We start from the raw sequence: 41,160 nt of genomic DNA, 5'->3' as shown, positions 1-41,160 counted from the left end.
CAATGATCCGAACGAATAGATTCATGCTCTTAAATAAATAGCCCTCGACAGCCGCTCCAAGCATCATAACTCCTGTAACAGAGGTGATCACCACTAGTATGGCTTCGGCCCATGTCGTATTGATAAGAAGCAAGGAGCTGTGATAAACAAACATAAAAGGCACAATAAATCCTGCAATGGCTAACTTCATGGAGCTAAAGCCTGTCTTCATTGGATCTCCCCCTGAAATCCCAGCGGCAGCAAAGGAAGCTAAGGCGACCGGCGGGGTAATATTGGCGAAGATTCCAAAATAGAAAACAAAGAGATGGGCGACAAATGGGGCGATTCCAAGCTCAACGAGGGCTGGTGCTGCCATAGTTGCTGTAATAATGTAGGTTGGAATACTGGGTAAGCCCATCCCTAATACAATGCAAGCCACCATGGTAAATAGGAGCGTTAAGAAGAGATGATCTCCCCTAATGTAATAATGCCATTGGCTAGCTTGAGTCCAAATCCAGTGAGCGTGGCGACACCAACAATAATCCCCACAGCGGCACAGGCAATAGCGACACCTACGGAGGTTCTTGCGCCCATTTCAAGTGCTTCGATGATGTCTTTCATGCTCATTCTAGTCGTCTGACGGAGCATGGCAACGGCTACAGTGACAAGAATTGTGAGGAAAGCAGAATAGATAATGGTTTTATTTGTGAAAAAAAGCATATAGACCAAGAACAATAAAGGCAGCAGCAAGTGTCCGCGTTCTCTCATGACTTGCCCGACACGCGGGATTTCTGAGCGTTTCATTCCTTGTAAGCCATCTTTAGAGGCACGTAGATGAACCTGTGTGAGAACACCGACGTAATACAGCAGAGCAGGTACTAAGGCGGCGAGAGCGATCTGGGAGTAAGGCATTCCTAAGATTTCAGCCATGATGAATGCGGCGGCTCATGATAGGAGGGAGAATTTGTCCTCCTACAGAGGCGGACGCTTCGACCGCCCCGGCAAAATTCTTTTGATAGCCGATTTTTTTCATTAGCGGGATGGTAAAGGCTCCCGTAGTGACGACATTAGCGACAGCCGCTCCATTAATACTTCCCAGAAAGCCGCTGGCAATGACTGCCACCTTAGCGGGACCACCTTTGGTATGTCCTGCTAGTGCCAGCGACAAATCGTTAAAGAACTGTCCCATGCCAGACTTGGCTAAAAAAGCGCCAAATAAAATAAAGAGAAAGATATAGGTAGCAGATACTCCGATAGCCGTTCCGTAGATCCCTTCTGTTGTGGTCAGTAAAAAGTTAGCAACATGATTCCAATCATAGCCTCGATGGCGGAAAAGCCCTGGTAAATCTCGCCCAAATAGAGCGTATAGGAGGAACAGAGTGGCTAGTATCGGCAATGCCCAGCCTGTGACACGTCTTGCTGCTTCAAGAACAAGAATGATCAAGAGAGTGGCAATCACTACATCCGTTTGATTGGGAAGCCCTCCACGTTGAATGATGTTCCCATAATCGACAAAAATATAAATCGTAGTGGATAGAGCGACGAAAGCCAGAAGAGCATCGTACCAAGGGAGTCTTCTTCTGCTTGCCTTTTTTAAGGCAGGATATAATAAAAAGATTAGAGCTAAGACTACCGCAACATGAAGGGAGCGGTGCTTTAAGGTAACAGGTGCACTAAAATACGATGTATATAAATGATAGAGAGATAGTCCCACGGCGATGAGAGTCACTAATAAAGCCATCCACCGCTGATCAAAAACACGAAATCTTGATTCATGATCGTATTTCTCCAGAATCTCTACTTGTTCAGAGGATAATGCATCTGTATTTGAAATTGTTTCTTTTCTTTCTTGTTTCATTTTGCTCACCTCTTTTCAATACACATTTCTATGGGGTGATGATGGGGCAGGTCATGCGGTGCCATTATCCTTTCTCCATTGATGGAGATGGAGAACTCCGCCTGTTGAGAATGAATCCACCGGTAATGCGGCAGGATGTGAGAGAAACCTGTAATCACGGTATAGCCGTCTTCTGTATGCATGTCCTCACTAAGGGCGAGATGGGGAACTCCAGCTCCAAAAGATTGAAATCTTGTTTCAATGAGCTGTAGTTGCCCTTCATGGGTCACCTCAAATATTTCAGACCAGGGTGTTTTTTCTACAGAATGAATCCACGCAACCTCAATGCGATCTCCTCGCTCGATGTCTATCTGGTTATATATTTCAGCGGTCTTTTGATGTTGAATGATGAGCTTCTGCCCAGAGTGATGGGCAGAAGCTTGTAGGAAAAAGCCGAGCAAAGCGATGGCAAGAAGTAAGAGCAAAGCAAAGCCATAGAGATAGACTCTCTGTGAGAACATGGTGGATGTCACGTTCCTCATGGCATTATTTCATAGCTCCCACTTCTTTATAGTATTTCTCTGCTCCTGGATGCCATGGCACAACCATTCCTTCGGTGACGGTGTCCAAGGAAATATCTGTAGCGGCATGATGAGAGCTATGAATTTGATTTACGTTTTCAAACAACAGCTTGGTCATTTGATAGACCACTTCTTCAGATAGGTCTTTGTTGACTAGCAGCAGGTTTTGAATACTTGCTGTAGGAATATCTTCTTCATTTCCGTAGGTTCCCGCTGGAATAACATTGGCTGAAAAGAAAGGATATAATTCTTGTAGCTTTTCCATTCCAGCTCCCTCTACAGGTACAATAACGACATCCTGAGTGGTTTGTAGGTCAATGACGGTTGAGTTTGGGACCCCGCTTGTCACAAAAGCGGCATCGATCATTCCGTTTTTGATTTGATCAATGGCTTCACTGTAGGAAAGATAATCCTCTTGGATGTCTTCATAGTTCATTCCATGGGCTTCAAACATCATACGTGCGTTAAGCTCAACCCCAGAATTGGGTGCTCCCACTCCGACTCGTTTTCCTCTTAAATCCTCAAATGTTTTGATTCCCGATGCTTTGGTGGTGACAATTTGGACATAGTTAGGATAAAGTCCAGCCAAACCGCGTAATTCCTCCATCGGTTCTTTCCCTTCAAAGGCACCAAAGCCTTGGTAGGCTTGTAATACTGTATCTGCCATTGTAATGGCTAACTCAGCGTTATTCGTCGCTAATAGGTTTACATTTTCTACAGAGGCACCCGTGGCTTGTACTGAGGTGCCAATACCTAGCTCTTTCTCATAGAGGCTGGCAAGGGCTCCTCCAATGGGGTAGTAGACACCAGAGGTTCCTCCCGTAGCGATTGTCACGAATAAATCATCTTGAGCTTTTGTGCTTTCTCCTTGGGATTGTTCCGTGGTGGTACTGCTGCAAGCTGTAAGCACCATGCCAAGAGTAAATAAAAGTACAAGTAATCCTAGCCCTGTTTTTTTCATTTTAGACCCCTCCAAATTTGAGTTTTTTGATTTTTCATAGATCTATTCGCAAAATATATGCCAACTCTATTTTTTTCCTATGGCTAGGCTACACAATCGGAAGCGCATACATTTTTACCGAGAAAGCATGATGAGCATAGAATGCCAAAAGGAAAAAAAGAGCGGAAAAAACTTCCGCATCGGCAGGTTTTTCCGCTTTCTCATTCTTCGATCGTTCCTTTGTATAACTTAAGCTTTTCCCGCAGCCCTCGTTCACTGATTCCAAGGACCTCTGCTGTTTTTCGCCGATGTCCCTGGTATTGTGCGAGCGTAGCGAGAATAACCTTTCTTTCAACCTCTTTTAACGGCAAGCCGACGAGCTGTTGAATAGAAGCTTCTAGATTCTCTGGGTTGAGAGAAAGTGTGGTTTCCTGTTTTACTTCCTTGGATAGGTCTTCTAATCTAATATATTCAGAATCGGACATTACCATCTGATTCGATTAGGTTAGCGAGCTCTCGAATATTGCCTGGGTAATCATAGTTCTGCAAGCATTCTAATGCCTGAGGGGAGAAGCCTTTCACGTTTTTGCCCAGCTCTTGATTGTATTTATGAATAAAATGATGCATTAAAAAAGGAATATCTTTTTTCCTCTCTCTAAGAGGGGGTAATTGAATCTCCACAACGTTCAAGCGAAAAAATAAATCACTGCGAAATTCCCCCAGTTTTACGGCTTGCTTTAGGTCGCGGTTGGTCGCAGCAATCACTCGCACATCTAGCTTGATGGTTTGATCTGAGCCAACGGGAGTGATCTCCTTTTGTTGAAGGACACGCAGGAGCTTGGCTTGTAAGGAAACAGACATATCGCCAATTTCATCTAAAAAAATGGTTCCTTGGTTAGCTAAAAGAAACTTTCCTTCTCGACGAGATGTTGCCCCAGTGAAAGCTCCTTTTTCATGACCAAATAATTCGCTTTCTAGCAATGTTTCCGGAATGGCTGCGCAGTTGACCACTTCAAAATGCTCTTTCTTTCTTTTGCCGGAAAAATGGATGCCTCTTGCCACTAATTCTTTTCCCGTCCCGCTTTCGCCTGTAATTAGGACATTGGTGTCAATATCCTTCAGCTTATCTATGAGCTGAAAGACATGCTTCATCACAGGTGTTTTACCAATCATTCCTTGGTAGCCGTACTTTTTTTCGAGCTCTTGACTTAGAAACTCCACTTGTTGATTTAGTTTCTGTACATGTAGGGCTTGTCCCAGAAGAGTCAATAGCTCCTCTATATGAAGGGGCTTGGTAAGATAGGAATAGGCTCCTTTTTTTATGGCTTCTACGGAGGATGAGATGCTTCCATAGGCAGTCATGATGATGACAATGAGCTCAGGCTGATGCCTTTTTAATTCGGTTAGTACCTCTAAACCATCGATTTTTCCTATTTTTAAATCTAGTAAGCAAATATCAAAGCTTTGTTGCTTGACCCACTCCATTCCTTCAAAAGGGTCAGTGGTACTCTGTACAAGGAATTCATCTTCTAGGGCAAATGCTAAGGAAGAACAAATAGCCGCTTCATCATCAATAATTAATAGATTCTTGGTCATTTTCTTTGCCATCCTTTCTAAAAGATAAGATCATGGTTGTTCCCACTCCTTCTTCACTTTCGATGTGTAGGGTCCCTCCATTTTCATGAATAAATTGGTGAGAGATCGCCAACCCGAGTCCAGTTCCTTGGGCTTTGGTCGTATAGAACGGCTCCATCACTTTTTTTAGCTGAGTCTTACTCATCCCCGCCCCTTTATCTTGAAGCTGGATGAACACTCTATTGCCATCAGTTGTTCCCTCAGACCATGCATGGATAAAGATATCGCTTTCATTTTTGGGCGAGTCAAGAGGAGAGGGTGGATCATCCTTGACCTTCTCTTCTAAGGCTTCAATAGAATTTAAAAAGAGATTGATCATGATCTGCTTCAGCTGATTGGAATCTGCTTTGATGAACAAGGGTGTTTCTAGCTTAGTTTCAATCGAAAAGCCTTTGTGTTCTGCTAATCGCTCGAAGAGGATAATTGTTGACTCAATTAGTTCGGTCACATTAATCAGCTCTTTGCTCATGCTTTTGGGCTTGGCATAATTCATCAGCTCTTCAATCAACTGATTAAGACGTTCGATTTCTTTAGGTACATGGGTCGTGATTTCTTGTTGGAATCTAGCACTGTGAATTTTACTAGGAATCAGCTCAACAAATGTTTTTATAGAGGTGAGAGGGTTTCGTATTTCATGAGCAAGTCCGGCAACAAGCTGGATTAATGCTTGGCTTTTTTCTTGTTCAAATAGCTGTTCTCTTACTTTTTTTTCATCTGTCATATCTTCAAAGGATAGAATGGTTCCAATCATTTGATTCTGATAATCATAGAGAGGATAGACATAGTAACGCAAAAAACGCTCCTCTTTTTCTATCTTCAAGGTTGCTTCTCCATGAAACTGTTTCCCCAGCTTCATCACCTCGTCAAGCTTGCTTGATAGAAGGTGGGATAGAATGGGGATGCTATGATACATGCTTCCTACTGGATTGCCTTCTATATTTCCTAGAGTCATAGCTTTCGTATTGATGGAGGTAATTTCGCCATGGCGGTCAAAGGTTACAATTCCTCTAGGGCTGCTATCTAGAATTTGTTCTTTTAATTGTTGGCTGTTTTTGGTTTCTTGAACTTGCCTGGTCAAGGAATGATTGAGTAAGAGAAGAGCCTCCGTTTTCTTATCTACTTGCTTTTTGAGCTGTCGATTCCAGCGGAGTCCGATGAAGAAGAGACCAGAGGCAGCGGCTCCAACAAGGATAAAAAGCTGTATTGTTTGTTCCAAGCGTTTACGCAATGTACTGCTTTCATCCTGAAACCATTGATCATATAACTGCTTGTAGGAGCCATTGACCATGGTGGTTTGAAGCCCGCGATTCAGAGCTTGCAGAAGCAAAGGATTCTGCTGGTCAACCGCCAAGGTGTATTCTAGAGGTAAAACATAACGCTCAATAAATAGGTACTGATCCTCTAAACCTTGCTTCTGTAAAAAATACTCTGCTGTTTTCCTGCTTCCAACAAACGCATCCGCTCGTCCCATGGTTAAGAGGCGCAGTGCTTCCTCCTGATTTGAAGTAATATGATACTTAATTCTACGTATATTTTGTAGAAAGTCGTATTCCAGGGTATCTCTCTGCATGGCGACAACCCGTTCTGAAAGATCGGACAGACTCTTGATGTCTGTTTCTTCTTTGGGAATAAGCATAATGATGGAGGAGGTGAAAAAACGTTCGGAAAACTCCATTCCTTCATAGAAATGGGCTTTATAGTGAACACCTAATATCACATCGATGCTTCCTTGCTCCAAGGCTGTAACAGAATCGCTCAGTGTCATAGGAACCCAGTGGATTTGCAGTCCTTCTGCTTCGGCAATGACTTGCATCAGATCCATATTAAAGCCGCGGTACTCCTGACCTTCAAGAAACTGAAACGGAGGTAAGTGAGGATCAAATGCTACTCGGATGGAAGAGAAGAATCCTCTTTCGCTTTCTAGTGCAGCATAGAAGTCAGTTTTTTGTTCTGCTTGGACTAGTGAGTTCGCGATCGGTGTGCCAGCAGATAGCAAGAACAGAATGTGTACAAATAGAAGAAGAGAGAAAAGCAGCCTTACTTTCTTTGTGCCCCCCGGTCTGAACAAAAACATAGGATCCCCTCCTCATTTCCACTTTTCATTCATCATAGCGCACTTATTCTATCTAGGCTAGACGACAATATTTTTCAGCTGATTGTAGAAAAATGTTTGAAATTTACCAATGAAGTAGAAAAAAGGTTATTTTTGTCGAAAAAGAAGTAGGAAAACAGTTCTTTTTGTCGAATAAATGTTAGTAGGAGGAACAAGGACGTTGATCATGTCCTTGTTTCTATTTTCTATTACAATCAAGGAGGAACAGAATGAATCAAACATCATTAGAAACTGGAGAAGGTATACAGAGCAAGAGAAACAAGAGTAAGCTGTGGATTGTGATCGCAGGACTGGTGACGCTTTTAATAGGGGGAGCAGTCACGTACGCTTTCTTTCTTAGCAACACTCCCAAAGGGACTTATTTCCTTGCAGAGTATACGACAATGAAAGAAACAAGTAAGGAATGGAAAGAAAAATATGGCGAGCAGTTTGAGTTTCAAGAGGCTATTTTAAAGCAACCCTCGTTAACGGAATTGCGGTTAAAAGGAAATTTTGAGTCAGAGATCATGAATTCGGAAATGAACATGATTCAAGACTTGTTGAAGCAAGCAAGTTTAGTGATCAAAGCCGAACAGGACCCTGTAAAAGAAGTGAGCAACAGCCTAATCTCTTTAGAAGTGGGAGGCACGAGTGCCTTTGATCTTGAATTTTATCAATCACCTGAACAATATAAATTGTATCTGCCTATGCTATACGACAAATATTTCTATATGAATTCAGATCAATTCGGTGAATTGATGAGAAAAGGAGACCCCTCGTATGATGGTCCAGATACCCTTCAAACGACTTTAAAGTGGGATGATTTGAAGCTGTCGGTTCAGGAGCAAGAGGATTTGTCGAAGCGTTATAATACCTTTTTTATGAGTCAATTAAAGGATGAGTACTTTTATTTAACGAAGGATGTCAGCTATGAATATCAAGGAGAAACGCTGAAGCTACGAGAAGTGGCTCTGAAGCTTTCGCCTACAGAAACGCAGGAGTTCTTAAATAGCTTCATCGATCAGCTCATTGAGGATGTCGAGCTGCAACAGATGATTGCGACTCGTATCAAGTTTTTAGCAGAAGCAGGGGCATTTAAAGGAGAGTTTGCGCCAGCAGAAGATTTAACGGATGAAGCTATGGTGAAGGAAAAAATACTCGAAGGATTACAGGAGGCAAAAGAAGCAATGAGTCAGCTTCAGTTTACTCAAGGCTTTGAATCTGTCTTATTAATTGATAAGAAGAATCGCATTGTGGATCGTAGTGTAAGTGTTGAACTAGCTAGTGAAGAGGAAGAGCCGGTTCGCTTCTTAGTTGCCACAAAAAATATTTCCAAGGAAAACATCACAAATAAAGAGTTTATCGTGGAGCTGAAACCTCTGGATCAAAGTGGAGACAGATTAGCTTTTGAACTAACAGAATCCACAGAAAAGCAGAAGGAAGGAAGCACAGAGAATCTACAAGTCAATTTTGTCTTTGAGCTAGACGGGATGACGGAGTTTGATGCAGGTTTACAACTGAATTCGACCTTCAAAGGAACAGCAGCTAAACATGAGGTGGATCGAGACTTCTCCTTCTCATTATCTGGTACAGAAGTTGATCATCTTCCCCAGATTAGTGGTAGTATTAAGGAGGAACAGGATATTAGTCTAAAAGACAAATATGCCAAGCAAGTATATGATATTGAGCTGAATGTAGAAGGGATGCCTATGGCGCTTTTCTTCACGCTTGATTCACAAGTGTTTCTAAAGGATCAAATAGAGGTTCCTTCTCTATCTTCTGCTCCACAAGAGGGCTTGAATGTCGTCGAGCTTACACAATTTGATATGTTTAGTATTGTAATGCAAATGCAAGAAAGCTTAGCCGGCGTGTTAGAAGGACTTGGTCTAGGCGAATAGTAGCAGGTGAATATAGTGAAAAATATGCTGTGGGTTGTTTGGTTTCAACTAAAAATGATGGTACAAAATTGGAAGATGGGTCTGGTGCTATTGATCGCACCAGTCCTCTTTGTCATTGGCTTGGGAATTGTCGCAAACCAGCTCGTTTCTGAGGAAGCGCGTGTACAATTGTTTAAAGTGGCTGTCGTAGACCAGGATGACACGTTGGAAACCAAGTTTGTCATTCAACAGCTTGTACAAAGCAAGCATCTGAGCAGCTTAATAGATACCATTCAAACAGATGAAGCCCATGCTTGGCAGCTCATGCAGGAGAATCAAATTGCCGCTATGATCATTCTTCCTCAAGGCTTTAGCCGTGAGGTGAAAAGAGGTAACAACACCCCTGTAGAGGTGATTGGTAATCAGAGGCAGCCTCTCCAGTCCATTTTGGTCAGGTACCTGATGGAAAGTGCCGCTCATTTTACCTCCGCAGCACAGAGTGGGATCAATACGATTACCTATTTTTTAAGAGAAGAAAATGTATCAATAGAGGAGCGCCAAGAAGAATTTAGAAAAAGTATCGTTCGTTTTTCCTTGCATACTCTAGGGCGAGGAGATATCTATGATGTGCAGGTGAAAGAAAGTGTTTTTCAGAAGGATCTTCTTCAATATTATCTTCTTTCCTGTTATTTGCTTCTTATGATGATTTGGAGCTACGGCATTCTTTTCTTGACCCAGGAGCAGAAAAACTTGTCCCTCCGTCAACGCCTTCTTTCTAGGGGGATTACGGACGTGCAAGTGAGCTTAGCTCAGTTGATGAGTGCTGTTACTCTACTGCTGCCAATTACAATCGGACTTGCCCTATTACTAAGCTACTGGGATGTAGAAGTGGATTCGCCTAGCCATATGATTGCGGGACTAGCTGTGGTGAATGGTGTCTTTGTTTCCTTTTTTATCATGCTTCAGACTGTATTTAAAAGTGACAGAATCTATCAATGGATAAGCGTAGTGACCATGATGCTAGGTGTGATAGCCGGAGGGCATCTTCTGCCTCGTGTCTATTTTCCCGCATGGTTAGAGAAGCTGGGAGAGTATATGATCAATACGTGGGCTTTGCAGCTCGTTTTTTCGATCTTTGGACAGGCAGAGGAGCAGGATGCCTTTCTAGCTTATAACGTACTAGTAGGAATCCTTCTTGGCTGTATCTTGTTGATTTGTCTAGCACATCATTGGCAAAAAAGAAGGTGGAAGACATGATGGGTAGAATCGTGACAAGTAGACTTCTTCAACTCATCAAAAAACCGTGGTATTTGCTTTTCATTTGTTTTCTCCCTATCTGCGCGACCCTTCTCTTGGGGGCTATAGTAGATAAAGGACAAAAAGAAATAGCCATTCCCGTGGCTATTGTCGATGAGGATCAAAGTGAATTTTCGGCATTAGTGATCAGTCGAGTGCAGGAAAGGAGCTTCCTTCGCCTTGAATATGTTTCTTCAGCGGAGGCAGAACGCCTCCTATTAACCAATAAAGTAGATAGCGTCTTTCTGATTAAGGAAGGCTTTCAAGAGCAGCTCTTAGCAGAAAAAAGAGAGAAGACAATAGAAGTTTGGGTAGCTCCTTCCACCATGGCGGTAGGGATTTTACGAGAAATGATCGCCGGAGAGGTACTCAGGCTAACAAGTAATATCAAGGCAGCAGAAGAGGTTGTCGCCTTGTTTAAAGAAAAAAAGATAGCAATGGAAGATCCTCATTTCGTCTGGAGTGAAGCCTTTGCTTATACAGAACAGCAATGGGAGCCAGAACCGCTCATGACGATCGATTTTCATGAAGCTAGCACAGAGGAAATACGAGGTACGGAGAGAGGACAAGAAGAAAGAATGCTGGAAGAGAGCATACAAGAAAAAATAACCGAAGTAGAAGCGAACGGTTATTATCAACCTTATCTAGGGTTATGGACATTCTTTACCATGTTAATGATTTTCTTTACAGCCGATTGGGTGATCAGGGAACGCCCTATTTTGTTTTCACGTATTCAAACAACCTATCTTTCTTTGCCTTCCTATGTAGGGCAAAGCAGTATGGTGTATCTCTTGCTTCACACGGGTCAAGCTCTGATTGCTTTCTATCTATTGCGGCACTTACAATTAGGAGGGTCTAGCCTCGAACTGCTTAGTATGATGGTGCTCTATGTTTGGGTTTGTGTTGGTTTAAGCTACTTTTTGGTAAGTTGTGTAGGAGCGTTGGGGCATTATTATCTGATTGTTTTTTTGCTCACGTTTTGTCTAGGGATTGTAGGGGGAAGCTTCTTTCCTATCCAAGAATTGTTCCCATCGATAGCCGACGTTGCGAGGTGGCTGCCACAAGGGCTGGTACTCCATAATCAACATGCTGAAAGCTTCCTACAAGCTATAGCTTTACTTGGGTTAAGCATAGTCTTATGGGGAGTAGGCATTCAAAAAATGAGGGGTCAAACATGATTACAATAGAAAATGTAACGAAATCATATGGGAAGAAAAAAATTCTGCGTAACGTGACACTAACTATCGATAAGGGAGAAGTGTACGGATTATTAGGTCCCAATGGGGCGGGGAAATCTACTCTCTTATCCATTTTATCTACACTAACACAGCCAACTTCGGGGACTGTTTCGATTCAGGGTTATCACCTTGGAAAACAAAACAAGCAAGTACGAGAAATCATTGGCTATGTCCCTCAAGATCTGGCGTTGTGGGAAAAAATGACGGTACAAGAAAACATGAGGTTTTGGAGCAAGTTTGGCAAAAAAAGTGTGGCGGATAAACGGTTATTGGACTTGTGCAAGGCTGTTCAGCTAGAAGAGAAATGGACAGAAAAAGTGTCCAAATTATCCGGTGGGATGAAGCGGAAATTAAATATAGCGGTCGCTTTGATTCATGATCCTGACGTACTTCTGATGGATGAGCCTACTGTGGGAATTGATTTTCAATCGAAGTTTGAAATTAACCAATACATCAAACAGCTGACAAAGCAGGGGAAGACGATTGTCTACACAACACATGATATGAATGAGATTATGTATTTGTGTGACCGTATTGGGGTGTTGAAAGAGGGCAGATTATCTTTTTCAGGGTCGATAGAGCAGATCCGAGAAGAGGCTAAGGCATCAGGTTTGTCGGATGCTAATGATGAGGACCTGCTGTATCGTCTTATTGCTGATTAGAAGAGTGTTCCATCTGTAAAAAATGATCGTGAAATTCATACCGTATTGTTTGGGTTTCATTTGTCTGAGGGTCTTTTTTAAACTCTGCTACTAGAGTGTCATTTTCTAGCCAAACAGCTCCTGCCCCAAGCAGCTTATTTAGATTGGCTACCTTGAACTGAGTTCCATCCCATTTATAGAGAAGTGCTTCAATAGGAGCACCATACGTGCTGATATATTCTATTTTTCCGTCAGCATCTATATCAAGCGGGTGAATGACACTTCCTCCTGCCTCTAAATAGATGAGAGGTTTTCCATCTAGGATGTGATAGTAGGAGAGTGTGGATCTCCAATCACTCCTAATAAATAAACGTTTCCTGCATCGTTTACATATGTAGCAAATAAATCATTCTCCATTCCTTCTTCTTTAGAAGTATGGATCAATATTTTCCCAAGGGGCAACTCTTTTTCCAATAAAACTTGGTCGATCTCACCTTCGTTTTCCTTTGGTTCTATGGGGGCTATTTTGTTATAAGTGAGAGCTACTTTTTCGGGAGGGATCTGATTCTCTTCTTGGATGCTAGGATTTTGCTGTGTCTGCTCTTGATTGTTACTAGAGCTGCTTTCTATACTTGTACAGCCTGCTAAGATCATGGTGGTTAAGAGAAGAATATAAGGTATTATTTTGGTTTTCATTGTAGCCCCCTTTGTATCCTTTTGATATTTTTCGTTAAATACAGAATGACTTCCATATAAAGTAATAGTACATGCTTCTTTCTCAAAAAACAATGGATGTTATATTTTCAAAAACGGGTATTTACTAAGCATAAGTTTTCAAAAAAAAAATTGCATAAAGGGGTTGCGCTTTGGAAATAACTGTGATAAGATAATAACAAATGATCAAATTGAAACCGAAATTCGCATGTTGAAAAAGGTGACATTTTTGAGATGCTACTTTTTTCAATGTGTGAATTTTTTTTTTAGAGTGAAAAATGATCATGTTAATTTAATTTAATTTTGGAGGTAACAAAAATGCAAAACGGTACAGTAAAATGGTTCAATGCAGAAAAAGGATTTGGATTTATCGAGGTTGAAGGTGGAAGCGATGTATTCGTTCACTTTAGCGCAATCACTGGAGACGGATTCAAGTCTTTAGACGAAGGCCAACGCGTTCAATTCAACGTTGTTGAAGGAAACCGTGGTCCTCAAGCTGAGAACGTAGTTAAATTATAGGATGAAAAAAGAGACCGTCTCAACATGTCGCTATTTGCGATTTGTTGAGGGGGTCTTTTTTTGCTATCTCAATGCTTCAGCTAAAAAAAATTGATATAGAAAGAGGATTTATAGCGAGTTAAAATGTCTTGAATGTTAGTGCTGGAGAATGTAGAATTATATTTTGAAAGTGCTATCATTTTGAGGGGGAATCGTGTGATGTCCATGGAGCTGACGAATAGATCAAGATATCTTGTCATAATAGATAAAATAAAACAAGATATTGAACAAGGTATATTGCAACAAGGGGAACAATTGCCTTCGGAATACAATCTAGCTAAGACGTTGGGGGTAAGCCGAACGACGTTAAGAGAAGCGCTTCGAATCCTAGAAGAAGAGAACATTGTTATTAGAAGGCACGGAATAGGGACTTTTATTAATAAGAAACCTATTTTTCATAGTGGTATTGAAGAGCTAACAAGTGTGACGGATATGATTATTAAAGAAGGTAAAAAACCAGGAACCAGTTTGCTATTTTCAGATTATGCAGAACCTATTGACGAAGATCGTAAAGAACTGAAGCTAGGTTCGAAGGAATTGGTGTATCTTGTTAAGAGGGTAAGAACGGCAGATGATAAGCCCATGGTATACTGTATTGATAAAATTCCTTCTAGTCTTATTCCACCAGGTTCGAAGCTAACGACAGAGTCGATTTTTTCCTTTATTGAAGATACGGCATCTGTGTCTATTAGTTATGCAACAGCTGTGATTGAAACGATCGGATACCATGATGAAATTTCAGAAATATTAGAATGTGAGCAAGGAACCCCATTGCTTGTCTTAAAACAGACCCATTATGACCTGAACGATCAACCTGTTTTATATTCGATCAATTTCTTCCGTGCGGACACGTTTAGTTTTAGTGTGTTTAGAAAAAGAGTGAAATTATGAGGAAAGTTGTGAACACAATTTCTTATTTTCTTCACATAAGTAAGGGTTTACAACTCTAAAAAATGATTTATAATAAAAGTAGTTGTTGGACGTCTAACATGATAAGTGAAAAATTAAAATCTATTGATCCATATGCTGTGATTTTTTTTGCTATAAGAGGTTGGACGTCTGACAATATATACAGCTAAGCTTTTACTATGGATAGAGAGGTGACTTATGAATATTATTTGGGGAATTATTGGAATTTTTACTGTATTTTTAATTGCTTTTTGTTTATCTAGTAATAGAAAAGTAATCAATCTTCGCACGATTTTAGGTGGCTTAGCCATTCAAGTTACATTTGCCCTTATTGTTCTGAAATGGGAAATGGGAAGAGCTGCTTTAGCTAAGTTGTCATTGGGTGTACAGAAGATCATTGACTACACTGGTGATGGAGTAAGCTTTTTATTCGGTCCCTTAGCGAATATTGAAAATACGGGATTTATTTTTGCTATCCAAGTTTTAAGTGTTATCATCTTTTTTTCTTCCCTTATTTCTGTGCTTTACTATTTAGGAATTATGCAGCTGTTGATTCGTTTCCTTGGAGGAGCACTCTCTAAGTTGCTTGGGACAAGCAAAGCGGAGTCGATGTCTGCTGCAGCCAATATTTTTGTTGGTCAAACAGAAGCACCGCTTGTTGTTAAACCTTATTTAGGAAAGATGACTCAATCTGAGTTGTTCGCTGTGATGACAGGAGGTCTTGCTTCTGTAGCGGGCTCTGTACTAATAGGGTATTCATTAATGGGAATTCCATTAGAATACTTATTAGCGGCAAGCTTTATGGCGGCTCCAGCAGGCTTAATCATGGCTAAGATTATAGTGCCCGAAACGGAAAAATCTGAAACCCTTAATGAGATTAAGCTTGAGAGAGATAAGAGCGTGACGAATGTTATTGATGCGGCAGCACATGGCGCTGCTGATGGATTAAAATTAGCCCTTAATGTAGGAGCCATGCTTCTCGCGTTTATTGCCTTAATTGCTTTGGTTAATGGAATATTAGGCGGTATTGGGGGATGGTTGGAAATGAAAATCTATCTCTAGAGGGAATATTAGGAATCTTATTTGCCCCTCTTGCTTTTGCCGTTGGGGTTCCGTGGGCAGAAGCGACGACAGCAGGAAGCTATATTGGACAGAAGCTCGTATTAAATGAGTTTGTTGCTTATGCAGCATTTGCACCACAAATTGCTGAGTTATCTGAAAAGACCGTTGTTGTGGTTAGCTTTGCTCTTTGCGGATTTGCCAACTTAGGTTCATTAGCTGTCTTGATTGGTGGTTTGGGTGGTCTTGCACCGGAACGCAGAGCAGATATTGCTAAATTAGGTATTCGTGCTGTACTGGCTGGAATGCTTGCTTCATTATTAAGCGCCTCCATAGCAGGGATGCTGTTCTAGATAAATAAATTCAAAGGAGAATGGAAATGAAAGAATTAGTGTTAAGTGTGTTAGCAGGATTAATTATTGGTATTGTATTCAAATTGTTACGATTGCCACTACCAGCTCCACCAGTATTAGCGGGTGTGTTGGGTGTGTTTGGGGTCTATTTAGGTGGAGTTGTGTATGAGTGGTTTATCAAGACCATTTCATAAATGAATAGATTTTAGATAGGAGGAAAGTGGAGATGAAAGAAGCAGTAGAACAAGCGACAGCTTATATTAAAGAGAGGCTGAATCAAAAACCTCAGCTTGGCATTATTTTGGGTTCAGGATTAGGGGTCTTTGCTGAAGAGATTCAAAATCCTGTGGTCGTTCCCTACGGAGAAATTCCTAACTTTCCAGTATCAACAGTTGAGGGACATGCTGGTCAGTTTGTGATTGGGACTCTTCAGGGAGTAGAAGTTATTGCTATGCAAGGGCGCTTTCACTATTACGAAGGCTATTCATTAGATAAGGTTACCTTTCCCGTTCGTGTGATGAAGGAGCTCGGTATTGAGTATTTAATGGTTACGAATGCAGCAGGAGGAGTGAACACGAGCTTGCAGCCAGGGGATCTCATGTTAATTACGGATCATATTAACAATGCTGGAGCAAATCCGTTAATCGGACCGAATGATTCGAGTGTAGGTGTGCGCTTTCCAGACATGTCAGAAGCTTATGACCTGGAGCTTAGGTCACGTGCCTTGCGTGTAGCAGATAGGCTGGGCATTGCCTTGAAGGAAGGAGTCTATGTCTGGAATACAGGTCCTTCTTATGAAACACCAGCAGAAATTAGAGCGATTCGTTTCTTAGGAGGAGATGCGGTTGGGATGTCTACCGTTCCTGAGGTGATTATCGCTCGTCATGCAGGCATTAGGGTTCTAGGGATCTCTTGTATCTCTAATATGGCGGCAGGGATTGTTGATCAGCCGTTAACCCATGAGGAAGTAATCGAAACGACAGAACAGGCAAAAGAAACCTTCATCACTCTCATCAAAGAAATGATCAGTGAACTGAGCCAGATGAATGGTACAAAATAAAAAATGAAGAGTGATCCTCCTTAAAGGAAAGGAGGATCACTCTTTTGCTTTATAAAAACATCTACAAGAAAAAATAAATAATACAAAATAAATGGAAAAAACATGAATCTCCAAGTCGCTTCATAACGTATATATAGTTATGAAAGAAAAAAATAGAGGAGGACGGTTCTATCAACTACTTATTGTATTGGAGGATTTTTGTTCTTGTCGTTTTACATGTTTTGCTGTTCGCAGAAATCATTAGCTTTCAAGTATACACATCATTTATAGCGGGGTTTGTAATATTTTATGGGCTACCATGGTTATTTAAAAGGCTTAAATCTCGCTTATTTTAAACAATAGACTTGGCATACTGACTGCCAAGTCTATTGTTTTATTCGTTTTGATTCAGTGGACGATCTTGTTGAGCAATTTCTTCTGGAGGAACGGGTTTAGCATAATAAAAACCTTGCATAATGGTACATCCTCTGGAGGTCAGGAAATCAATTTGTTCCTTCGTTTCTACTCCTTCAGCGACGACTTCCATATTTAAGCTCTTGGCAATCATAATAATATTACTAATAATGGCTTGTTTAGAAGGGTGCATACTTTTTCGTATAAAGGATTTATCGATCTTAAGAATATCAATCGGCATCTCATCTAGGTTTCCTAAAGAAGAGAACCCAGTGCCGAAATCATCTAGAGAAACCTTCACTCCTAGCTCTCTAATTCTTTGTAGTTGGCTAATGGTGTTTTCCATATCATTCATGGCAATAGATTCTGTCACTTCTAGTTCTAAAAAGATGGGATTTAAACCAGAGAGATCAAGAGATTTTTTGACCACTTGAAAGAGGGTTTGGTTTTCAAAGACACGTACAGACATATTCACAGATACGGTTACTTGAGCAACGTTTTGCTCATGCCACAATTGGTTTTGCTTGCAGACCTCTTCAATCACCCAATGTGTAATCGGGACGATCAAACCCGTTTCTTCAGCAATGGGAATAAATTCTATGGGGGATATGGTCCCGAGCTTAGGGTGGTTCCATCTAAGCAGAGCTTCCATTCCAACCATTTGATTTGTACTTGAATTCCATTTTGTCTGATAAACAATAGCAAATTCTTGATGTTCCAATGCTTTTCTTAAATCCTTTTCCAGCTCTAAGCGACGGACTTGTTCAAGTCCCATCTCTTCATTAAAGACAGAAGCTTTATTTTTCCCTTCATTTTTCGCATGGTACATGGCTGTATCTGCCATTTCATGAGAGAAGAACGATCGAATCCATGAATAGGAGCTAAGCTAATGCCAATGCTTGCTGTGACATATAATTCATGATCCTCAATATAACAAGGCTTTTTGATTTCATGTAAGATACGGTCGGCAAGTAATACGGCTGTTTTTTCATCTCCATCAGGTGAAGCGATAAGAAATTCATCGCCGCCTAAGCGAAAGACTTTATCTTTCTCTCCGATACAATTCCTGAGCCTTTTAGCGATTTGTTGAATCAGCATATCCCCCACGTCATGTCCGAGGGTATCATTAATGGTTTTAAAACGATCAATATCAATGAATAAAATAGCTCCTGATTCCGTAAGATTAAATTGAAGATCAAAATATTGGACAAGTCCATAGCGATTAGGTAAGTCCGTCAGATAGTCATAAAAGGCCATGCGTTCTAAGATGTGATGGTCAAAGAACACGGCGATTAAGGAGATGAATAAGATAAGAAAGGTCACAATGGATACACTAGCGATAAGCGAAAAGTTGTACTCGTTTAGATGGCTTTCTACATGAATGTCTCCATGAAGATGAAAAGAAGATGCTGCCATTCCAGTATAATGCATCCCACCAATAGCTAGTCCCATTAAAACAGAGCAGAATAGTTTCCATAAATGATATTGAGGCTTATTCCGAAATCTGCGAAACAAATAAAGAGCAGAATAGGAGGTGAGCATGGCGATTAGAATCGAAACTGCCAAGAGTAGGGGGTCATGAGAAAGGGTAGCCGCTGATTGAATAGCAGCCATTCCTGAATAGTGCATGATGACGATTCCGCTTCCCATCACCATACCTCCCAACCCTATTCTCCACTTGCTGGGCTGTTGGTCAGAAGTGACTAGAAAGGCAATTAAAGAAGCGATCACGCTTGCTATGGCTGATAAAGCGGTCATGGTTGGATCGTAATAAACGGGAATAGCTATATGCGTAGCAAGCATGCCAATAAAATGCATAGACCATACACCACAACCCATCACACAAGAACCGGACAAAAGCCAGAGGATTTTCGTTTTTCCAGTCGAATTACTAATCTTTCCTGCTAGATTTAAAGCAGAAAAAGAGGATATCACGGCAATAACAAATGATAGAGCAACTAACCACAAGTTGTACTGAATCTCTAAATGTGTCATATGATAACCTCTTCGTAGTTTGTAATATTGTTAATTCTAGTATAACTGACAAGGACTGTATAGGAAAGTAAAAAAACGACAATAATCGACTTTTTTCGCAATAGTAAGAAAAGCTTCTACCGAAGCCCTATCGAGGAGGTCGTTTAGTCCTTCTTTAGAGGAAGCTTTTCATGCTTATTCAGTTAAAAAAGACTTATTTAGTAGAGGAAGCATCCTCCAAAAATAAGTCTCATGTTCTATATAGGTGTTCAGATTTTTAACTCTATTCAATTTTTTTCCTTAGGAATCTATTTGCTCTAAGGAAGATCAGGTAAAGCCCAGTAAAACGGTGTTTCAGTGTATCAAAGTCGCCAAAGTCATATAATAGAGAATGAAAATAAGATGTAAAGACCTTTGCATTTGCTTTTTTAATCGTATCTTCATGCCACCAGAGCGTTGATTTCTGCTCGAAAGGAAGGGGCTTTACTTCATGTAGAAAAGGAAATAAGGAATATTGAATAGATAATGTTCTCGCCAATCTCGTATAGGTTTTATGCTGCTTTGTTTCTTCTACTAATTTGGTATAATCCAACCTATCTCCAAGAACATCAATCAGCTGCATAATGTCTAAAAAATACTTTAAGGAAATCATTTTGCTTCTCCAACCATGGAGATATATTAAATAGAAGGTATGGTAATCTGATAAAGTTTTTACATACGAATATTCTTTATAAGGTTCTGCCTGCTCCCAGAAAGAATGAATATTGAGATCTGAGGTTCCTTCCTTCAGCAAATTCCAGTGGAGTTCAATCGTAAGTGGCAATGGTGAACCAGGTAAAAACTTACTGAAGCACTGATGGAAGTGGAGAGGCTTGAGCTCTTCTTCTATGGTATATCCCAGCTCGCGAATACAGGCACTTGCTCGTTCCATATCTTGACTATGGACCAACAGATCTATATCTGATGTTCCTCTTGCGCTTAGGTGGCCAAAATACTTCTCAGCAAAGGTCACACCTTTTAATGGAATCACTTCGATTTCCTCTTGTTCAAAAACTTTCAGAATATGTTCTGTTTGACTTTTAATATAGATGCTCTGAAACAGTGCTTCTTGACACTTTTTCTTGAGTTCTTGTTGAAAAAAGAGAGGTGTTTGCTGTAGTAACCCCCTTTCCTTAAGCAAATGATACACCTGCGAATGGATGGAGGATCGTTCAACATCGTCAAGTATCATTATATAATCTTCATCCCTATTGGGAAGGATGATGGAGAATAATATAGGGCTTCAATGAATTGGATGATCACGTAAATTCTCCTTCCTTATCGAGAACAGCAACACGTTACATATTGACGATAAAGGTATTGTCTTGATCTTTTTGTCTACGGTTTAAATCACGGTATAGTCCGTCAACAGAAATCAGGTCATGATGTGTACCTGTTTGTACGATTCTTCCTTGATCCATGACAACGATCATATCAGCATGTTGGATTGTCGATAATCGATGAGCAATAATCAATGTTGTGCGATCCTTCATCAGGCGCTCTAGTGCTTCTTGTACTTGATGTTCTGTTTCGCTGTCTAATGCTGAAGTAGCTTCATCCAATAATAAAATGGGTGCGTCCTTGAGCAGTGCACGAGCGATAGCCATGCGCTGTTTTTGTCCTCCAGATAAGCGAACACCGCGTTCTCCAATTTCTGTATCATACTGATCAGGAAGAGACATGATGAAGGAATGGATATTAGCATGAATAGCAGAGCGAATCATTTCCTCCTCGGTCACATCAGGTCGTGCGATCAATAAGTTTTCTCTAATGCTACCACTAAATAGGAAGGTTTCTTGATGAACGTAGGCAATAGAGCTTCTAAGTGTTGAAGTAGAGAGCTGATCAATGGGTGTATCATCGATCAAAATCCTTCCTTCTTGAGGTGTATAAAAGCCTTGCAGCAGGTTAAGAAGCGTTGTTTTCCCTGCACCGCTAGGTCCCACTATGGCAATAACCTTGCCTGAGGGGATCAAAAGATTCACTTGCTGAATAAGCTGAGTATCTACATCATAGCTAAACGTAATATTGTCAAATTCAATGGATTTGGTAGCTAAATCCTTTGGAACATAGGCAGGTAAGTCAGGGGACTCAGGCGAAAGGTCGAGTACATCTGAGATTCGTTCTACTGCGGATAGAGAGCGCTGTAGACTGCCCCATAAACCGGCTAACCCTGTTAATGGATAGATAAGATGGCTCATTAGATTAATGAAAATAAGTAAAGAGCCTATGGTCAAAAGGTCGTTGGTTACAAAATAAGCTCCTACAGAAAGACAAGCGATGAAAGAGATGGAGCCTGCTGCTTCACTTCCGGTTTGAAACCAGCCATTTAGATTGGCATTTTTCTTCTCTAAATTGTAGAGCTCTTGATTATGCTCAGCATATTTTTTATGCAGTCGTTTTTCCATAGTAAAGGAGCGAATGACATGGAAGCCTTGAAAGCTTTCTGTTAGAAACCCATTCATTCGACCGGTTAGATTGAGAATAAGTCGGCTGTTTTTGCGCAAAAGTAAGCCAAACACCCCGCCAGACAATAGAGCAAAGGGAATAATGGTTAGACATAGTAGGGTTAAAGTCAAATTAATATAGGACATATAAATAAAAACAGCAATAAAAATTAAAGGAAGTCGAATAAATTGAATAAGACTAGAACCAATTAATCCCAATATACTATTGATGTCATTGGTAAAATGAGTGACCAATTCACCGGAGCGAAGGGTGTTTGCTGTTTTGTCGGCAAACGCAGGATATGATTAAATAAATCGACTCTCAGATCCTTTTTTACCGCATTTTCGGTAATGGCTCTCAGATAGATTCCAGCATAAGAAGAGGTTAGGCTAAGCAGCAGTAAGACAATACCCAAGGGAACCAGCCAATTTAGGCTCTGAAAGTCAGTCTGAATGGCAGCATCCGTAATTTGTCCCAGAAACCAAGCAAAAGCTAAGGTCAGAAAAATATCAAGCGATAAAAAGAAAAAAAGCCCTAAATAAGCCTTTCGATATTTTATAATGTACGGTCTTAACATCGAAAAGGATTTACGGATATCACCTAATATAAAAAAGTTTTTGACAATGAAATGCTTCATTTTATTTAGTCCTATCATACTGAAGCTCCAGTAGTTATACGTATTTTCTTTTTTATTACTCTTTTTAATATACGGGATAATATAGGGAATGAAAAGATGATTTTGCTCCAAATTCTAGAGGAGAGGTCTGTCATTAATATCTTTTTTTGTTTTCTTTTAATTTGTACTAGTTTGCCAAGCAGTTGGTTTTCAGTGACAGGATCATCTGGCAAAAGATTCGTATCCCCTTTAAAAATATAGATAGGCATATTGTGAATGGTCACCGCTTCCTTAAAACGATGGGCGGTAAGTTTCTTTTCAGAACAATAAAACAACACAATATCGCCTTGTTTTAAAGTAGAAGGAGTACATTCAACGAACGTACAGATATCATTTTTCTGGATGAACGGATACATGCTGAATCCACTGGAGGGTAGATCAATGCTTCCGTTTTTCTGGATGGTCTTTTGAATTAAGGTGATTAAAGCCTCTTGGTGATTACTCTGCATCTCGAATCAATCCACACTCGATCAGGTCCTCTAGAAAACGCTGAATATCTTCTTCAATAGATTGATCTTGGATATCATATTCTTGGTGAATAGCTTCCATAATGGATTTGAATGTTTGAGGCTCACTGAGTAGGGTCCAGCAAAATCCTCCGATATCATTTAAGCGAGTAATGGAATGGTTGTCTGTATTTAAAATAACCCATTCATCATCGAGGATGGTTTCTTCAAAGTTAGGTGTTCGGATATACTGTATCATTAAGAAATCAACTCCCAGAAAGAATTATTTTTTTGAAAATGGAGTTCGTAAAGAGGTACACGATCGACTAATGTTTTCATAAGCGGTAGGATTTTTTTAGTATCCTCAGGACAATGGGTCCAGTAGAAAATCTTATCCATGATTTGAAACAAACCATCGGATTTCTTCATTAAGATTCGATCGTTCTCTATAGCTTGATGTAGGATTTGAATACTGGCTAAGGGTCTGCATTCTGCTAAGCCTTTTTCTTCTATATCACTACGAAAAGGAGAATCATAGACAATGATCTCACCATCTGTAATTTTAATCAATGTGGCTTCGTCGGACAAGAGCTGGCGAGGATAAGAAAGCTTAGCTACCGTTGATTTCCCTGCTCCAGATGGTCCAGCAAAAAGGTGTGCCTGCTCTTTCTCCACGACACAAGAAGAATGGATTAATAACCCCCAGCGAATATGGACGATATACGAGCTGTATAAGTTAATAAAAGCATGCTTTAAAGCAAATTCATCATAGACAAAGACCGACGCTGCTTTAAAGTCTGGTGCCATTTCAATAAGATAATCCGCTCGTCTGTAGGTAATAAGCTCTTTTTCATTTTTAATATCAACATTATAATCGACGAAAGGAACTCCATAACCCTCTTCGACTTTAATCCAGATATCAACGCTGGCTGTACTTGCAGGCATAATCACTTGGTACAGTTTCTTAAAGAACTGAATCATTCGTTCTGAATGACTATCTATTTGAATAATATGATCCCCAATTTTAATCCATAAGCTTTCCATAGTACGCCCCTTAGCTCTAACTAAAATCATCGTAAAGCAAGAATATAGTAATTTATAGTAGTAAAATTAAAAAAAATAATAATAAAATAAAGAGAAATAAGAGCCTAAATAAGAGAGAGGTCAAAGGTATGAGAACACTTTGACCTCATCTTTAAGTTAAAAAAGTAAGAATATAAAAATATATTCAAAGCACATACTAAATTTCCCTTATTTTCTGCACAGCATTTCAATACCTGGCGGCATTGGTTTGCCTGGTTTAGGAAACATTCCGCACGGCTTAAAGTTTTTACTGATCGCCGTTTCAAACTTTACTGCTTGAAAAGATAACACTTGAGGTGCAGAATAAGCTTTCTTTTCCATTATGATCACTCCTAGTCTGTAAGTATATTCAAAGAAGATAGAATCGAAAACTTAATAAATTAGAATATCTGGCCGATATTAATAGGTTATAGCGATTCTTCACTTATTATACTAGGAGTAGTCCATACATAAAAGAAATTTTATTCGACAAAATTCGCATGCGAAAAAAGCAAGGCTGTATAGTTCCTGCTTTGGCCTTGATATTTTCGCGTGTTTTTACATTTGAATGATTACAAGCTTTAATGTAGTTAATGAAAATAAATTACAATGGACGACCATTAATTGTACAAATTAACTCGATTCTTCCATTTCTTCTTTCAAATCTACATTCAACTTTGTTACCGCTACTAATAGCTGTTTCGAATTTCACATCTTGAACAGATAATACTTGTGGTGCAAAGTAAGCTTTCTTTTTCATTTCTATCAACTCCTACTCTTTTAATTCACGTACCAATAGCTTTGATGCTAGAAAAATTATGTATAGTTTGACAATTCTTATTGCAGTTACTTAAATTATACTACTGATTGACTTTTCTTTAAAGAATAATTTATCGACAAAAATCGACTGAATGTTTAGGGGCATAAGAAAAAAATTATTGGCTAGAGGTAGAATCTATGACAAGGTAATAATGACACGCTTCCTCTTCTAAGTTATCAAATTGGTGCGTAATATCTGCTTCAAAGTAGAGGGAGTCTCCAGCATATAAAGTCATATGTTTCCGTCCGTCTAAGGTAATTTGTAAGCATCCCTTTACTACATATATATATTCTTTGACTTGTTTTTTATGAGGAGGAAATGTACCAGAGCTTTTTCCCGGCGGAATGATGTTTAAAATAAATTCAATTCCTTTAGAAGGGAAGGCTGGTGAAAGCAGGATGCGTTGAAAACCAGTATTCTCATCCTTATAGACTTGACGATCTTTATTTCTAATGAGAATGACTTCTTTTATTTCGTTTTCTGCTAGAAGCTGAGAAGCGGTGGAGTCTAAGGCTTCAGCAATTTGACATAAGACGTTAACTGTAGGGTTTTTTTCATTTCTTTCTATTTGCGAGAGCATAGAACGACTAACGGAAGAAAGATCGGCTAACTCCTGTAAGGTATAGCCTTTTTCCATGCGTAATTTTTTTACCTTTTCACCTAATGTCACAAGAATTCCACCTTTCAAGTTTATTCCTCTATAGCGAAAAAAACAGATCGAGAAAATAAAATAAATATATTGGAAGCAAGATAAAATAGGTATTGACGGTTGAGGGGCAAAAGAATATAATCAACAAAAATCCACTATAGTGAAATCCAGGAGGAGTTATGATTCCATTCTTTTTTTCCCTTATTCCCCTATGTTTGATCTTGTTTTTGTTGTTTGGTTTAAGATTATCTGCTTGGAAGGCTGGTTTGGTAGGGTGTGTTTTCACTAGCAGTATGGCGCTTTTTACTCCCTTTTTTGAGTTTACCCTACATCAATTAGCTATGCCCATTTATCAGGGGAGTCTTACCTCCTTGATTGTAGCATATGTTATTGTCTTTGGCATTTGGCTCTATCACTTATTAAACGAAGCCAAAGTCATTGAAACCATGGCAAAGTTTATTTCAGAATCGACTCAGGACCCGATTCGGCAAGTGCTGATTTTGACATTGGCTTTTTCTCCTTTAGTAGAATCGCTGAGCGGTTTTGGTATTGCAATGATTGTGGTTGCGCCCATTCTCATTGCTTTAGGGGTAGAAAGAATGAAGGCTGTGCTGATTTCGTTGGTTAGTTTATGCGCGGTCCCATGGGGAACGTTAGGAATGGGAACAGTGATCGGAGCACAATTGGGCAATCTTTCCGTTCAAACATTAGGGGTAGGAAGTGCTCTATTATCCCTCCCCACGTTTATTTATTTTGCTCTGATCATTCTTTTTCTAGCTGGAGGCTGGTCTGCTTTGAAGAGTCACTTTTGGGAGGCGTTTCTCGCAGGCAGTTCAATGGGGGTATCAGTCTTACTGTTAAACAAATATGTTAGCGTGGAGCTAGCAGGTGTCTTTGGTTCATTTATGGTCATGGGAGTTCTATTATTGTTTATGAATAATAGAATGGAATTACTAAAAAATAGAAACATACGTCGTGCGTTTAAACCGTATCTCTTTCTCATTGTTCTTTTATTATTATCACGATTAATTCCGGACTTGAAGGGCTTTTTGCTCAGCCATGGTGTGGTAATAGTTGAAGAATTACAGTATTCCCTTCCTCTTTTATATTCTCCTGGTTTCTTTCTCTTTCTGACGTGTCTATTTACCATTGGGATCTATAGAATGAAACAGAAGTCGATTTTTCTCACTCTTCAACTCACGAGGAAGCAAGCTTCTCCTGTCATTTTTGCTACCCTGTTCTTTATCATTCTATCTGAGATTATGTCTGAAGCCCTTATGACACAAATCATAGCAGAGGTAACGGCGACGTTCTTAGGTCCGCTTTTTCTTCTCGTATCCCCCGTAATTGGAGGACTAGGAGGCTTTCTAACCGGGAGCAATACAGCATCGAATGCTATGTTTATTAAGCTGCAAGTACAGGCGGCTCAATACATCGGAATTTCTCCAGAACTGACAGCCTACGCTCAAAATACAGCTTCTTCTCATGCCATTATGGCTTCACCTTCCAGAGTACTGCTGGGCGCTACGATTGCTCAAATTCCTGAGCTTGAGAATGAGTTGCTCAAAAGAATAACCCTGATCGCCTTGGGTACACTTGTCGTCATTATTCTGGGGCTTTTGTTCATGTACGTTGTATGTCCATGAAGGATGCAACAAAGAGGGCTAACAACGAGCTAAGATGAGATAAGAACATAGACAAGATAAGAAAAAGTCGAGGAAGGGTTAGAGTTACCCCTCTTCGACTTTTGGTTTTTGGCACGGAGAGTTACATTTCCTTAGCGTAGGAAAGCAATTCATCTACTAGCTTGGTAGCAGAAATAATACCACCAGATAGATTCCAGATGACTTCATCCACTTGGAATGCCTTCTTATTTTTTGCTACTTGAAGGTTTTGGTAGAGTGGATCATTCATCCATTCTTCTTGCATCTTTGTTCCACCTTTTTCTTCGTCATAATCAGCATTAAAGAAGAACATAATGTCTCCGTCCATATCAGCCATTTGCTCTTTCGTGATTACAGCGATGAACTCATCGATATCTTGAGATTCAGGTCTAGCAAAACCAAGATCGCTTAATACAGTACCAGAGAAAGTGTCTTTAAGATAGATACGAACATTAGTAGGTAGGAAACGCACAACGGAAACTTTTGTTGACAGTTTATCACCAAGCTCCGATTTCGCGTGGTCTACATGTTGCTGATAACGCTCTAAAGCCTGTTTTCCTTCTTCTTGCTTGTTCAGGGCTTCAGCATAAAGAGTAAAGTTTTCTTTCCATTGTCCTGCAAGGTCTTCAGAAAAGACAGTAGGAGCAATATTGGATAATTGAGTATAGATTTCTTCTTGTCTAACTTTATTTCCGATAATCAGGTCTGGCTCAAGACTAGCGATAAGCTCCATATTTGGTTGTCTCTCATCCCCTAGCTCCGCTACTCCTGACATTTTGTCTAGGATATGTGGATACCATGTATCTCCTACACCAGAATTAACAGCCCCTACAGGAGTGACTCCTAGCTCTAGAAGAGCTTCTGTTCCTTCGTTCGTTAAAATAACGACTCTTTGAGGTGTTCCTTTAATTGTTGTTTCACCCATGGCATGTGTTACTGTGTACTCGGCATCTTCGGTTGCTTCTTGCTGAGCTTCTTCTGTGGGAGCAGGCTCCTCGGAATTAGCTGGAGTTTCTTGATTGGTGTTAGAAGCGCAGCCTGCTGCCACAAGCACTAGAGCCAGCATGGCAATAAAAAGAAAGCTACGCAAAAAAGATTTGTTGTTTACTTGCATGTGTTTGTTTCTCCCCTCATTTTTGACTAATTGGTAAGTGAGCAAATAATCGCCAATGATTATCATTATCACTAATATTAATTAATAACTTTTGCAGTAATATTTGTCAACCTTATTTTTTAAATAATAAATACATAAAGAATGGAGCTCCAATAGCTGCGGTAAAAACCCCGGCAGGAATATCGAGAGGCTGAAAGAGTAATCTCCCTGCCAAATCAGCTAATAGAAGAATAATAGCGCCCAGCAAAGCGGATGCCGGCAAGAGGATGCCATGCATTGGACCGACCATCTTTCGTGCCATATGTGGCGCCATGAGTCCAATAAAAGAAATTCCTCCGGCAAACCCAACAGCAGCTCCTCCAAGAGCCACACTATACAGCATCAGCCAGAGTTGTTTATTCTTCACCGATAAGCCAAGACCAGTGGATACCCCATCTCCAAGCAGAAGGACATTAAGATGGCGTGCTTGTAAGAAGGCAAGTGGCAGGAATAATCCCATCCACGGCAAAAGTGCGATGACATGCTCCATGGACTTTCCATAGATGCTTCCAGTCATCCAGCCTAATACTTGAGAGGCAAGATGAACGGGACCGCTAATTAACAAAAACATGGTCAAGGCAGCCATCGCTGTAGAGATCCCGATTCCAATCAGAATCAAACGGTAGGATGACGAGCCGCCTCTCCAAGCTAAGATATAGATCAGGGAGCTGTAACAAAGGCGCCTCCAATAGCCACAAGCGGCAGCCAATGAATACTGAATTGACCAGCTAGGAGAGTCATAAAGGCAACAGCAGCAAATGAAGCGCCACCCGTAATTCCTAATAAGTCAGGGGATGCAAGAGAATTGCGGAACACGGATTGTAAAATAGCGCCTGCTGTCCCAAGTGCCGCTCCAATTAAAACAGCCAGTATGGTTCGTGGTAGGCGTAGATCAAGAATGACAATTTTATGTGTTTTGTTATCTGAGGTAAACACACTGAGCACATCCAGAAAGGGAATATGAAGACTGCCTAGAGATAGGCTCAGAATAACTAAAAGGAACATGACGAGAAAGAAAAATAGAATGATTCCCGTATTGCGCCAGGTATTGTTGGATCCATGTGTTTTTTCTCTAAGTGGCTCGACGTTATTCATAGTTTCTCCTTCTTGCAATATAGATAAGGAATGGGACTCCTAATAGAGCCGTCGTCACACCAACCGGCACTTCTTTAGGCATTAAGATAAAGCGGGAAACCGTATCAGCAGAAACCAACAGAGCCGCTCCCGCCACAGCGCTATAAGGAATCACCCAAATATGGTCATTCCCGACTAGGTAGCGACAAAGATGTGGAACGATTAAGCCAATAAAGGCAATGGGACCTGCCAGCGCTACTGATCCACCTGCCAGAAGAATAACAACAAGGATAGTCATTCCTTTGATTAACCAAATACGTTGACCCAAACCTCTGGCAATATCATCACCCATTCCCATCACATTTAAGGATTTGGCTAAAACAAAAGCGATCATCCAGCCAATGAGAATATAAGGAATTACCGTGATCAAATGCTCCATTTTTCGTCCAGATACAGAACCGACAAGCCAGAATAGGGCTTCACTCAGGGTTTGGTTATATAAGAGCATAATCCCTGAGGTGATGGAAGAGGCAAAGGCTGAAACAGCCGCTCCGGCTAAGGTTAATTTGAGAGGGAGGGAGCCCCCATTTCCTAATGAGCCGAGTGCCAAGACGAACAAGGCGGTTACCCCTGCACCTAAAAAAGCGATCAAGGTCATATCCTTTAAGGCAAGATCTAACTTAAAGACACTCAAGCATAGAACAATAAATAAAACAGCCCCTGAATTAATCCCAAATAAGGATGGAGAAGCAAGGGGATTTTTGGTCAGTACCTGCATTAATGCACCCGCAATAGCTAAGCTTGCTCCCACGGTTGCGGCAATGAAAGCTGCTGGCATACGGACCGTTCGGATCAGAATGTGTTCTGTTGACGCGTTATAGTAAAATATACTTTCCCACAATAAGGAAAAAGAAAAGGTGTGATAGCCCTTCAAAATACTAACCAATAAGCTTGCACAAAAGAAAACAAATCCTGCTAGCAAAGTAAGTAACTTGGCCCTATCACTTTGTAATAGACCTACCAATCAAAAAACTCCCCTCTGCAAATCTAATCTAGTGATTATTTAGTAGTCATCAATTAGATTGTAAGAAAGAAGTATAGACAAAGTCAATGAAATTGATTCTCGTTTTCGCCAAATACATAAAATCTCAAACTTTACAGTTGAAATGATAATCATTATCAATTAAAATAGTAAATCAGAGAGGGGTTACAAAAAAAGGAAAAGAAGGAACCCCCCTCTGATCGTAAAAGAATCGAAAGAAAGGGTTTCTGTTTTTTTGAAATAAAGGAGGCTACAAATGAGTGATGCTAAGAACATTGCAGAGAAAGCATCCATGCAAAGCTTTCTGAATTGTTACTTGCGTGAAACAGAGCAAGGTGAATGGCTAGATGACAGGAGGATGAAGGAGAGAGGGCAGTGTCTTGTGCTTCAAGAAGGAGTGAAACACTATCTGCATCTTTCTCTAGCGAAGCAAGGGATTCATTTTTACCTTGGAGTCCAGTACAAATCCCCAACAGGGCGACATCTTTTCAACCTGCCCATCTATTATCAGGTGGGGGAAGAGGCTGCTATAGAAACGGACTATGTCACGTTTATTGCCTTACTAGTGAAAGAGTTGTCTTATGCTTACGGGGCTTCCTATTCAGATGAACTGCTCCTTCGAGTCATTCAGAGCTGTCACAACATGGAAAGCTATATCAAACAGAGAGAAAAGGATGGTTTAGAGTTATACGGAGAAGAACTCTATTTTATCGAAGCAGAGCAAGCATTGCTGTTTGGTCATCTTACACACCCTACTCCAAAAAGCCGGCAAGGTTTTCCAGAATGGAATCAAGCGGCGTATTCTCCAGAATTGAAAGGGGAGTTCCAGCTTCATTATTTTAGGGTGCACCAAAGCGCTGTGGTAGAAAACTCGGCTCTTCCCCAATCTGCTACAGAACTGATTAAAGCAGAAGTATGGGCAGATCAAGCGTTTGAAGAAGAGGAAAAAGAGAGATATTGTCAGCAAGAAGAGTATGCTCTTATCCCTGTTCACCCCATACAAGCAGAGTGGCTGCTAAACAGACCTAAAATCAAAGACTTATGTCAGCAAGGGGTACTGGAATATCTAGGTCCAAGAGGAAGAGCTTATCAGGCAACATCTTCAATCAGAACTGTGTATCATGCTGAGGCGAATTATATGTTGAAGCTGTCTTTACATGTGAAGGTGACCAACTCCTTACGTGTCAATAAGCTTAAAGAGCTGGAAAGTGGAGTCGAAGTAAAGAAACTACTAAATACTTGTTTGGGAGAGGTCAAACAAAAGTTCCCAGGCTTTGATCTTATTTGTGACCCTGCCTATATGACTGTCAAAGTAGATGGGGAGGAAGAATCAGGTTTCGAAATCATTTTAAGAGAGAACGTGTTTCAAGGAGAGAGAGGAAAGCAGGTTACCTTAGTGGCTGCGTTAGTGCAAGATGCACTTCCAGGGCACAGTTCCAGACTCGCTACGATCATTCATCGTCTAGCCCGAGAGGAAGAGCGAAGTGTACGTCAGGTTAGCTTAGACTGGTTTCGCAGGTATCTGAAAATCTCCCTTGAGCCGATGGTATGGCTTTATTTAACTTATGGTATTGCTCTAGAAGCACATCAACAAAATAGCTTGGTCCAATTGAAGGATGGTTATCCAGAACGCTTTTATTTTCGTGATAATCAGGGCTACTACTATTGTCGCTCAAGAAAAGCTCTGTTGGATGAATTGCTTCCGGGTATAGGAGAAAAAAGCCAAAATATCTTTGATGATCAGATAGCAGATGAACGTTTTAGATATTATTTAATGATCAATCATATGCTAGGTGTTATAAACGGCTTTGGAACAGAAGGACTCATCAATGAGCGTGAGTTGCTAGCAGAAGTAAGATCAGCATTAGAGGCATTTATTCCATTGAATCGAGAGGGCTCTACCTTCTTAACCAGCTTACTTCAAGATAAAAAGCTTCCGTGTAAGGCAAATTTATTAACTCGGTTGTTTGATATAGATGAATTAACAAGTCCGCTCGAACAAGCGGTTTACGTCCAAATAGAAAACCCCTTGGTTACTGAATTGCCAAGTTCTGAACAGGAGAGGTCCTATGAGTATACCTTTTGAAAAAATGAAGGTTAGTGAGGTCATCATGTCAGAGGTTTATGTGGAGGTTAGAAGACGAATATTTCGTCAGTTAGTAGAATCTCTTTTATTTGAGAAGATTGTTTCAGCGGATGAAATAGAGGTCGAAGAGGGGATTCTATTCCGAATACAGGGAGTAGATGGTCATCAGTCCTCTGTTACTTATGAATGTCTAGGAAGAAGAAGCTTAACATTTGGTCGGATTCGTTTAACTGAGCCTATGATGCGTGTGGCTCAAGAAGGCTTCTCAGAAGCAGAATCTTTTGCTCTCTTTTTCTATGAAGTAGGGAAAAATCTAGGAATCAATCAAGAGAAACAACATACCTTTATTCAGGAGCTAGAGCAAACTCTTCTAAAAGATACTCTTGCCCAATATAAAAGAAGGCAACAGAAAGCCCAGTTACTAGGTACATCCTATGATGACTTGGAGGGCAATGTAATGGATGCTCATCCCTATCATCCCAGCTATAAATCACGAATTGGCTTTACCTTAATGGATAATGAGAGGTATGGTCCCGAAAGCAAAAACAGGCTCAAACCCATTTGGCTTGCCCTGCATCAGGATGTGGCTCGAGTGGCTGTAATGGAAGGAGAAAGCTATTCTTCTTTCCTTCGCTCGGAACTGGGGGAGAAGGTGGTCAGACACTATGACACCGTGGTTCGAAGTCATGGCTGTGACCCGCAATCTTATTTCTATCTTCCTGTACACCCTTGGCAATGGGAGAACTATATTATCCCTCATGGGGTCGATCAAATCAGAAAAAAACATCTGATTTATTTGGGAGTTTCAGAGGAGGACTACAGTGCCCAGCAATCGATTCGAACATTGGCGAATGTCACTCATCCTCAAAAAGCGTATCTAAAAACCGCTCTTCATATTGTGAACACGTCAAGTGTTCGCCATCTTCATCCTTATTCTATAGCCAGCGCCCCAGTTATTTCGGCTTGGCTGGAACAAATGGTTCAAGGCGATGTCTACTTGAGAGAAGAAGCACGTCTTGTATTGCTTAAGGAATATGCAGGTGTATGCTATGATCCGCCTTCTGAGTGTGTGGTTGCTCCTCAGGCTTTGTATGGCGCAATTGGCTGTATCTGGAGAGAAAGTATTCATCCTTATCTAGAACCTGGAGAAGAAGCGATTCCTTTCAATGCCCTTTATTCTCGTGAATTGGATGGGAATCCACTGATTCATTCATGGGTGCAAAAGCATGGTCTAGAACAATGGGTCAGACACTTAGTAAGAACCTGCATTTGGCCTGTTGTCCACTTACTAGTCGCTCATGGAGTGGCTTTGGAATCTCATGCTCAGAATATGATTTTTATTCATCGCGAGGGAAAGCCTGAACGTGTTGCCTTGAAGGATTTCCATGAAGGGGTTGAATATTATACTGGATTTTTAAAAGAGCCTCAGGCATGCCCTGATTTTTCTGAGATACATGATCGATATAAACAAGGTGCGCTCAATGATTTTTTTGAAATGGAAAACATTGATTTGGTTCGAGAAATGACCTTAGATGCCTTGTTTTCAATGAACCTTGGGGAGTTATCCTTTCTGTTAGCTGATTTCTACCGATATGAAGAGGACTTATTCTGGTCTCTCGTGGCGGAATCTCTACAGGAGTATGCAGAAGCGTTTCCTCAGTTGAAAGCCCGTTTTCAAGAGATTAATTTGTTTGTTCCTTCATGCCGATTAGAGCAGTTAACCAAACGTCGGCTCTATACGGATGAAGGGCTACATCTCCATGAGGTCCCCAATCCGCTCTATCAGGTACAGGAAATGTTTTGGTGTTCAGTATCTACTACGAATCATAAGGAGAATTGATCGATATGTTTAGGATTAACAATCAAGAAGTGACTCATGAGGAGGTAGAGCGCCTCTATGGCTATTATGCTGGATTGGAGCATTTTAAAGCAGTAGAAGGACAGAGAATAGCGCTATGTATTGAGGACCCTGCTTTCTTAGTAACTCTCATTCTTTTTCTCAAAAGCAGAGGCTGCTCTACTCTCTTAATTCATGGTGAAACCCCCTTAAAGACTGCTTATGTGATGGCTATGAAAGCAGATTGCTCTGCTCTTATTTATCATGATCCAAAGAATTATCGAAGCATTGGAAGGGAGCAGTGGAAGGCTGAATCTGCCCCTGCTGTTTATCAGTACAGTTCAGGAACGACAGGGGACCCTAAGCTCATCTCTAGGACATGGGAGGAAATCGAAGAGGAGATCGAAGGATACAATCAAGCTCTTGCTCTGCCCGGTGAAGAGGAACCTATTATTCTCGTCCCCGTCAGTCATTCGTATGGGCTCATCTCTGGGGTGCTCTCCAGCATGGCTAGAGGGACTGTACCGACCATCATTACGCATAAGAATCCCAAGTATACGCTGAAGATTCTACAGGAGCACCCTCATCATATTGTATATGGTGTGCCTGCTCTCTTTCATGTTCTTTCTAGCTTTCCACAGCAAGAGCTTCAGTTTAATCATTTAATGAGTTCTGGAGCCCCCATGTCAGAGGCTTTATTTGCCAAGCTAAGTCAGATGACAGGAACAATGAAACAGCAGTATGGTTGCTCTGAAGCAGGGTGTATTAGCCTGTCCAACAAAATGAAGTCAAATGTAGATATCGGCGTCGCCTTGGGACACTTCTCCGTTTTGAGCGAAACGAAGGAAGGAGAACCATCAGAACTGGTTGTCAGGACGGGAACGACAGATATTCATACCAAGGACTTGGTCTATATCAGCTCAGAACAGGAGTTGACCTATGTGTCTAGGATGGATGACGTCATCAATGTTTCAGGACTTAAGGTTTTTCCATTGGAGGTGGAAGAAACCATCCAGAAGCTATCGGGTATCAAAGAAGTGGTCGTCTATCGAGGGCAACACCCGCTCATTGGAGAAGTGGTTAAGGCAAAGGTGGTGGCAGAAGAGGAGCTTACTGCTGACAATATTAGAGATTGGTGCATCCAACATCTCCCGCCCTATAAGGTACCAGCCGAAGTGGAGTGTGTCCTGGAGATTCCGAAGAATAAAAATGGAAAGATCTCTCGCAAATTATTAGAAATAGGAGATGTACAGTGATGAATCGAGCAGAATTAAAGGGAAAAATTCTTCAAGTCATGAATGAAAAGCTGGGCTTGCAAGGAGTAACAGAATTAGATGAGTTGATGCGGCTAAACAATGATTTGCGGATCGATTCCATTATGCTCGTTCAGCTTATTGTTTATATAGAAGTAGAGCTACAGCTTGAAATTCCTGAGGATGAGGTAGATCCCAGAGTGTTTCAGACGGTCGGTTCTTTACTTGATTTTCTGGAAACCTTACAACCCACGAGTGGAACATCTATTCAGTAGCGTTTAAGGGTCTGTATGTGAACAAAGGAGGAGTACATGTGATTAAAGTTCACTGTATTGTGAGTTGTTTTTGTGAAATTGTTAAAAGGTACAGTGATGTCGATTACAGGCCTTTTTATTTTGGAGTATGGGATGCTGATTTTGATCTGACTGAGCAGGGGGAAATCACCTATTTCTCAGAAAATCATGATTATTTCCTGCACTGGTTTGAGCACTTATTCGGTCCAAAAGTGGAAACATGGTATGATCCTTTGAAATCGAAGGAAAGTAATCTGCAAACCTTTTTACGGTTGGTAGAGGAACGGACAGAGGATCAGCATATTGTTGTGCAGATTGATATGTCTCTCATGCCGGAGAGAGAAAATAAATTTAATCAAAAGCCTTTTCCTCACTTTCTCATGATTCAAAAAACAGAGAAGGAAGATGAATGGTTTATGTTTGACCCCGATTTTCGCTGGGAAGGAAATGTTCAGAAAGAGAGAGTCATTCAAGCCTTTTTAGAAAATCCCTTTGGCGGTGGCTTTATCTTCGACTCCCGCTTCATTACAAAGCCTTCCGAAGAAAAGGTGGAGCAATTCTTTCAGCATAGCTTTAAAAAGAATGAAAATGAACTTACAGTACTACTTAAAAAGCTGATTACCAATATGGTTGAGGAGAAGGAAGACTACTCCTTTTCTCAGCTGTTCCAAGCGGTAAGGCAGTTGCCTGTGATTGCCATACGTAAATATAGCTATGAGCACGCCTTGATGTACTTTCATCCTTCAAAGGAATATGAAGAGGGGGAATTTGAATATTGGTGCGATCGAATTGAAGAAGTGGTCCGTGGCTTTTCGAATGTGCAGTATAAAACCATGAAAATGGCAATGACCAAGAACCCTTCTCTTCTACCATCCATTCTAAAAACGTTAGATGAAATGGATCAGACGGAATTGCGAATAAAAGAAGAAGTGGAAAAACAATTTCTTCATTGGAAAAAAGGGGTGAGAGTATGAAGGTTTCATTGTGTACCATTACGTTTCGTCATCAGTTGATCTCTTTTTCAGATATTGTTCGATTTGCTCATCACTTTGGTTTTGATGGAATCGAGCTCTGGGGAATCCATGCACTGAATCTATTTCACTATCATCGAGATGAAACGATAGAATCGTTGCGTTATATGTCCACTCATGGAATGAAAGTATCGATGATTAGCGACTATTTGGATATTGCTGCCGAAGCTGACTTTCAGCAAACGCTGGAAAAATGCAGGGGTTTAATCCAAGCTAGCAAGTGGTTTGGAGCGAAACAAATTCGAACATTTGCTGGACAGAAGGGGAGTGCAGAGATTTCAACAGATGAGCGTAGTCAGTATGTGCAGAGGCTCTATGAGCTTTGCGAGCTATGTAAAAAGCACGATGTTGATTTGTTAATCGAAACACACCCAGGAACGTTAACAGATCGAATTGACTCGACCCTCTCTCTATTACAGGAGGTCAATCATTCCCATCTCAAAGTAAACTTAGACTTCTTGCACGTGTGGGAGTCTGGTACGGATCCAGTAGATGGGTATTATCTATTAAAGCCGTGGGTTCAGAATTATCATTTAAAAAATATTTCTTCTTCTGACTATTTGCATGTTTTTCAGCCGCATAATGTCTATTCAGCTAGTGGTAGCCGTCAAGGAATGGTTTCACTATGGGAGGGAGCGGTCGACTTTCTGCCTATTCTGGAGCAAATTGAAGAAACGGATCATTATGCGTCCATCGAATGGTTTGGTTCTAATGCTTTACAAATGCTGAAAGAGGAAATAGAATGGCTTAAAGAACAACGGCTTCGACCGTTCGCTATAGGGTCTAATAAGTAGTATTGAATATGGAGGAAGATGTGAATGATCCGTCGTTTTATAGCCTACTATCTGCCTTACAAGAAGTTATTTATGCTTGACTTTGGTTGTGCAGTCTTCGTCGCCCTTCTGGAGCTGGGCTTTCCAGTCGTTGTACAGTGGATGATTGATTCTCTTCTTCCGACGCAGAACTGGACCATGATTAGTTGGATGGGACTGTTTCTTTTAGCCCTCTATCTTATTAGCATGGGGCTTCATTTTGTAGTCAATTATTGGGGGCATATGCTGGGAATTAATATTGAAACAGATATGCGTCAGCAGTTGTTTAACCATGTCCAAAAACTATCGTTTAGCTTTTTTGACAATAATAAAACAGGGACCATCATGTCCCGAATGACCAATGATTTGTTTGAAATAGGGGAATTGGCGCATCATGGACCTGAGGATGTCTTTATTGCCATGATGACCTTCTCTGGTGCATTTGGCATTATGTTAATGGTGAACTGGGAATTGGCTGTTATTACCTTTATTATTGTACCGTTTCTGGTCTGGATTATTGTTTACTTCAATAAAAAACTAAATGTAGCAGCAACGAGAATGTTTGAGGAAATAGCGGAAGTGAATGCTAGGGTAGACGATAGCATTTCTGGAATCCGTGTTGTTAAATCATTTGGAAATGAAAAATTTGAAATGAATCGTTTTCTAGCCAATAATAAATCATTTCGCTTAGCCAAACTAAAATCGTATCTCGCCATTTCGTATAGTTCTTCAGGGATCTATATGCTTACTCGCTTAATTACACTGGTGGTGCTGATCTGTGGAGCGTGGTTCACCTACCAAGGAAAGCTAAGCTATGGGGAACTGGTAGGTTTTCTGCTTTATGTGGGTATCCTGCTTCGCCCCATTGATAAGATCACCACTCTCTTAGACTCTTATCCCAAAGGAATGGCAGGCTTTAAGCGTTTTTGTGATCTGCTCGACACAGAGCCAGATGTGAAGGATGCGCCTGATGCAATAAAGGTCAAAAATTTACGAGGAGATATTGAGTTTCAAGATGTAAGCTTTTCCTACGAGGATCACACAGAGGTGCTTAAAGGGATTGATTTTTCGGTTCGCGCAGGTGAAACAGTGGCTCTTGTGGGACCCTCAGGAGCAGGGAAATCAACCATATGTAGCTTAATCCCACGTTTCTATGAAGCCAATTCTGGTACAATCACCATTGATGGGATGGATATTCGCAGCATGACCCAGCACTCTCTAAGGGAACAAATCGGCATTGTGCAACAGGATGTGTTCTTATTCAACGGAACCATACGAGATAACATTGCCTATGGTCGATTGGGGGCCACTGACGAGGAGATTATGGAAGCGGTCAGAAATGCCCATTTAGAAGAAACGATTCTAGCAATGCCTGAAGGGCTAAATACCGTAATCGGAGAAAGAGGCTTGAAGCTATCTGGAGGACAGCGCCAACGTCTAGCGATTGCTCGAGTTTTCTTGAAGAATCCTCCTATCCTGATCTTAGATGAAGCCACCTCAGCCTTAGATACAGAAACAGAATGGATGATTCAACAAGCGCTAAGTGAACTCGCTAAGAATCGAACGACCTTAGTCATTGCCCACCGTCTAGCCACCATTCGCCATGCAGATCGAATTGCCGTTGTGACGCAAGAGGGAATTGCAGAAGAAGGAACTCATGAGGAGTTACTTGCTGTCGACGGAGCGTATGCTCGATTGTATTATGCTCAATCGGAGAAGGTGAGTGTGTAAGGGTTAGGTTAGTATAAGCGTATTAGTTATGAAAACGAAGTATTTTAAAAACCTACTTTCTTGGTAAGATGTACCCTTTGTAAAGGACATTTTATTGGCGAGAGTAGGTTTTTGTTTTGACCTTAATTTATTCATGATAAATAAGTGCTACATCATTATGAGTACATGATTAGAGTATTTTGTTACTAAATTGATTGTTTGTAGTCATATTTTCCTTTTTTGAGGTAGAAGATCCAAGTATAGCATTATGTATGTTACGATGAAAGTATATTCAATGAGGATGGGAGGCAACCGATGAAAAGAATAACTATCGGTGGAATATTAATGTTTTTTGGAACATTAATATGTTTAACTATCATAATCCTCGCTAGTCAATTTGTACCGATGATTAGCGAATGGAGAGGAACAAAGTTATGGTTTTTGATTTTTGGCGCAAAAGACTTGAACCACACATATAGTTTATTTTTAGGAACCCCATTCATAATAGGAACAATTTTGTTTACACTCGGACTCATAGTACTTCTCGTAGAACTCTATTTTGAGTATAGGAAAAACTTAAAAATTTATTTGAGTTCAAAAAAAGGTAAGCAAGAAAAGTATGAAAAGATTCCTCCAATCCTGATCTTAGATGAAGCTACCTTAGCCTTAGATACAAAAACAGGCTCAAAACTGGATTTTAGAAAATAAGTAATGAAATGAAGGGATCAAAAATGAAAAAAATATCATACTATCTTCCATTTTTTGTGTCGGTAGTTTTAGTTGTCTTTCTTACTGTAGTGCTAACGGAAAGCATGCAGTGGGATCTTCCTTTTTATACTAAGGCACTGATTAACGTCATTGCAGCTATTGTAGGTGGGATGATAGGAATATATCTTAGTTCAAAAAAAGGTAAGCAAGAAGAGTCTTAGTCAATAGTAATAAGAAGAGAAAAATGCACCAGTCTAAGTAGGTGAGCATAGGATTTAGTGACCAGAGATCCTTGGCTCCATAGACAGGTGCATTTTTTAGCGTTGTGCCTGAGGTATTTTTTTACTTTGGTCAATCCAAATCAATAGAAAAAATTTTCTTCAAACCAGTTCTGCCCGTAGGAGTTATCTTCATTGCTCTTGTTTTAGGTAGGCGTTCAATCCAATGTAATTGGAGTAGTCTTTCTAGAAGAGCATTACCTAATGCTCCAGCAAGATGAGGGCGTCTTTCACTCCAATCTAAACATTTGTGTGAGAAAGAACGGCGCTTCTTTTTAATTCTTTCGAGGTCAATCTCAAAAGCTTTAAAGAATTCCTCTCCTTTTTTGGTAATGCTGAAGCTATCCTCTTCTTCGTAAATAAGCTCCATATTAAGTAAAGCATTTGTTAATTGTACTCCCAAATTTCCAGCAAGATGGTCGTAACAGGTTCTCGCAAAACGCAAGGCTGTGTCTTCTGAAGATTGTGTGAATGATCTAATTTTGATTGGTGGAGCTATAGCTAGCAGAGACTCCATCATTCGGGCGACTTCCTGATTGCGGATGCCATAGTATCGATGTCTTCCCTGCTTTTCAACTGTAATAAGAGTAGCTTCGACCATCTTTCCTAAATGAAAACTTGCCGTTTGTGGTTTGATTCCTGCCATATAAGCTAATTCACTTGCAGGGTGAAATCGACCATCTAATAAAACAGTTAAGATTGCCGCCCGAGAGGCATCGCTTACTAAACTAGCAACGATAGCTACATTTGGATTAGCGTTCATTTAAATTTCCTCCTATGTCATCCATATTTCGATGATAATCGAAATATTTATCATTTTCCGACAGAAGACTCCCTCTTCAATCGTGTGAAGGGCGAAGCCCAATGATAAGGGGGAGATGAATGTCGGTTGGCGTTAGCCAAAACTTTCCTCAATATGGTATAATGAGAACGTAAGTTCCTT

At 40.6% G+C, this 41,160-nt stretch carries 39 protein-coding genes and 3 pseudogenes; 19 read left to right on the top strand and 23 right to left on the bottom strand.

The features are described 5' to 3' along the window. The 7 genes and pseudogenes from JCM10596_RS30925 to JCM10596_RS20165 form a co-directional block, all read right to left on the bottom strand. Positions 1 to 891 (bottom strand): annotated as a pseudogene (locus JCM10596_RS30925) (TRAP transporter permease); the annotation flags it as partial. Positions 892 to 901: 10 nt separating this feature from the next. Then, positions 902 to 1,837 carry a TRAP transporter permease gene (locus JCM10596_RS30920; protein WP_267879720.1) on the bottom strand — a complete coding sequence of 312 codons (936 nt, stop codon included), beginning with the start codon at positions 1,835 to 1,837 and terminating at the stop codon, positions 902 to 904. A 5-nt stretch (positions 1,838 to 1,842) separates the two neighbouring features. After that, positions 1,843 to 2,358 (bottom strand): DUF1850 domain-containing protein, encoded by a 516-nt coding sequence (locus JCM10596_RS28265; RefSeq protein ID WP_081792121.1) that lies wholly within the window; start codon positions 2,356 to 2,358, stop codon positions 1,843 to 1,845. 4 nt (positions 2,359 to 2,362) lie between these two features. After that, positions 2,363 to 3,358, bottom strand: a complete 996-nt coding sequence (locus JCM10596_RS20175) for a TAXI family TRAP transporter solute-binding subunit (RefSeq protein ID WP_025028656.1) — start codon at positions 3,356 to 3,358, stop codon at positions 2,363 to 2,365. 200 nt (positions 3,359 to 3,558) lie between these two features. Beyond that, positions 3,559 to 3,822: a helix-turn-helix domain-containing protein gene (locus JCM10596_RS31520; protein ID WP_369345674.1), complete on the bottom strand. Its 264-nt coding sequence runs from the start codon at positions 3,820 to 3,822 to the stop codon at positions 3,559 to 3,561. Then, on the bottom strand, positions 3,809 to 4,933 hold the full coding sequence (locus tag JCM10596_RS26695; RefSeq protein ID WP_369345673.1) for a sigma-54-dependent transcriptional regulator: 1,125 nt from the start codon (positions 4,931 to 4,933) through the stop codon (positions 3,809 to 3,811). The genes JCM10596_RS31520 and JCM10596_RS26695 overlap by 14 nt, the downstream gene beginning before the upstream one ends. Further along, entirely contained in the window at positions 4,908 to 7,046 is a 2,139-nt protein-coding gene (locus tag JCM10596_RS20165; protein ID WP_025028655.1) for a transporter substrate-binding domain-containing protein, read from the bottom strand. Before JCM10596_RS20165 ends, JCM10596_RS26695 begins: the two co-directional genes overlap by 26 nt. Before the next feature lie 248 nt (positions 7,047 to 7,294). Here JCM10596_RS20165 and JCM10596_RS20160 point away from each other — a divergent pair, with 248 nt between their 5' ends. The 4 genes from JCM10596_RS20160 to JCM10596_RS20145 are packed head-to-tail and all read left to right on the top strand — an operon-like array spanning position 7,295 to position 12,137. Further along, a complete protein-coding gene (locus JCM10596_RS20160; RefSeq protein ID WP_025028654.1) occupies positions 7,295 to 8,962 on the top strand; it encodes a DUF6583 family protein in 1,668 nt (555 codons plus the stop codon). Between the two features lie 24 nt (positions 8,963 to 8,986). Beyond that, complete coding sequence (locus tag JCM10596_RS20155; protein WP_234410580.1) at positions 8,987 to 10,198, top strand: ABC transporter permease; 1,212 nt, start codon at positions 8,987 to 8,989, stop codon at positions 10,196 to 10,198. Continuing rightward, entirely contained in the window at positions 10,195 to 11,415 is a 1,221-nt protein-coding gene (locus JCM10596_RS20150; RefSeq protein ID WP_081792120.1) for an ABC transporter permease, read from the top strand. Before JCM10596_RS20155 ends, JCM10596_RS20150 begins: the two co-directional genes overlap by 4 nt. Then, positions 11,412 to 12,137 carry an ABC transporter ATP-binding protein gene (locus JCM10596_RS20145; RefSeq protein WP_025028651.1) on the top strand — a complete coding sequence of 242 codons (726 nt, stop codon included), beginning with the start codon at positions 11,412 to 11,414 and terminating at the stop codon, positions 12,135 to 12,137. Before JCM10596_RS20150 ends, JCM10596_RS20145 begins: the two co-directional genes overlap by 4 nt. 297 nt (positions 12,138 to 12,434) lie before the next feature. Here JCM10596_RS20145 and JCM10596_RS20140 read toward each other — a convergent pair whose 3' ends face one another. Then, positions 12,435 to 12,812, bottom strand: a complete 378-nt coding sequence (locus tag JCM10596_RS20140; protein WP_025028650.1) for a hypothetical protein — start codon at positions 12,810 to 12,812, stop codon at positions 12,435 to 12,437. Between the two features lie 336 nt (positions 12,813 to 13,148). On the opposite strand from JCM10596_RS20140, the gene cspD reads away from it, so the two are divergent. From cspD to JCM10596_RS20115, 5 genes and pseudogenes are all read left to right on the top strand, one after another. Then, positions 13,149 to 13,349: a cold-shock protein CspD gene (gene cspD / locus JCM10596_RS20135; protein ID WP_025028649.1), complete on the top strand. Its 201-nt coding sequence runs from the start codon at positions 13,149 to 13,151 to the stop codon at positions 13,347 to 13,349. Between the two features lie 198 nt (positions 13,350 to 13,547). Further along, positions 13,548 to 14,279, top strand: a complete 732-nt coding sequence (locus JCM10596_RS20130; protein ID WP_025028648.1) for a GntR family transcriptional regulator — start codon at positions 13,548 to 13,550, stop codon at positions 14,277 to 14,279. A 216-nt stretch (positions 14,280 to 14,495) separates the two neighbouring features. Then, positions 14,496 to 15,709, top strand: a pseudogene (locus JCM10596_RS26690) (NupC/NupG family nucleoside CNT transporter). 26 nt (positions 15,710 to 15,735) lie between these two features. Then, entirely contained in the window at positions 15,736 to 15,903 is a 168-nt protein-coding gene (locus tag JCM10596_RS26685) for a DUF1427 family protein (protein WP_034681854.1), read from the top strand. 32 nt (positions 15,904 to 15,935) lie between these two features. Beyond that, positions 15,936 to 16,769 carry a purine-nucleoside phosphorylase gene (locus JCM10596_RS20115; protein WP_025028647.1) on the top strand — a complete coding sequence of 278 codons (834 nt, stop codon included), beginning with the start codon at positions 15,936 to 15,938 and terminating at the stop codon, positions 16,767 to 16,769. A 373-nt stretch (positions 16,770 to 17,142) separates the two neighbouring features. On the opposite strand, the gene JCM10596_RS30510 is transcribed toward JCM10596_RS20115, so the two are convergent. From JCM10596_RS30510 to JCM10596_RS20070, 11 genes are all read right to left on the bottom strand, one after another. Further along, positions 17,143 to 17,991, bottom strand: coding sequence for a putative bifunctional diguanylate cyclase/phosphodiesterase (locus JCM10596_RS30510; RefSeq protein WP_234410578.1), 849 nt, complete (start codon positions 17,989 to 17,991; stop codon positions 17,143 to 17,145). Continuing rightward, the gene (locus tag JCM10596_RS30505; protein ID WP_234410577.1) at positions 17,910 to 19,157 is read right to left on the bottom strand and encodes an MHYT domain-containing protein; all 1,248 of its coding nucleotides are present in this window, start codon (positions 19,155 to 19,157) and stop codon (positions 17,910 to 17,912) included. The genes JCM10596_RS30510 and JCM10596_RS30505 overlap by 82 nt, the downstream gene beginning before the upstream one ends. Positions 19,158 to 19,419: 262 nt before the next feature. Beyond that, positions 19,420 to 20,367 carry a nucleotidyltransferase domain-containing protein gene (locus JCM10596_RS26675; RefSeq protein WP_025028646.1) on the bottom strand — a complete coding sequence of 316 codons (948 nt, stop codon included), beginning with the start codon at positions 20,365 to 20,367 and terminating at the stop codon, positions 19,420 to 19,422. 106 nt (positions 20,368 to 20,473) lie between these two features. Next, entirely contained in the window at positions 20,474 to 21,841 is a 1,368-nt protein-coding gene (locus tag JCM10596_RS30500; RefSeq protein WP_267879719.1) for an ABC transporter ATP-binding protein, read from the bottom strand. After that, entirely contained in the window at positions 21,832 to 22,260 is a 429-nt protein-coding gene (locus tag JCM10596_RS30915) for an ABC transporter transmembrane domain-containing protein (RefSeq protein WP_267879718.1), read from the bottom strand. The genes JCM10596_RS30500 and JCM10596_RS30915 overlap by 10 nt, the downstream gene beginning before the upstream one ends. 14 nt (positions 22,261 to 22,274) lie before the next feature. After that, a complete protein-coding gene (locus tag JCM10596_RS20095; protein ID WP_025028645.1) occupies positions 22,275 to 22,748 on the bottom strand; it encodes a signal peptidase I in 474 nt (157 codons plus the stop codon). Continuing rightward, positions 22,738 to 23,004, bottom strand: coding sequence for a PqqD family protein (locus tag JCM10596_RS20090; RefSeq protein ID WP_025028644.1), 267 nt, complete (start codon positions 23,002 to 23,004; stop codon positions 22,738 to 22,740). The genes JCM10596_RS20095 and JCM10596_RS20090 overlap by 11 nt, the downstream gene beginning before the upstream one ends. After that, positions 23,004 to 23,789: a hypothetical protein gene (locus JCM10596_RS20085; RefSeq protein WP_025028643.1), complete on the bottom strand. Its 786-nt coding sequence runs from the start codon at positions 23,787 to 23,789 to the stop codon at positions 23,004 to 23,006. The genes JCM10596_RS20090 and JCM10596_RS20085 overlap by 1 nt, the downstream gene beginning before the upstream one ends. 207 nt (positions 23,790 to 23,996) lie before the next feature. Next, entirely contained in the window at positions 23,997 to 24,149 is a 153-nt protein-coding gene (locus tag JCM10596_RS29640) for a hypothetical protein (protein ID WP_159102380.1), read from the bottom strand. 262 nt (positions 24,150 to 24,411) lie between these two features. Beyond that, positions 24,412 to 24,567, bottom strand: a complete 156-nt coding sequence (locus JCM10596_RS29635) for a hypothetical protein (protein ID WP_159102379.1) — start codon at positions 24,565 to 24,567, stop codon at positions 24,412 to 24,414. A gap of 175 nt (positions 24,568 to 24,742) precedes the next feature. Further along, the gene (locus tag JCM10596_RS20070) at positions 24,743 to 25,297 is read right to left on the bottom strand and encodes a helix-turn-helix domain-containing protein (RefSeq protein ID WP_025028642.1); all 555 of its coding nucleotides are present in this window, start codon (positions 25,295 to 25,297) and stop codon (positions 24,743 to 24,745) included. A 158-nt stretch (positions 25,298 to 25,455) separates the two neighbouring features. Here JCM10596_RS20070 and JCM10596_RS20065 point away from each other — a divergent pair, with 158 nt between their 5' ends. Next, positions 25,456 to 26,922, top strand: a complete 1,467-nt coding sequence (locus tag JCM10596_RS20065; protein WP_025028641.1) for an L-lactate permease — start codon at positions 25,456 to 25,458, stop codon at positions 26,920 to 26,922. Positions 26,923 to 27,043: 121 nt separating this feature from the next. Here JCM10596_RS20065 and JCM10596_RS20060 read toward each other — a convergent pair whose 3' ends face one another. The 3 genes and pseudogenes from JCM10596_RS20060 to JCM10596_RS20050 all read right to left on the bottom strand — a co-directional run bounded on the left by JCM10596_RS20060 (position 27,044) and on the right by JCM10596_RS20050 (position 30,191). Beyond that, entirely contained in the window at positions 27,044 to 28,054 is a 1,011-nt protein-coding gene (locus tag JCM10596_RS20060; protein ID WP_025028640.1) for an ABC transporter substrate-binding protein, read from the bottom strand. Positions 28,055 to 28,166: 112 nt separating this feature from the next. Next, positions 28,167 to 29,098: pseudogene (locus tag JCM10596_RS26665) on the bottom strand (FecCD family ABC transporter permease). 82 nt (positions 29,099 to 29,180) lie between these two features. Continuing rightward, a complete protein-coding gene (locus JCM10596_RS20050; RefSeq protein WP_025028639.1) occupies positions 29,181 to 30,191 on the bottom strand; it encodes a FecCD family ABC transporter permease in 1,011 nt (336 codons plus the stop codon). Positions 30,192 to 30,465: 274 nt separating this feature from the next. Here JCM10596_RS20050 and JCM10596_RS20045 point away from each other — a divergent pair, with 274 nt between their 5' ends. The 9 genes from JCM10596_RS20045 (at position 30,466) to JCM10596_RS20005 (ending at position 40,160) form a co-directional block, all read left to right on the top strand. Beyond that, the gene (locus tag JCM10596_RS20045) at positions 30,466 to 32,295 is read left to right on the top strand and encodes an IucA/IucC family protein (protein WP_025028638.1); all 1,830 of its coding nucleotides are present in this window, start codon (positions 30,466 to 30,468) and stop codon (positions 32,293 to 32,295) included. Then, positions 32,279 to 34,135, top strand: a complete 1,857-nt coding sequence (locus JCM10596_RS20040) for an IucA/IucC family protein (protein ID WP_025028637.1) — start codon at positions 32,279 to 32,281, stop codon at positions 34,133 to 34,135. The genes JCM10596_RS20045 and JCM10596_RS20040 overlap by 17 nt, the downstream gene beginning before the upstream one ends. A 5-nt stretch (positions 34,136 to 34,140) precedes the next feature. Next, positions 34,141 to 35,388: an AMP-binding protein gene (locus tag JCM10596_RS20035; RefSeq protein ID WP_025028636.1), complete on the top strand. Its 1,248-nt coding sequence runs from the start codon at positions 34,141 to 34,143 to the stop codon at positions 35,386 to 35,388. Further along, positions 35,388 to 35,660: a petrobactin biosynthesis protein AsbD gene (gene asbD, locus JCM10596_RS20030; protein ID WP_025028635.1), complete on the top strand. Its 273-nt coding sequence runs from the start codon at positions 35,388 to 35,390 to the stop codon at positions 35,658 to 35,660. Before JCM10596_RS20035 ends, asbD begins: the two co-directional genes overlap by 1 nt. Positions 35,661 to 35,698: 38 nt before the next feature. Then, complete coding sequence (locus JCM10596_RS20025) at positions 35,699 to 36,652, top strand: DUF6005 family protein (protein WP_025028634.1); 954 nt, start codon at positions 35,699 to 35,701, stop codon at positions 36,650 to 36,652. Further along, entirely contained in the window at positions 36,649 to 37,503 is an 855-nt protein-coding gene (locus JCM10596_RS20020) for a sugar phosphate isomerase/epimerase family protein (RefSeq protein WP_025028633.1), read from the top strand. Before JCM10596_RS20025 ends, JCM10596_RS20020 begins: the two co-directional genes overlap by 4 nt. A gap of 24 nt (positions 37,504 to 37,527) precedes the next feature. After that, positions 37,528 to 39,252 carry an ABC transporter ATP-binding protein gene (locus JCM10596_RS20015; protein WP_025028632.1) on the top strand — a complete coding sequence of 575 codons (1,725 nt, stop codon included), beginning with the start codon at positions 37,528 to 37,530 and terminating at the stop codon, positions 39,250 to 39,252. A 294-nt stretch (positions 39,253 to 39,546) separates the two neighbouring features. Further along, positions 39,547 to 39,939, top strand: coding sequence for a hypothetical protein (locus tag JCM10596_RS20010; RefSeq protein ID WP_025028631.1), 393 nt, complete (start codon positions 39,547 to 39,549; stop codon positions 39,937 to 39,939). Positions 39,940 to 39,962: 23 nt separating this feature from the next. Next, positions 39,963 to 40,160: a hypothetical protein gene (locus tag JCM10596_RS20005; RefSeq protein ID WP_025028630.1), complete on the top strand. Its 198-nt coding sequence runs from the start codon at positions 39,963 to 39,965 to the stop codon at positions 40,158 to 40,160. Positions 40,161 to 40,290: 130 nt separating this feature from the next. Here the strand turns inward: JCM10596_RS20005 and JCM10596_RS20000 are convergent, their stop codons facing one another. Beyond that, the gene (locus JCM10596_RS20000) at positions 40,291 to 40,980 is read right to left on the bottom strand and encodes an ArsR/SmtB family transcription factor (RefSeq protein ID WP_025028629.1); all 690 of its coding nucleotides are present in this window, start codon (positions 40,978 to 40,980) and stop codon (positions 40,291 to 40,293) included. Between the last annotated feature and the right edge of the window lie 180 nt (positions 40,981 to 41,160).

It is taken from the genome of Caldalkalibacillus mannanilyticus JCM 10596 (genome assembly GCF_000615945.1).
Classification (GTDB): domain Bacteria; phylum Bacillota; class Bacilli; order Caldalkalibacillales; family JCM-10596; genus Bacillus_AT; species Bacillus_AT mannanilyticus.
Note: the sequence above shows the minus strand (reverse complement) of the source record. Positions and strands in the feature narration are given on the sequence as shown.

Excerpts from the sequence above, each read along its gene's own strand:
- JCM10596_RS30920 (WP_267879720.1), bottom strand. The coding sequence starts at position 1,837 with ATGAAACAAGAAAGAAAAGAAACAATTTCAAATACAGATGCATTATCC.
- JCM10596_RS28265 (WP_081792121.1), bottom strand. The coding sequence starts at position 2,358 with ATGAGGAACGTGACATCCACCATGTTCTCACAGAGAGTCTATCTCTAT.
- JCM10596_RS20175 (WP_025028656.1), bottom strand. The coding sequence starts at position 3,358 with ATGAAAAAAACAGGGCTAGGATTACTTGTACTTTTATTTACTCTTGGC.
- JCM10596_RS31520 (WP_369345674.1), bottom strand. The coding sequence starts at position 3,822 with ATGTCCGATTCTGAATATATTAGATTAGAAGACCTATCCAAGGAAGTA.
- JCM10596_RS26695 (WP_369345673.1), bottom strand. The coding sequence starts at position 4,933 with ATGACCAAGAATCTATTAATTATTGATGATGAAGCGGCTATTTGTTCT.
- JCM10596_RS20165 (WP_025028655.1), bottom strand. The coding sequence starts at position 7,046 with ATGTTTTTGTTCAGACCGGGGGGCACAAAGAAAGTAAGGCTGCTTTTC.
- JCM10596_RS20160 (WP_025028654.1), top strand. The coding sequence starts at position 7,295 with ATGAATCAAACATCATTAGAAACTGGAGAAGGTATACAGAGCAAGAGA.
- JCM10596_RS20155 (WP_234410580.1), top strand. The coding sequence starts at position 8,987 with ATGCTGTGGGTTGTTTGGTTTCAACTAAAAATGATGGTACAAAATTGG.
- JCM10596_RS20150 (WP_081792120.1), top strand. The coding sequence starts at position 10,195 with ATGATGGGTAGAATCGTGACAAGTAGACTTCTTCAACTCATCAAAAAA.
- JCM10596_RS20145 (WP_025028651.1), top strand. The coding sequence starts at position 11,412 with ATGATTACAATAGAAAATGTAACGAAATCATATGGGAAGAAAAAAATT.
- JCM10596_RS20140 (WP_025028650.1), bottom strand. The coding sequence starts at position 12,812 with ATGAAAACCAAAATAATACCTTATATTCTTCTCTTAACCACCATGATC.
- cspD (WP_025028649.1), top strand. The coding sequence starts at position 13,149 with ATGCAAAACGGTACAGTAAAATGGTTCAATGCAGAAAAAGGATTTGGA.
- JCM10596_RS20130 (WP_025028648.1), top strand. The coding sequence starts at position 13,548 with ATGTCCATGGAGCTGACGAATAGATCAAGATATCTTGTCATAATAGAT.
- JCM10596_RS26685 (WP_034681854.1), top strand. The coding sequence starts at position 15,736 with ATGAAAGAATTAGTGTTAAGTGTGTTAGCAGGATTAATTATTGGTATT.
- JCM10596_RS20115 (WP_025028647.1), top strand. The coding sequence starts at position 15,936 with ATGAAAGAAGCAGTAGAACAAGCGACAGCTTATATTAAAGAGAGGCTG.
- JCM10596_RS30510 (WP_234410578.1), bottom strand. The coding sequence starts at position 17,991 with ATGTACCATGCGAAAAATGAAGGGAAAAATAAAGCTTCTGTCTTTAAT.
- JCM10596_RS30505 (WP_234410577.1), bottom strand. The coding sequence starts at position 19,157 with ATGACACATTTAGAGATTCAGTACAACTTGTGGTTAGTTGCTCTATCA.
- JCM10596_RS26675 (WP_025028646.1), bottom strand. The coding sequence starts at position 20,367 with ATGATACTTGACGATGTTGAACGATCCTCCATCCATTCGCAGGTGTAT.
- JCM10596_RS30915 (WP_267879718.1), bottom strand. The coding sequence starts at position 22,260 with ATGAAGCATTTCATTGTCAAAAACTTTTTTATATTAGGTGATATCCGT.
- JCM10596_RS20095 (WP_025028645.1), bottom strand. The coding sequence starts at position 22,748 with ATGCAGAGTAATCACCAAGAGGCTTTAATCACCTTAATTCAAAAGACC.
- JCM10596_RS20090 (WP_025028644.1), bottom strand. The coding sequence starts at position 23,004 with ATGATACAGTATATCCGAACACCTAACTTTGAAGAAACCATCCTCGAT.
- JCM10596_RS20085 (WP_025028643.1), bottom strand. The coding sequence starts at position 23,789 with ATGGAAAGCTTATGGATTAAAATTGGGGATCATATTATTCAAATAGAT.
- JCM10596_RS29640 (WP_159102380.1), bottom strand. The coding sequence starts at position 24,149 with ATGGAAAAGAAAGCTTATTCTGCACCTCAAGTGTTATCTTTTCAAGCA.
- JCM10596_RS29635 (WP_159102379.1), bottom strand. The coding sequence starts at position 24,567 with ATGAAAAAGAAAGCTTACTTTGCACCACAAGTATTATCTGTTCAAGAT.
- JCM10596_RS20065 (WP_025028641.1), top strand. The coding sequence starts at position 25,456 with ATGATTCCATTCTTTTTTTCCCTTATTCCCCTATGTTTGATCTTGTTT.
- JCM10596_RS20060 (WP_025028640.1), bottom strand. The coding sequence starts at position 28,054 with ATGCAAGTAAACAACAAATCTTTTTTGCGTAGCTTTCTTTTTATTGCC.
- JCM10596_RS20045 (WP_025028638.1), top strand. The coding sequence starts at position 30,466 with ATGAGTGATGCTAAGAACATTGCAGAGAAAGCATCCATGCAAAGCTTT.
- JCM10596_RS20040 (WP_025028637.1), top strand. The coding sequence starts at position 32,279 with ATGAGTATACCTTTTGAAAAAATGAAGGTTAGTGAGGTCATCATGTCA.
- JCM10596_RS20035 (WP_025028636.1), top strand. The coding sequence starts at position 34,141 with ATGTTTAGGATTAACAATCAAGAAGTGACTCATGAGGAGGTAGAGCGC.
- asbD (WP_025028635.1), top strand. The coding sequence starts at position 35,388 with ATGAATCGAGCAGAATTAAAGGGAAAAATTCTTCAAGTCATGAATGAA.
- JCM10596_RS20020 (WP_025028633.1), top strand. The coding sequence starts at position 36,649 with ATGAAGGTTTCATTGTGTACCATTACGTTTCGTCATCAGTTGATCTCT.
- JCM10596_RS20015 (WP_025028632.1), top strand. The coding sequence starts at position 37,528 with ATGATCCGTCGTTTTATAGCCTACTATCTGCCTTACAAGAAGTTATTT.
- JCM10596_RS20010 (WP_025028631.1), top strand. The coding sequence starts at position 39,547 with ATGAAAAGAATAACTATCGGTGGAATATTAATGTTTTTTGGAACATTA.
- JCM10596_RS20005 (WP_025028630.1), top strand. The coding sequence starts at position 39,963 with ATGAAAAAAATATCATACTATCTTCCATTTTTTGTGTCGGTAGTTTTA.
- JCM10596_RS20000 (WP_025028629.1), bottom strand. The coding sequence starts at position 40,980 with ATGAACGCTAATCCAAATGTAGCTATCGTTGCTAGTTTAGTAAGCGAT.